This is a genomic window from Pseudomonas imperatae (assembly GCF_057128625.1).
Map to the genome: position 1 here is coordinate 1 of NZ_JBSKHP010000034.1, position 55,210 is coordinate 55,210.

54 protein-coding genes and 1 pseudogene are annotated in these 55,210 nt (G+C 64.4%); 30 read left to right on the forward strand and 25 right to left on the reverse strand.

All coding sequences use genetic code 11. The features are described from left to right. The first annotated feature begins 189 nt into the window (after positions 1–189). The 5 genes from ACWKWX_RS29045 to ACWKWX_RS29065 all read left to right on the forward strand — a co-directional run bounded on the left by ACWKWX_RS29045 (position 190) and on the right by ACWKWX_RS29065 (position 4,734). Positions 190–1,248 (forward strand): PA0069 family radical SAM protein, encoded by a 1,059-nt coding sequence (locus ACWKWX_RS29045; protein ID WP_416421711.1) that lies wholly within the window; start codon positions 190–192, stop codon positions 1,246–1,248. Positions 1,249–1,403: 155 nt separating this feature from the next. Then, positions 1,404–1,730: a type II toxin-antitoxin system RelE/ParE family toxin gene (locus tag ACWKWX_RS29050; RefSeq protein WP_483829555.1), complete on the forward strand. Its 327-nt coding sequence runs from the start codon at positions 1,404–1,406 to the stop codon at positions 1,728–1,730. Between the two features lie 9 nt (positions 1,731–1,739). Continuing rightward, on the forward strand, positions 1,740–2,027 hold the full coding sequence (locus ACWKWX_RS29055) for a helix-turn-helix domain-containing protein (RefSeq protein WP_483829556.1): 288 nt from the start codon (positions 1,740–1,742) through the stop codon (positions 2,025–2,027). Between the two features lie 255 nt (positions 2,028–2,282). Continuing rightward, entirely contained in the window at positions 2,283–3,002 is a 720-nt protein-coding gene (locus ACWKWX_RS29060) for a carbonic anhydrase (protein ID WP_416421712.1), read from the forward strand. A 202-nt stretch (positions 3,003–3,204) separates the two neighbouring features. Then, positions 3,205–4,734: a SulP family inorganic anion transporter gene (locus ACWKWX_RS29065; protein WP_416421713.1), complete on the forward strand. Its 1,530-nt coding sequence runs from the start codon at positions 3,205–3,207 to the stop codon at positions 4,732–4,734. 42 nt (positions 4,735–4,776) lie between these two features. Here the strand turns inward: ACWKWX_RS29065 and ACWKWX_RS29070 are convergent, their stop codons facing one another. Further along, entirely contained in the window at positions 4,777–5,415 is a 639-nt protein-coding gene (locus ACWKWX_RS29070) for a hypothetical protein (protein WP_416421714.1), read from the reverse strand. Between the two features lie 327 nt (positions 5,416–5,742). Between ACWKWX_RS29070 and coxB the strand changes: the two genes are divergently transcribed. The 4 genes from coxB to ACWKWX_RS29090 are packed head-to-tail and all read left to right on the forward strand — an operon-like array spanning position 5,743 to position 9,948. Further along, positions 5,743–6,870 (forward strand): cytochrome c oxidase subunit II, encoded by a 1,128-nt coding sequence (gene coxB / locus ACWKWX_RS29075; protein WP_416421715.1) that lies wholly within the window; start codon positions 5,743–5,745, stop codon positions 6,868–6,870. A 34-nt stretch (positions 6,871–6,904) separates the two neighbouring features. Beyond that, a complete protein-coding gene (gene ctaD, locus ACWKWX_RS29080) occupies positions 6,905–8,497 on the forward strand; it encodes a cytochrome c oxidase subunit I (RefSeq protein ID WP_483829557.1) in 1,593 nt (530 codons plus the stop codon). After that, on the forward strand, positions 8,494–9,027 hold the full coding sequence (locus tag ACWKWX_RS29085) for a cytochrome c oxidase assembly protein (protein ID WP_416421717.1): 534 nt from the start codon (positions 8,494–8,496) through the stop codon (positions 9,025–9,027). The genes ctaD and ACWKWX_RS29085 overlap by 4 nt, the downstream gene beginning before the upstream one ends. 33 nt (positions 9,028–9,060) lie before the next feature. Continuing rightward, positions 9,061–9,948 carry a cytochrome c oxidase subunit 3 gene (locus ACWKWX_RS29090; protein ID WP_416421718.1) on the forward strand — a complete coding sequence of 296 codons (888 nt, stop codon included), beginning with the start codon at positions 9,061–9,063 and terminating at the stop codon, positions 9,946–9,948. 6 nt (positions 9,949–9,954) lie between these two features. Here the strand turns inward: ACWKWX_RS29090 and ACWKWX_RS29095 are convergent, their stop codons facing one another. Further along, the gene (locus ACWKWX_RS29095; RefSeq protein WP_416421719.1) at positions 9,955–10,158 is read right to left on the reverse strand and encodes a twin transmembrane helix small protein; all 204 of its coding nucleotides are present in this window, start codon (positions 10,156–10,158) and stop codon (positions 9,955–9,957) included. Positions 10,159–10,183: 25 nt separating this feature from the next. On the opposite strand from ACWKWX_RS29095, the gene ACWKWX_RS29100 reads away from it, so the two are divergent. From ACWKWX_RS29100 to ACWKWX_RS29120, 5 genes are read left to right on the forward strand one after another with little or no spacing between them, the layout of a single operon-like run. Further along, on the forward strand, positions 10,184–10,939 hold the full coding sequence (locus ACWKWX_RS29100) for an SURF1 family protein (RefSeq protein WP_483829558.1): 756 nt from the start codon (positions 10,184–10,186) through the stop codon (positions 10,937–10,939). Next, positions 10,905–11,498 (forward strand): hypothetical protein, encoded by a 594-nt coding sequence (locus tag ACWKWX_RS29105; protein ID WP_416421721.1) that lies wholly within the window; start codon positions 10,905–10,907, stop codon positions 11,496–11,498. Before ACWKWX_RS29100 ends, ACWKWX_RS29105 begins: the two co-directional genes overlap by 35 nt. 9 nt (positions 11,499–11,507) lie before the next feature. After that, on the forward strand, positions 11,508–12,557 hold the full coding sequence (locus ACWKWX_RS29110) for a COX15/CtaA family protein (RefSeq protein ID WP_483829559.1): 1,050 nt from the start codon (positions 11,508–11,510) through the stop codon (positions 12,555–12,557). Positions 12,558–12,574: 17 nt separating this feature from the next. Next, on the forward strand, positions 12,575–13,471 hold the full coding sequence (cyoE, locus tag ACWKWX_RS29115) for a heme o synthase (RefSeq protein ID WP_473005004.1): 897 nt from the start codon (positions 12,575–12,577) through the stop codon (positions 13,469–13,471). Continuing rightward, positions 13,468–14,100, forward strand: coding sequence for an SCO family protein (locus tag ACWKWX_RS29120; RefSeq protein WP_416421724.1), 633 nt, complete (start codon positions 13,468–13,470; stop codon positions 14,098–14,100). The genes cyoE and ACWKWX_RS29120 overlap by 4 nt, the downstream gene beginning before the upstream one ends. Positions 14,101–14,185: 85 nt before the next feature. Here ACWKWX_RS29120 and ACWKWX_RS29125 read toward each other — a convergent pair whose 3' ends face one another. Genes ACWKWX_RS29125 through ACWKWX_RS29135 form a run of 3 tightly spaced genes read right to left on the reverse strand, consistent with a single transcriptional unit; the run spans position 14,186 to position 16,698 of the window. Further along, a complete protein-coding gene (locus ACWKWX_RS29125; protein ID WP_483829560.1) occupies positions 14,186–14,959 on the reverse strand; it encodes a MetQ/NlpA family ABC transporter substrate-binding protein in 774 nt (257 codons plus the stop codon). Between the two features lie 60 nt (positions 14,960–15,019). Next, on the reverse strand, positions 15,020–15,691 hold the full coding sequence (locus tag ACWKWX_RS29130; protein ID WP_483829561.1) for a methionine ABC transporter permease: 672 nt from the start codon (positions 15,689–15,691) through the stop codon (positions 15,020–15,022). Next, positions 15,691–16,698 carry a methionine ABC transporter ATP-binding protein gene (locus ACWKWX_RS29135; RefSeq protein ID WP_416421727.1) on the reverse strand — a complete coding sequence of 336 codons (1,008 nt, stop codon included), beginning with the start codon at positions 16,696–16,698 and terminating at the stop codon, positions 15,691–15,693. Before ACWKWX_RS29135 ends, ACWKWX_RS29130 begins: the two co-directional genes overlap by 1 nt. Positions 16,699–16,956: 258 nt before the next feature. Between ACWKWX_RS29135 and katE the strand changes: the two genes are divergently transcribed. After that, on the forward strand, positions 16,957–19,095 hold the full coding sequence (gene katE / locus ACWKWX_RS29140; RefSeq protein ID WP_483829562.1) for a catalase HPII: 2,139 nt from the start codon (positions 16,957–16,959) through the stop codon (positions 19,093–19,095). Between the two features lie 103 nt (positions 19,096–19,198). Here the strand turns inward: katE and ACWKWX_RS29145 are convergent, their stop codons facing one another. From ACWKWX_RS29145 to zur, 4 genes are all read right to left on the reverse strand, one after another. Further along, positions 19,199–19,909: a PA5502 family lipoprotein gene (locus tag ACWKWX_RS29145; protein WP_416421729.1), complete on the reverse strand. Its 711-nt coding sequence runs from the start codon at positions 19,907–19,909 to the stop codon at positions 19,199–19,201. An 85-nt stretch (positions 19,910–19,994) separates the two neighbouring features. Continuing rightward, positions 19,995–20,777: a zinc ABC transporter permease subunit ZnuB gene (gene znuB / locus ACWKWX_RS29150; protein ID WP_416421730.1), complete on the reverse strand. Its 783-nt coding sequence runs from the start codon at positions 20,775–20,777 to the stop codon at positions 19,995–19,997. Then, positions 20,770–21,561 carry a zinc ABC transporter ATP-binding protein ZnuC gene (znuC, locus tag ACWKWX_RS29155; RefSeq protein WP_473005006.1) on the reverse strand — a complete coding sequence of 264 codons (792 nt, stop codon included), beginning with the start codon at positions 21,559–21,561 and terminating at the stop codon, positions 20,770–20,772. The genes znuB and znuC overlap by 8 nt, the downstream gene beginning before the upstream one ends. Continuing rightward, positions 21,561–22,043: a zinc uptake transcriptional repressor Zur gene (zur, locus tag ACWKWX_RS29160; RefSeq protein WP_473005007.1), complete on the reverse strand. Its 483-nt coding sequence runs from the start codon at positions 22,041–22,043 to the stop codon at positions 21,561–21,563. The genes znuC and zur overlap by 1 nt, the downstream gene beginning before the upstream one ends. A gap of 66 nt (positions 22,044–22,109) precedes the next feature. Here zur and ACWKWX_RS29165 point away from each other — a divergent pair, with 66 nt between their 5' ends. After that, entirely contained in the window at positions 22,110–23,033 is a 924-nt protein-coding gene (locus ACWKWX_RS29165) for a zinc ABC transporter substrate-binding protein (RefSeq protein ID WP_476296556.1), read from the forward strand. 94 nt (positions 23,034–23,127) lie between these two features. Here ACWKWX_RS29165 and ACWKWX_RS29170 read toward each other — a convergent pair whose 3' ends face one another. Then, positions 23,128–24,078: a homoserine kinase gene (locus ACWKWX_RS29170; protein ID WP_473005009.1), complete on the reverse strand. Its 951-nt coding sequence runs from the start codon at positions 24,076–24,078 to the stop codon at positions 23,128–23,130. Positions 24,079–24,136: 58 nt separating this feature from the next. Continuing rightward, positions 24,137–24,427 carry a DUF2782 domain-containing protein gene (locus ACWKWX_RS29175; RefSeq protein ID WP_416421735.1) on the reverse strand — a complete coding sequence of 97 codons (291 nt, stop codon included), beginning with the start codon at positions 24,425–24,427 and terminating at the stop codon, positions 24,137–24,139. 74 nt (positions 24,428–24,501) lie between these two features. On the opposite strand from ACWKWX_RS29175, the gene polA reads away from it, so the two are divergent. Further along, positions 24,502–27,267: a DNA polymerase I gene (polA, locus tag ACWKWX_RS29180; RefSeq protein ID WP_483829563.1), complete on the forward strand. Its 2,766-nt coding sequence runs from the start codon at positions 24,502–24,504 to the stop codon at positions 27,265–27,267. Positions 27,268–27,603: 336 nt separating this feature from the next. On the opposite strand, the gene yihA is transcribed toward polA, so the two are convergent. Continuing rightward, on the reverse strand, positions 27,604–28,236 hold the full coding sequence (gene yihA, locus ACWKWX_RS29185; protein ID WP_416421737.1) for a ribosome biogenesis GTP-binding protein YihA/YsxC: 633 nt from the start codon (positions 28,234–28,236) through the stop codon (positions 27,604–27,606). Between the two features lie 231 nt (positions 28,237–28,467). On the opposite strand from yihA, the pseudogene ACWKWX_RS29190 reads away from it, so the two are divergent. The 7 genes and pseudogenes from ACWKWX_RS29190 to ACWKWX_RS29220 form a co-directional block, all read left to right on the forward strand. After that, positions 28,468–28,611: pseudogene (locus ACWKWX_RS29190) on the forward strand (hypothetical protein); the annotation flags it as partial. After that, positions 28,611–29,219, forward strand: a complete 609-nt coding sequence (locus ACWKWX_RS29195) for a c-type cytochrome (protein WP_416421738.1) — start codon at positions 28,611–28,613, stop codon at positions 29,217–29,219. The pseudogene ACWKWX_RS29190 and the gene ACWKWX_RS29195, both read left to right, overlap by 1 nt. 156 nt (positions 29,220–29,375) lie before the next feature. Then, positions 29,376–30,026 carry a thiol:disulfide interchange protein DsbA/DsbL gene (locus tag ACWKWX_RS29200; RefSeq protein WP_416421739.1) on the forward strand — a complete coding sequence of 217 codons (651 nt, stop codon included), beginning with the start codon at positions 29,376–29,378 and terminating at the stop codon, positions 30,024–30,026. 13 nt (positions 30,027–30,039) lie between these two features. Further along, positions 30,040–30,918 (forward strand): endonuclease/exonuclease/phosphatase family protein, encoded by an 879-nt coding sequence (locus ACWKWX_RS29205; protein ID WP_473005011.1) that lies wholly within the window; start codon positions 30,040–30,042, stop codon positions 30,916–30,918. Beyond that, a complete protein-coding gene (locus ACWKWX_RS29210; RefSeq protein WP_483829564.1) occupies positions 30,915–32,951 on the forward strand; it encodes a GGDEF domain-containing protein in 2,037 nt (678 codons plus the stop codon). Before ACWKWX_RS29205 ends, ACWKWX_RS29210 begins: the two co-directional genes overlap by 4 nt. A 241-nt stretch (positions 32,952–33,192) precedes the next feature. Further along, complete coding sequence (locus tag ACWKWX_RS29215; RefSeq protein ID WP_483829565.1) at positions 33,193–33,969, forward strand: N-acetylmuramoyl-L-alanine amidase; 777 nt, start codon at positions 33,193–33,195, stop codon at positions 33,967–33,969. A 79-nt stretch (positions 33,970–34,048) separates the two neighbouring features. After that, positions 34,049–35,668: an EAL domain-containing protein gene (locus tag ACWKWX_RS29220; protein ID WP_473005014.1), complete on the forward strand. Its 1,620-nt coding sequence runs from the start codon at positions 34,049–34,051 to the stop codon at positions 35,666–35,668. Here ACWKWX_RS29220 and ACWKWX_RS29225 read toward each other — a convergent pair. Both ACWKWX_RS29225 and algB read right to left on the reverse strand, forming a co-directional pair. Next, positions 35,665–37,452: a KinB sensor domain-containing domain gene (locus tag ACWKWX_RS29225; RefSeq protein ID WP_483829566.1), complete on the reverse strand. Its 1,788-nt coding sequence runs from the start codon at positions 37,450–37,452 to the stop codon at positions 35,665–35,667. The two genes, ACWKWX_RS29220 and ACWKWX_RS29225, sit on opposite strands and share 4 nt — an antisense overlap. Beyond that, positions 37,449–38,795: a sigma-54-dependent response regulator transcription factor AlgB gene (gene algB / locus ACWKWX_RS29230; protein ID WP_416421745.1), complete on the reverse strand. Its 1,347-nt coding sequence runs from the start codon at positions 38,793–38,795 to the stop codon at positions 37,449–37,451. Before algB ends, ACWKWX_RS29225 begins: the two co-directional genes overlap by 4 nt. Positions 38,796–39,006: 211 nt before the next feature. Between algB and ACWKWX_RS29235 the strand changes: the two genes are divergently transcribed. The 6 genes from ACWKWX_RS29235 to ACWKWX_RS29260 all read left to right on the forward strand — a co-directional run bounded on the left by ACWKWX_RS29235 (position 39,007) and on the right by ACWKWX_RS29260 (position 44,445). Next, on the forward strand, positions 39,007–39,858 hold the full coding sequence (locus ACWKWX_RS29235; RefSeq protein WP_416421746.1) for a BON domain-containing protein: 852 nt from the start codon (positions 39,007–39,009) through the stop codon (positions 39,856–39,858). A 180-nt stretch (positions 39,859–40,038) separates the two neighbouring features. Continuing rightward, a complete protein-coding gene (locus ACWKWX_RS29240; protein ID WP_473005016.1) occupies positions 40,039–40,320 on the forward strand; it encodes a hypothetical protein in 282 nt (93 codons plus the stop codon). 69 nt (positions 40,321–40,389) lie between these two features. Beyond that, positions 40,390–40,554, forward strand: coding sequence for a DUF1328 domain-containing protein (locus ACWKWX_RS29245; protein ID WP_027981030.1), 165 nt, complete (start codon positions 40,390–40,392; stop codon positions 40,552–40,554). A gap of 5 nt (positions 40,555–40,559) precedes the next feature. Then, positions 40,560–41,030, forward strand: coding sequence for an inhibitor of vertebrate lysozyme family protein (locus tag ACWKWX_RS29250; RefSeq protein WP_483829567.1), 471 nt, complete (start codon positions 40,560–40,562; stop codon positions 41,028–41,030). Between the two features lie 741 nt (positions 41,031–41,771). Beyond that, positions 41,772–43,100 (forward strand): glutamate/aspartate:proton symporter GltP, encoded by a 1,329-nt coding sequence (gene gltP, locus ACWKWX_RS29255; RefSeq protein ID WP_483829568.1) that lies wholly within the window; start codon positions 41,772–41,774, stop codon positions 43,098–43,100. Positions 43,101–43,203: 103 nt separating this feature from the next. Next, complete coding sequence (locus ACWKWX_RS29260) at positions 43,204–44,445, forward strand: nucleoside recognition domain-containing protein (RefSeq protein ID WP_476296529.1); 1,242 nt, start codon at positions 43,204–43,206, stop codon at positions 44,443–44,445. On the opposite strand, the gene ACWKWX_RS29265 is transcribed toward ACWKWX_RS29260, so the two are convergent. The 11 genes from ACWKWX_RS29265 to ACWKWX_RS29315 form a co-directional block, all read right to left on the reverse strand. After that, positions 44,415–45,035 carry an ABC-type transport auxiliary lipoprotein family protein gene (locus ACWKWX_RS29265; RefSeq protein WP_483829569.1) on the reverse strand — a complete coding sequence of 207 codons (621 nt, stop codon included), beginning with the start codon at positions 45,033–45,035 and terminating at the stop codon, positions 44,415–44,417. The two genes, ACWKWX_RS29260 and ACWKWX_RS29265, sit on opposite strands and share 31 nt — an antisense overlap. Continuing rightward, a complete protein-coding gene (locus tag ACWKWX_RS29270; RefSeq protein ID WP_416421752.1) occupies positions 45,032–45,949 on the reverse strand; it encodes an MlaD family protein in 918 nt (305 codons plus the stop codon). The genes ACWKWX_RS29265 and ACWKWX_RS29270 overlap by 4 nt, the downstream gene beginning before the upstream one ends. 1 nt (position 45,950) lies before the next feature. Next, positions 45,951–46,721: an ABC transporter ATP-binding protein gene (locus ACWKWX_RS29275; protein ID WP_416427509.1), complete on the reverse strand. Its 771-nt coding sequence runs from the start codon at positions 46,719–46,721 to the stop codon at positions 45,951–45,953. Between the two features lie 29 nt (positions 46,722–46,750). Next, complete coding sequence (locus tag ACWKWX_RS29280) at positions 46,751–47,896, reverse strand: MlaE family lipid ABC transporter permease subunit (RefSeq protein ID WP_483829570.1); 1,146 nt, start codon at positions 47,894–47,896, stop codon at positions 46,751–46,753. A 524-nt stretch (positions 47,897–48,420) separates the two neighbouring features. After that, entirely contained in the window at positions 48,421–48,717 is a 297-nt protein-coding gene (locus ACWKWX_RS29285; RefSeq protein WP_483829571.1) for a hypothetical protein, read from the reverse strand. Next, entirely contained in the window at positions 48,714–49,427 is a 714-nt protein-coding gene (locus tag ACWKWX_RS29290) for a peptidoglycan recognition protein family protein (RefSeq protein ID WP_483829572.1), read from the reverse strand. Before ACWKWX_RS29290 ends, ACWKWX_RS29285 begins: the two co-directional genes overlap by 4 nt. Position 49,428: 1 nt before the next feature. Beyond that, positions 49,429–49,962 carry a PAAR domain-containing protein gene (locus ACWKWX_RS29295; protein WP_483829573.1) on the reverse strand — a complete coding sequence of 178 codons (534 nt, stop codon included), beginning with the start codon at positions 49,960–49,962 and terminating at the stop codon, positions 49,429–49,431. Positions 49,963–50,096: 134 nt separating this feature from the next. Then, positions 50,097–50,387, reverse strand: a complete 291-nt coding sequence (locus ACWKWX_RS29300) for a hypothetical protein (RefSeq protein ID WP_483829574.1) — start codon at positions 50,385–50,387, stop codon at positions 50,097–50,099. Positions 50,388–50,706: 319 nt separating this feature from the next. Then, on the reverse strand, positions 50,707–51,741 hold the full coding sequence (locus ACWKWX_RS29305; protein WP_483829575.1) for a DUF5924 family protein: 1,035 nt from the start codon (positions 51,739–51,741) through the stop codon (positions 50,707–50,709). 69 nt (positions 51,742–51,810) lie between these two features. Beyond that, positions 51,811–53,199, reverse strand: a complete 1,389-nt coding sequence (locus ACWKWX_RS29310; protein ID WP_416421755.1) for a M16 family metallopeptidase — start codon at positions 53,197–53,199, stop codon at positions 51,811–51,813. 61 nt (positions 53,200–53,260) lie between these two features. Then, on the reverse strand, positions 53,261–54,919 hold the full coding sequence (locus ACWKWX_RS29315) for a Na/Pi cotransporter family protein (RefSeq protein ID WP_416421756.1): 1,659 nt from the start codon (positions 54,917–54,919) through the stop codon (positions 53,261–53,263). Between the last annotated feature and the right edge of the window lie 291 nt (positions 54,920–55,210).

Here is a 55,210-nt window from a genome sequence, read left to right on the forward strand (position 1 = left end):
GCTCCTACCACGAATAGTGTAGGAGCCGACTTTAGTCGCGATGCAGACGACGCCATTTCAAGACAGTTGCTGCTACAGACACCGTAGCAGCGGCCGCAGGCCGCGTCCCCGACGCCGCCAGACTACCGGCCCTATCCAAACCCCCGGGTCTCGATGTACTGTATATAAATACAGCCCGGAGGCCCGTCCATGTCCACGCCCCTGCCCCCACGCGGCCGCGGCACCGCCGCCAACCCGCACAACCGCTTCGCCGCCCACCGCTCGGTGGCCGAGGACGACGGCTGGTATCAGGAAGTGCCTGTCACCCAGGGCACCGAAGTGCGCATCGAGACGGCCAAGAGCATCATCACCCGCAACAGCTCCCCCGACCTGCCCTTCGACCGCACCATCAACCCCTACCGCGGTTGCGAGCACGGCTGCATCTACTGCTATGCCCGCCCCAGCCATGCCTACTGGGACATGTCCCCCGGCCTGGACTTCGAAACCAAGCTGATCGCCAAGACCAACGCCGCGGCGCTGCTGGAACAGCAGCTGTCCAAGCGCGGCTATAAGGTGGCGCCGATCAACCTGGGCTCCAACACCGACCCCTACCAGCCCATCGAGCGCGAGCACAAGCTGACCCGCGCCGTGCTGGAGGTGCTACTGCGCTACCGCCACCCTGTCACCATCGTCACCAAGGGCTCGCTGATACTGCGCGACCTGGATCTGCTCAGCGAACTGGCGAAGCTCAATCTGGTGTCGGTAATGATCAGCCTCACCACCCTCGACGACGAACTCAAGCGCACCCTGGAACCCCGCGCCGCCGCGCCCAAGGCGCGCCTGCGGGCCATTCGCGTGATGCGCGACGCTGGCATCCCGGTGGGCGTGCTGTGCTCGCCGATGATCCCCATGATCAACGACATGGAGCTGGAAAGCCTGCTGCGCGAGGCCAAGGCCGCCGGCGCCCTGACCGCCAGCTACATCATGGTGCGCCTGCCGCTGGAGGTGGCCCCGCTGTTCGAGGAATGGCTGCAGCAACACTACCCCCAGCGCGCCGAGCATGTGTTGAGCCTGATCCGCCAGAGCCGCGGCGGCGAACTGTACGACAGCCGCTTCGGCGCACGCTTTCGCGGCGAGGGGGTGTTCGCCGACTTGCTGGAGCAGCGCTTCAGGGCAGGTATCAAGCGCCATGGGCTGGAGCGGCGCGAGGGGTATGCGCTGGATTGCACGGCGTTTTGCCCGCCGGGGGGGCAGATGTCGTTGTTGTGAAGTTGTAACTGGGGGGGAATGTCGGATACCCGCCAAGGCTGCTAACCGCTAGGGTCCGCCCCTATCAAGACTTGAGTGCCATCGCGTGTTTCCAGTGAAACGTGGACGGTATATCAATACTGATATAACATTCACTTCGTGGTAAAGGGTACCCAATGTCGTTTCGACGGATCGAGTTTGTAGCAGGTAGCAGAGATGAGTTGTTGGCCTTCCCTCCAGCCGTTAGAAGAAATGCCGGGTATCAGTTGGAAAGGCTGCAATCGGGGCGGCCACCGTTCGATTGGAAGCCAATGAGTACGATTGGTCCAGGCGTTCAAGAAGTTCGGATCAGTGGCGAGGATGGGACTTACCGAGTGTTTTACGTCTTGAATCGACCCGAAGCAATTTACGTGCTGCATGCGTTCAAGAAAACCAGCCAAAAGACACCCGCGCGTGTGATTGATCTCGCACGCCACCGGTTCAAGTCGCTGATTGCAAATTGAGGAGGCCAAATGAAAAATGAAATCTACTCCAGCGTTTGGGACGCGCTGAGTGACACACCTGAGGAGGCGCAGAATCTGCGCGTGCGCTCCAAGCTGATGATGGCTATCACTGATCAGGTGCAGGGCTGGAATGTCGGGCAAAAGGAAGCTGCCAGCCGGCTGCATATCTCACAACCGAGGCTCAATGACCTTCTGAAGGGAAAAATCGACAAATTTTCGGTCGATGCCCTGCTGAACATGCTCGGCGGCGCCCAGTTAGAGATCGATATTCAGGTGCGAGCGCGTGCTGTCGCTTAGCCCTTGCTATGAATGGTGGGCTCTGTGAGGCGCGCGCCATTTTGTTTTGCCATCACTTCGTAGCTTCCTGAAACACTTCAAACCCCCGCCCCAGAGCCCTCCATTCAGGTTGAATTAAGATTTCATCTCTACCTTGAATCCCACGTGACCCAATAGTCACTAAGCTGCATCAAACGCCTTGCATAGTTTCTTCTTGTAGGACGTTTTACCCCGTAAAATGGGAAAAATCCTTTAACCGACTCACGAGGACGAATCATGACCGACAAGGACTCTTCCCTGAACGAGCCGGCCGTCGAGGCTGAATCTGCGGAAGCTGCGTTGAAGACCATCGTCGATGGCTTCCTGCATTTTCATCACGAAGTGTTTCCGCAGCAGGAAGAACTGTTCAAGAAGCTCGCCACGGCCCAGACCCCCAGGGCGATGTTCATTACCTGCGCAGACTCGCGGATCGTGCCTGAGCTGATTACCCACAGCTCGCCGGGTGACCTGTTCGTGACCCGCAACGTGGGCAACGTGGTGCCGCCGTACGGGCAGATGAACGGTGGTGTTTCCACCGCCATCGAATACGCCGTGATGGCGTTGGGCGTGCACCACATCATCGTGTGCGGGCACTCGGACTGCGGCGCCATGCGCGCCGTGCTCAACCCGCACACGCTGGAAAAGATGCCGACGGTGAAGGCCTGGCTGCGTCACGCCGAGGTGGCCAAGACCGTGGTGCACGATAACTGCAACTGCGCCACCGAAGCCGAAAGCATGCAGGTACTGACCGAAGAGAACGTCATTGCCCAGCTGCAACACCTGCGCACCCACCCCTCGGTGGCCTCGCGCATGGCCGCCGGCCAGTTGTTCATTCATGGCTGGATCTACAGCATCGAGACCAGCGAAATCAAAGCCTACGATGCTGAGCGTGACTGCTTCGTCCCTCTGGACGGCTCCCTGCCGACACCGAGCGCAACGCCCAAAGGGCGCTTCTAAACGCTCGACCTTGCGATAAACGAGGCCTGAACGACGGCGTACTTCGGTACGCCGTCCGCCCCGTTGCCGTTATCGAAAACCATGTGTGTGCCAGCCGGCCCTGCCAGACCGGTTGCGGGCAGCTGCACGCCCGAAAAAAGCCACAGGGTTTTCGACAGCGGCCATGGAATGGGTCCCAGGCACTATTTTCAGGAGAAACGTCATGAACATGACACAGTTGAAGGCGGTATTGCCGCGAGAGTTATTGGCGTCGGTGGTGGTGTTCCTGGTGGCGCTGCCACTGTGCATGGGCATCGCCATCGCGTCCGGCATGCCGCCAGCGAAAGGGTTGATCACCGGCATCATCGGTGGCGTGGTGGTGGGTTTCCTGGCGGGCTCGCCCCTGCAGGTCAGCGGGCCGGCAGCGGGCCTGGCGGTGTTGGTGTTCGAACTGGTGCGCCAGCACGGCATGGCCATGCTGGGCCCGATCCTGTTGCTGGCGGGTTTCCTGCAGCTGCTGGCCGGGCGCTTCAAGCTGGGCTGCTGGTTTCGGGTGACGGCGCCGGCGGTGGTATACGGCATGCTTGCGGGTATCGGCGTGTTGATCGTGTTGTCCCAGGTGCACGTGATGCTCGACCGCACGCCGCAGCCGTCCGGCATGCATAACCTGCTGGGCTTCCCCGGGGCGGTGGCCGAGGCGCTGCCGGTCATGGGCGGCGGCCTGGGCTGGCAGGCTGGCCTGCTGGGGCTGGGCACCATCGCCATCATGTTCGCCTGGGAAAAGCTGCGGCCCCAGCGCCTGCGCTTCGTGCCGGGGGCGTTGCTGGGTGTTGGCGTGGCCACCGGCGTGAGCCTGTGGCTGGGCATGGCGGTGAAGCGCGTGGAGGTGCCAGCCAACCTGGCCGAGGCCATCGACTGGTTGCGCCCTGCGGACCTGATGAGCCTGGCCGACCCTACCCTGCTGGTGGCCGCGTTCGCCGTGGCGTTTATCGCCAGCGCCGAGACCTTGCTGTCGGCAGCGGCCGTAGACCGCATGCACAACGGCGTGCGCTCGGATTTTGACCGCGAATTGTCCGCCCAAGGCGTGGGCAACATGCTCTGCGGCATCGTCGGCGCGCTGCCCATGACCGGGGTGATCGTGCGCAGCTCGGCCAACGTCCAGGCGGGTGCGCAGACGCGGCTGTCGGCAGTGTTGCATGGCGTGTGGCTGCTGGCGTTCGTGGTGGCGCTGTCCAGCGTGCTGCAAAGCATTCCGGTGGCCAGCCTGGCGGGCGTGCTGGTGTATACCGGCTTCAAGCTGGTGGACCTCAAGGCGCTGCGCAGCCTGGGCCGCTATGGGCGGATGCCGATGTTCATCTACGGCGCGACGGCCTTGGCGATCATCTTCACCGACCTGCTGACCGGCGTGTTGCTGGGCTTTGCCCTGACCTTGCTGATGCTGGCGCTGAAGGCAGCGCGGTTGAAGATCAACCTGGTGCCGCGCGGCGACGGTGAACTTGAACTGCGCCTGACCGGCGCCGCCACCTTTCTCAAGGTGCCGGCGCTGACCCAGGTGCTCGATACCATTCCAGCGGGTAGCGTGGTGCATGTGCCGCTGGGTGGGCTGCGCTACATCGACCATTCCTGCCTGGAACTGCTGGAGGACTGGGGGCGGGCGAACCGCGCCAGTGGCTCGCGGTTGATCATCGAAAGCCGCGGGCTGAAGCGCAGGATCGAGGGGCAGATGCGTACCAGTGCTGGCGTCAACGCCTGACCCAGCCCCGTAGCAGCGGCCGCAAGGCCGCGTCATGGGGCCTTAATTCAGATCCAGCTCCAGCCCGAACTGCCGCGACAGGCACGGCCACTGGCTCCAGGCCTCGCCGGTTTCCTTGGCCGACAGCTTGTCGCGGTACTGCTCTACCGACTCCAGCGCGAAGCTTTCGTCGTTGAGCATGTTGTCCACCGAATGGTGCACCACCTCGTCCAGCTGGTTGGCAAACGCCTCGCCGATCAGCTGGTGGGCGATCAGGTTGGCCACGGTGGTGTCCAGCGGAATCAGCGGCTGCTGGAAGTGCTTGATGTACAGGTCGTTCACCTCTTCCACCAGGCGGTGCGCCAGGTAGGCTTCATCCAGCAGGCAGTCCAGGCCTTCGTGTCCGTTCAATTCCTTTGGCGGCTGGATGAAGTAATGTTCGGCGATTTTCAGCACCGGTTTGATCTGCGACTCGATGCCGGCCTTGACCGCGACATCGTTTGCGGCGTCGAGCATGTCAGGGACCTGGTCGATGTAGGCCTTGACGAACCGGGTCAGCACGCCCTGGCGATCAGCTTCGGGAAGCTGGATGGCGGGGTGCAGGTGGGGAAGCTGTTTTTCCAGTTGCTGGGTCAGATGGCCGGTGTCGGCCTCGTGTTGATGGGCACGTTGGATCTGCTCGCGCAATGCGGCGGTGTTCATGAAGACTCCAGGAAGGAACGATTTCAAACGGAAGACCTAGGGTAGCTGGGTTCTGACGCCGCCTAAGACGCATTTGTCATAATTATTTAACCTTTATATGGAACGGCTATAACGGCCTGTGGTCACCTGCTAGGAAATTTTCATTTCCGGCCTTTCATTGCACCCCTAGGGGTGCTGTCTATACTCGCCTTAGTAACGCGTTGCCTGATGCCCGACTGCAAGCGCAGCAAGGCCCCGGCCGTTGAAGTTCGTAGTCTTGACCGCCGCTCCCTTAGCCGTGGGCTTGCAAAGCCTGGGGTAGAACAAGAACGATAAGGGGAACCCGCGATGATGCGACATCCACATGTCTGGATGGGCCTAGCGCTGTGGTCGACATTCACACCTGCCCACGCTGCCTGGACCACCAACATGGCCCCCGGCGTGACGTACATCAGCAACCAGGTCTTCGACCTGCACATGACCATCTTCTGGATCTGCGTGGTCATCGGCATCGTGGTGTTCGGCGTGATGTTCTGGTCGATGGTCATCCACCGCCGCTCCACCGGCCAGGTCGCCGCGCATTTCCACGAAAGCACCAAGGTGGAAATCCTCTGGACCGTCATACCGCTGGTCATCCTCGTGGTCATGGCGATTCCGGCCACCCGCACCCTCATCCGCATGTACGACACCAGCGAGCCCGACCTGGACATCCAGATCACCGGCTACCAGTGGAAGTGGCACTACAAGTACCTGGGCCAGGACGTGGAATTCTTCAGCAACCTGGCCACGCCCCAGGAGCAGATCCACAACCAGGCGCCCAAGGACGAGCACTACCTGCTGGAAGTGGACAACCCGCTGGTGCTGCCGGTGGGCAAGAAGATCCGCTTCCTGGTCACCGGCGCCGACGTCATCCATTCCTGGTGGGTGCCGGCCTTCGCGGTAAAGCGCGACGCCATCCCCGGCTTCATCAACGAGGCCTGGACGCGCATCGACAAGCCGGGCATCTACCGCGGCCAGTGCAGCGAACTGTGCGGCAAGGACCATGGCTTCATGCCCATCGTGGTGGAAGCCAAGACCCAGGCCGACTTCGATACCTGGATGGGCGAGCGCAAGGCCGAGGCGGCCAAGCTGAAAGAGCTGACCAGCAAGGAATGGACCCTGCAGGAACTGGTGGAACGTGGCGACAAGGTCTACCACACCACCTGCGTCGCCTGTCACCAGGCCGAGGGCCAGGGCCTGCCGCCGATGTTCCCGTCGCTCAAGGGATCGCCTATCGCCACCGGGCCGAAGGAAGGCCACCTCAACCGGGTGTACTTCGGCAAGCCGGGCACCGCCATGGCTGCCTTCGGCAAGCAGCTCTCGGAAGTGGATATCGCCGCCGTGGTGACCTACGAGCGCAACGCCTGGGGCAACAACAAGGGTGACATGGTCACGCCCCAGGACGTGCTGGCATTGAAACAGGCCCAAGCCAAATGAACCGGGCAAGCGTGCTTGCCCAGGGAGACAGGACATGAGTGCAGTGATCGATGATCATGGCCACGCCGGGGCCGACCACGCCCACGGCCCGGCCAAGGGCCTGATGCGCTGGGTGCTGACCACCAACCACAAGGACATCGGTACCCTGTACCTGTGGTTTAGCTTCTGCATGTTCCTGCTCGGTGGTTCGTTCGCCATGGTCATCCGCGCCGAGCTGTTCCAGCCTGGCCTGCAGATCGTGGAGCCGGCATTCTTCAACCAGATGACCACCATGCACGGCCTGGTGATGGTGTTCGGCGCGGTGATGCCAGCGTTCGTCGGCCTGGCCAACTGGATGATCCCGCTAATGATCGGTGCGCCGGACATGGCCCTGCCGCGCATGAATAACTTCAGTTTCTGGCTGCTGCCGGCGGCCTTCCTGCTGCTGGTGTCAACCCTGTTCACGCCTGGCGGCGGCCCCAACTTCGGCTGGACCTTCTATGCGCCGCTGTCCACCACCTATGCGCCGGCCAGCGTGACCTTCTTCATCTTCGCCATCCACCTGATGGGCATCAGCTCGATCATGGGCGCCATCAACATCATTGCCACCATCCTCAACCTGCGCGCCCCCGGCATGACCCTGATGAAAATGCCGCTGTTCGTGTGGACCTGGCTGATCACGGCGTTCCTGCTGATCGCGGTGATGCCGGTGCTGGCCGGGTGCGTGACCATGATGCTGATGGATATCCACTTCGGCACCAGCTTTTTCAGCGCCGCTGGTGGCGGCGACCCGGTGCTGTTCCAGCACGTGTTCTGGTTCTTCGGCCACCCCGAGGTCTACATCATGATCCTGCCGGCCTTTGGCGCCATCAGCTCGATCATCCCGGCGTTCTCGCGCAAGCCGCTGTTCGGCTACACCTCCATGGTCTACGCCACGGCCAGCATCGCCTTCCTGTCATTCCTGGTGTGGGCGCACCACATGTTCGTGGTGGGCATCCCGCTGGTGGGCGAACTGTTCTTCATGTACGCCACCATGCTGATCGCCGTGCCCACCGGGGTGAAGGTGTTCAACTGGGTGAGCACCATGTGGCAGGGCTCGCTGACCTTCGAGACCCCCATGCTGTTCGCCGTGGCCTTCGTGATCCTGTTCACCATCGGCGGTTTTTCCGGGCTGATGCTGGCCATCGCACCGGCCGACTTCCAGTACCAGGACACCTACTTCGTAGTAGCGCACTTCCACTACGTGCTGGTGCCCGGGGCCATCTTCGGGATTTTTGCCTCGGCGTATTACTGGCTGCCGAAGTGGACCGGGCACATGTATGACGAAACCCTGGGCAAGCTGCACTTCTGGCTGTCGTTCATCGGCATGAACATGGCCTTCTTCCCCATGCACTTCGTGGGGCTGGCCGGCATGCCGCGGCGGGTGCCGGACTACAACCTGCAGTTCGCCAACTTCAACATGGTCTCGTCCATCGGCGCGTTCACCTTTGGCGCCACGCAGATCTTCTTCCTGTTCATCGTGATCAAGACCATCCGCGGCGGCCCCCCTGCCCCGGCCAAACCCTGGGATGGCGCCGAGGGCCTGGAATGGACCATTCCATCGCCTGCCCCCTACCACACCTTCACCACGCCGCCGGAGGTGAAATGAACACCCGCCGCCTGGTGCCACGGCTGTTGCTGGTGGTGGCGCTGATGTTCGCCTTCGGCTTCGCCCTGGTGCCGCTGTACGACGTGATGTGCAAGGCGTTCGGCATCAACGGCAAGACCGCCGGGCAGTACGAGGGCAGCCAGGTGGTGGACGCCACGCGCGAGGTGCGCGTGCAGTTCCTGCCCACCAACAACGCCGACATGGTCTGGGAGTTCTACTCCATGGCGCCGGAGGTGACCGTGCACCCCGGGGCGGTCACGCAGATGCTGTTCGTGGCGCGCAACCCCACCGACCATGCCATGAGCGCCCAAGCGGTGCCCAGCATCGCGCCTTCCGAGGCGGCGCAGTATTTCCACAAGACCGAGTGCTTCTGTTTTACCCAGCAGGTACTGGACCCCGGCGAGCGTATCGAGATGCCGGTGCGGTTCATTGTCGATCGTGACCTGCCCAAGGACATCAAGCACCTGACGCTGGCCTACACGCTCTTCGACATCACCGCCCGCCACCCGCCCATCAAGACCGGCAGCTAAGGGCGGGCACCTGCAACAACGGAGACCACGCACATGGCAACCCACGAGCACTATTACGTCCCGGCGCAGAGCAAGTGGCCGATCATTGCCACGGTGGGCCTGTTCACCACGGTGTTCGGCCTGGGCACCTGGTTCAACGACCTGAAGGCGGCGCACCAGCATTCCCACGGGCCGTGGATCTTTTTCGTCGGCGCGCTGATCATCGCCTACATGATGTTCGGCTGGTTTGGCGCGGTCATCAAGGAGAGCCGCGCCGGGCTCTACAGCCCGCAGCTGGACCGCTCGTTCCGCTGGGGCATGTCGTGGTTCATCTTTTCCGAGGTGATGTTCTTCGTGGCGTTCTTCGGCGCGCTGTTCTACGTGCGCAACATCGCAGGCCCGGCGTTGGGGGGCGAAGGCCCCAAGGGCATCGCCCACATGCTGTGGCCCAACTTCCAGTTCGCCTGGCCACTGCTGCACACCCCCGACCCCAAGCTGTTCCCGCCGCCCAAGGCGGTGATCGACCCCTGGCACCTGCCGCTGATCAACACCGTGCTGCTGGTCAGCTCCAGCGTCACCGTGACCATTGCCCACCACGCGCTGAAACGCGGGCACCGCGGCCCGCTGAAGCTGTGGCTGGGGGCGACCATCTTACTGGGGGTGAGCTTCCTGTTCCTGCAGGCCCATGAATACGTCGAGGCTTACCAGGAACTGGGCCTGACCCTGGGTTCGGGGATCTACGGCGCGACATTCTTCATGCTTACCGGTTTCCACGGCGCCCACGTGACCATGGGCACGTTGATTCTGACGGTGATGCTGATCCGCATCCTGCGCGGGCATTTCGATGCCGAGCACCAGTTCGGCTTCGAGGCGGCCAGCTGGTACTGGCACTTCGTCGACGTGGTGTGGGTGGGGCTGTTTATCTTCGTGTACGTGCTGTAGCGGCGGCTACCAGGGCGCCTGGGACGTGAGCTGGCCGCTGTAGAAGCCCCACGCCACCAGGCCGATGGTCAGCGCCGCCAGGATCACGCGTATGGTCAGCGCCTTGACCAGGCGGTTGGAGTGGCCCTCGTCCTTGACCAGAAAGAACAGGCCGCTGAACAGGCTGGCCACCGTGGCCAGCAACATCAGCACGATCGCGGCTTTGAGCATGGCGGCACTCCACAGGGGGCAGGCGATGAATTCAAGTATAGCGAGGCGCTTTCGCCCAGGCCTGTGGCCCACCCTGGTGGTGCTGGCGCTGCTGCCGGCGCTGGTCAGCCTGGGCTTCTGGCAGCTGGGGCGTGCCGAGGAAAAACGCCAGCTGCTGGCGCTGGATGCCGAGCACCGGTTGGCGGAGCCCGTGACCAGCACGCAGTTGGCGAGCCTGGATGCGCCGGCGTTTCGCCGGGTGCTGCTGCGCGGCCAGTTCGATGCCGATCACAGCCTGATCCTCGACAATCGCCAGCGCGACGGCCACGTCGGCGTGGAACTGCTGCAGCCGTTCCACGACCAGGCCAGCGGCCTGTGGCTGCTGGTCAACCGCGGCTGGCTGCCCTGGCAGGACCGCCGCACCCCGCCGCATTTCGACACCCCCGCCCAGGTGCTGAACCTGGAGGCCTGGGTGTACGTGCCGCCGGGCGCCACCTATCAACTGAGCGCCGACCCCATCAATCAACCCTGGCCCCGGCTGGTGACCGCACTGGCCCCCGGCAAACTGTGGGCCGAGCTGGGGCGCGAGGGTTATGACCATGAGCTGCGCCTGACGCCCGGGCCGGCCACCTACCAGCTGGGCTGGCCGGTGGTGGCGCTGGGGCCCGAGCAGCATATCGGCTACGCCGTGCAGTGGTTCGCCATGTCCCTGACCCTGGCGGGGCTGTACCTGTACTTCGGCTTCCATAATAAAAAGGAGAAACGCCATGGGCGCGGCCATGAATCCACCCGAGCTGTCTGAGGCCAAGGTAAGGCCCTCGCGCCGCAGCGGGCGCCTGCAGCTGCTGCTGATTTTCATCGTCACCGTCGGCCCCATGGTGCTGGCGACCTTCATGTACAAGCTCGACTTCTGGGTGCCCCAGGGCCGCAGCTACCATGGCGAGCTGATCGCCAACGGCCAGGGCCGCGCCGACCTGGGCGTGCCGGCCGATGAGAAACGCTGGCAGCTGCTGGTGACCAGCCCGGGTGCCTGCGCCGCCGATTGCCAGCAGCTGGTGTACCTGGCGCGGCAGATTCAGATCGGCCTGGGCCGTGACGCCTCGCGCGCCAGCCATGCCCTTGCCGCGCCGCAGCCGCAGAGCGCCGACTACGAAGCCCTGCTGGCCCGCGACTACCCACGCTTGCAGCGCTACCCGCTGGCGCTGGACAAGTACACCGCGCTGGTCGACGGCAAGCCTGGGCCGTACCTGTGGATCATCGACCCGCACGGCAACCTGGTGCTGCGCTACGGCGCCCAGGTCAACGGCAAGGACCTGCTCGACGACCTGCGCCAACTGCTGAAACTGTCCAATATCGGTTAGGAGTCGACCATGGTCCGACCAGGCTTTCGTCTTGCGCTGCTCGCCACCGCCCTGGCCCTGGTGGTGGTGCTGCTGGGCGCCTACACCCGCCTCACCCATGCCGGGCTGGGCTGCCCGGACTGGCCGGGCTGCTACGGCTTCATCGCCGTGCCCAGCTCCGATGCGCAACTGGCCCACGCCCAGGCGCGCTTCCCGGAACACCCGGTGGAAGCGGAAAAAGGCTGGAGCGAGATGGTGCACCGCTACTGTGCCGGCAGCCTGGCGCTGCTGGTGGGGTTGCTGGCCATCCAGGCCTGGCGCCGTCACGGCAGCGACGGCCAGCCTTACCGGCTGCCGCTGGCCCTGCTGGGAGTGATCGTGGCGCAGGCGGCGTTCGGCATGTGGACGGTGACGTTGAAGCTGTGGCCGCAGGTGGTTACTTCACACCTGCTGGGCGGCTTCGCCACCTTGAGCCTGTTGTTGCTGCTCAGCCTGCGGCTGTCGGGTGCTTTCGCCCCGCTGCCGGCGGTGTCGCCACGGCTGCGGCGCTGGGCGTTGCTGGGCTTGAGCCTGGTGATCGGGCAGATCGCCCTGGGCGGCTGGGTCAGCTCCAACTACGCGGCCATGGCCTGCACCGACTTTCCGCTGTGCCAAGGGCAATGGCTGCCCGACGCCGACTTCGCCAACGGCTTCCACCTGGCCCAGCACATCGGCCCCAATTACCTGGGTGGCCACCTGGACAGCGAGGCACGCACCGCCATCCACCTCACCCACCGGGCGGGCGCCTGCGTGTTGAGCCTGGTGTTGCTGGGCCTGGCCTGGCGGCTGCGGGTCGAAGGGCTGGGCCGACTGTCGGTCGGCGTGCTGGCGGCCTTGGCCTTGCAGGTGGGGCTGGGCATCAGCAACGTGGTGTTGCATTTGCCCCTGGCCGTGGCAGTGGCCCATAACGCAGGTGGGGCCATACTGTTGATGACGCTGATTGTTGTGAATTACCGCCTGCGCTGGGTCACCGTGCCGCGCGCCGTGGCCCAGCGTCGGGCATGGCGCCCGCATCTGCCGGTGACCTGGCCGGGTAAATGACATTCGAGGAGAAGCCAATGAGTACGGCAACGGGCGAGCATGCCCAGGCCGGCTGGCGTGACTACCTGGAGCTGACCAAGCCGCGGGTAGTGGTGCTGATGCTGATGACGTCGCTGGTCGGCATGTTCCTGGCCACGCGCAGCGGGGTGCCATGGACGGTGCTGATTTTCGGCAACCTGGGCATTGCCCTGTGTGCCGGCGGTGCGGCGGTGATCAACCACGTGGTGGACCGGCGCATCGACGCGCTCATGGCCCGCACCCACAAGCGCCCCGTGGCCGAAGGCCGATTGGGGCCCACGGCGGCGCTGACGTTCGCTGCCGCGCTGGCGTTGGGCGGCATGGTGCTGTTGCTGGTGTTCACCAACCCCTTGTGCGCCTGGCTGACCCTGGCCTCCCTGCTGGGCTATGCGGTGATCTACACCGGCTTCCTCAAGCGCGCCACGCCGCAGAACATCGTCATCGGCGGCCTGGCTGGCGCGGCCCCGCCGATGCTGGGTTGGGTGGCCGTCACCGGGCACATGAGCGCCGAGCCGCTGCTGCTGGTGCTGATCATCTTCGCCTGGACCCCACCGCACTTCTGGGCCCTGGCCATTCACCGGCGCGATGAATACGCGCGGGCGGAAATCCCCATGCTGCCGGTGACCCACGGGGTGTACTACACCAAGGTGCACATCCTGCTGTACACCGGGCTGATGCTGGTGGCCACGCTGCTGCCCTACGTGATCCGCATGAGCGGCCTGCTCTACCTGCTGTGCGCCATTGGCCTGGGCGCGCGCTTCCTGCAATGGGCGGTGGTGCTGTACCGTGGCAGCAATCCGCACGCGGCCATGAGCCTGTTCAAGTACTCCATCTGGTACCTGTTGCTGTTGTTCATCGCCCTGCTCGTCGACCACTACCTGTTGCTGAGCCTATGACCCGAGTCCAGAAAACCGTTTTCATCCTCGCCGCCATCGTCGCGGTCATCATCGGCCTCACCGTGCACCGGGTGCTGCAAGACAACCGCGAAGGCGCCAACACCGGCTTCATCGACGCGGGCATTATCCTGCTGCCCGAGCACCGCAGTGTCCCATCGGTAACCATGACCGACCAGGACGGCCAGCCCGTGGCGCTGGATAACCTCAAGGGCAAGTGGAGCGTGCTGTTCTTCGGCTACACCTTCTGCCCGGACATCTGCCCCACTACCCTGGCGCAGCTGCGCCAGGTGAAAAGCGAACTGCCGCCGGCCGTGGCGGCGCGCCTGCAGGTGATCCTGGTGAGCGTCGACCCCAACCGCGACACGCCGCAGCAGCTCAAGCAGTACCTGGGTTATTTCGACAAGGATTTCCGCGGTTTCACTGGCGATGGCAGCGGCCTGCAGAAGCTGGCCAACGGCCTGAGCATTCCCTACATTCCGGCGGACACCAGCAAGCCCAACTACACCGTGGAGCACAGCGGCAACCTGGCGTTGCTGGGGCCGGATGGTACGCAGCGGGGCTTTATTCGCGCGCCGTTGAACGGCCAGAAGCTGGCGGCGCAGCTGCCGGCGCTGGTGCAGCGCGATTGAATATGCAGCGCCTGTGACGCGGCCTGCGGCCGCTGCTACGGGATTTCTTGTAGCAGCTGCCGCCAGGCGGCGTCAGGAGGGAGGCTTAGAACGCAGGCTGTACCGCGCCCTTGTACTTCTCGAGGATGAACGCTTTCAGCTCAGGGCTGTGCAGCGCTGCCGCCAGTTTTTGCATGGCAGGCGAATCCTTGTTGTCCGGACGGGCGACCAGGATGTTCACGTAAGGCGAGTCGTAGCCTTCGATGGCCAGGGCGTCCTTGGACGGGTCCAGCTTGGCTTCCAGCGCATAGTTGGTGTTGATCAGCGCCAGGTCGACCTGGGTCAGCACGCGCGGCAGGGTGGCGGCTTCCAGTTCGCGGATTTTCAGGTCCTTGCTGTTCTCGACGATGTCCTTGGGCGTGGACAGGATGTCGGTCGGGTTCTTCAGCTTGATCAGGCCCACTTTCTGCAGCAGCAACAGCGCACGACCGCCGTTGGTGGCGTCGTTGGGGATGACCACGTTGGCGCCGCCCGGCAGGTCGGCCAGTTTCTTCCATTTGCTGGAGTAGGCGCCCAGGGGCTCCAGGTGCACGCCGGTGACGGCCACAAGGTTGGTGCCCTTGCCCTTGTTGAACTCATCCAGGTACGGCTGGTGCTGGAAGAAGTTCGCGTCCAGGCGCTTCTCGGCGACCTGCACGTTGGGCTGGATGTAGTCGGTGAACACTTTCACGTTCAGGTCCACGCCTTCCTTGGCCAGTTGCGGCTTCACGAATTCGAGGATTTCGGCGTGGGGCACCGCGGTGGCGGCCACGTTCAGGGTGTCATTGGCGTGGGCCGACAGGGCGGCCACGGCGGCAAAGGCCGCCAGCAGTTTTTTCATTTTTCAGCTCCTTGCGAAGGCCTGGGCCCTCGGCGCCGCGGCAGGGCCGCGGCACATGATTCATTTACGGGAGAAGTGCACCACCAGCTTGTCGCCGATGGTCTGCAGTACCTGGACCAGCACCACCAGGATGACCACGGTGACAATCATCACGTCAGTCTGGAAACGCTGGTAGCCGAAGCGGATGGCCAGGTCGCCCAGGCCGCCGGCACCGACCACGCCGGCCATGGCAGTGTAGGAAACCAGTGTAATCGCTGTAACCGTCGTTGCCGCGATGATACCCGGCAGGGCCTCGGGCAGCAGCGCGTTCATGATGATCTGGCGCGGGGTGGCACCCATGGACTGGGTGGCCTCGATGATGCCGCGGTCCACCTCACGCAGGGCGGTTTCCACCAGGCGCGCGAAGAACGGCGTGGTGCCGATGACCAGCGGCGGGATCGCGCCGGCGACGCCCAGCGAGGTGCCGGTGATCAGCACGGTGACCGGGATCAGCACGATCAGCAGGATGATGAACGGCAGCGAGCGCAGCACGTTCACGCAGAATGCCAGCAGCGCGTAGATGCCCTTGTTCTCGAACAGTTGGCGCGGGCCGCAGATGAACAGCAGCACGCCCAGGGGCAGGCCCAGCAGCACGGTGAACACCAGCGAGGCGCCGAGCATGACCATGGTGTCGTTGCTGGCTTCGAGAATCTCGGACCAGTCGACGTTGGCGAAATAGTTGAGGAAGTCCATTAGCGCAGCACCTCCATATGAACGTCTGCAGAGGTGAAGCGGGCGAAGGCAGCGTCCATGTCGCCACCGGTGATGGCCAGGGTCAGCTGCCCGTAGGGCGTGTCTTTGATGCGGTCGATGCGGCCGGCGAGAATGCTGTAGTCCACGCCTGTCTCACGGGCCACGGTACCCAGCAGCGGCGCGTAGGTGGATTCGCCCTGGAAGGTCAGGCGCACGATGCGGCCTGGCACGTGGGCGAAGGTGTCGCGCTGCTCGTTCTCGTCGATCTGCTCGTCTTCCTGCACGAAGCGCTTGGTGGTCGGGTGCTGCGGGTGCAGGAACACCTTGGCCACCGGGCCTTGCTCGACGATGACGCCGGCGTCCATCACGGCCACCTGGTCGCAGACGCGGCGGATCACGTCCATCTCGTGGGTGATCAGCACGATGGTCAGCTTCAGCTCGCGGTTGATCTCCGCCAGCAGTTGCAGCACCGACGCCGTGGTTTGCGGGTCGAGGGCACTGGTGGCCTCGTCGCACAGCAGCACCTTGGGGTTGGTGGACAGCGCGCGGGCAATGCCCACGCGCTGCTTCTGGCCGCCAGACAGCTGCGCCGGATACTTCTTGGCGTGGTCGGACAGGCCGACGCGCTCCAGCAGCGCAGCAACGCGCTTGTTGATCTCGCTGGCCGGCAGCTCGCCCGCCAGGCGCAGTGGCAGCGCCACGTTGTCGGCGACGGTCTTGGAGGCCAGCAGGTTGAAGTGCTGGAAGATCATCCCGACCTGCTGGCGGAAGCGGCGCAGGCTGTTGGCATCGAACGCGGTGACGTCTTCACCGTCGACGATGATCCGGCCGCCGCTTGGCGCCTCCAGGCGGTTGATCAGGCGCAGCAGGGTACTTTTGCCGGCACCGGAATGGCCGATCAGGCCGAATACCTGCCCGTTTTCGACGCTCAGGTTGGTCGGGTGCAGGGCGGGGATTTCCCTACCGTTGACGCGGTAGGTCTTGTGGACATTTTGAAACTCGATCACGTAGCGAACCTTGTGGGGCGCATGGAATGGGGACAGCGTTTTCGCCGGTCGCGCATTTTAGCCTGTCCGTTTAGAGAGACTTAGCATTTATTTCCTGAACATCCTTTCATTTGGCGATAAGACGATGGAAGGCAGGCGAAATAAAAGGAACGGCGGCAAAACGGGCCAGTCACTAACTAGGTCATCCCTGCCCGTGACAGGGTTTTTCGCCTATGGATCGCCCGCAAAGGGCGGCTGCCGATGAGGAGTTTAGGACAGATGAAAAAGAACCCACCCCGTTCCGGTAAAAGCGAGGCAGCCGGTACCGACACCCCGGACCGCGCCAACACCAACGCCAAGCTCGACAGCCTGGAAACCTTCCGCTCCGACGCCACCGGGCAGGCCCTGCGCACCAACCAGGGGGTCAAGGTCAGCGACAACCAGAACACCCTGAAAGCCGGCGCCCGCGGCCCGTCGCTGCTGGAAGACTTCATCATGCGCGAGAAAATCACGCATTTTGACCACGAACGCATTCCCGAGCGCATCGTCCACGCCCGCGGTACTGGCGCCCATGGCTATTTCCAGAGCTATGGCAACCATGCCGAGTTGACCAAGGCCGGCTTCCTGCAGGACCCTGCGAAAATTACCCCGGTGTTCGTGCGCTTTTCCACCGTGCAGGGCCCTCGCGGTTCGGGCGACACGGTGCGTGACGTGCGTGGCTTTGCCGTCAAGTTCTACACCGATGAAGGCAATTTCGACCTGGTTGGCAACAACATGCCAGTGTTCTTCATTCAAGACGCGATCAAGTTCCCGGATTTCGTCCACGCGGTGAAACCCGAGCCGCACAACGAGATCCCCACCGGCGGCTCCGCCCACGACACCTTCTGGGACTTCGTCTCGCTGGTGCCGGAGTCGGCGCACATGGTGATCTGGACCATGTCCGACCGCGCCATTCCGAAAAGCCTACGCACCATGGAAGGCTTCGGCATTCATACCTTCCGGTTGATCAACGCCGAGGGCAAGGCCAGCTTCGTCAAGTTCCACTGGAAGCCCAAGGCCGGCGTGTGTTCGCTGGTATGGGACGAGGCGCAGAAGCTGGCGGGCAAGGACACCGACTTCCACCGCCGTGACCTGTGGGAAACCATCGAGATGGGCGACTACCCCGAGTGGGAGTTCGGCGTGCAGATCGTTGCCGAAGAAGACGAGCACAAGTTCGACTTCGACCTGCTCGACCCCACCAAGATCATCCCCGAAGAGCTGGTGCCGGTGACGCCGCTGGGCAAGATGGTGCTCAACCGCAACCCGGACAACTATTTCGCCGAGACCGAGCAGGTAGCCTTCTGCCCCGGCCACATCGTGCCGGGCATCGACTTCTCCAACGACCCGCTGCTGCAGGGCCGGCTGTTTTCCTACACCGACACGCAGATCAGCCGCCTGGGCGGGCCGAACTTCCACGAAATACCGATCAACCGTCCGGTGGCGCCGAACCACAGCAGCCAGCGTGATGCGCAGCACCGGGTGACCATCGACAAGGGGCGCGCCTCCTACGAGCCCAACTCCATTGACGGCGGTTGGCCGCGGGAAACCCCACCGGCGGCCCAGGACGGCGGCTTCGAGAGCTACCCCGAGCGCATCGAAGCGCACAAGGTGCGCCAGCGCAGCGAGTCGTTCGCCGACCACTTTTCCCAGGCGCGGCTGTTCTTCCATAGCCTGGGCAAGCCTGAGCAGGAGCACGTGATCGCTGCCTACAGTTTCGAGCTGGGCAAGGTGGAGCGTGAGTACATCCGCGCCCGCGAAGTAAACGAGATTCTCGCCAACATCGACCTCGACCTGGCCGCCCGCGTGGCTGCCAACCTAGGCCTGCCGGCGCCCAAGGCCGGCACGGTGCAGGTCCCCGAGCTGTCGCTCAAAGCCTCACCGGCGCTGAGCCAGCTGAACCTGCTGGCGGGCGATATCAAGGGCCGCAAGGTGGCCGTGCTGGTGGCCAATGGCGTCGATGGCGCGCAGGTGGCGGCGGTGAAGAAAGCGCTGGAAGCCGAAGGTGCCCACGCCAAGGTGCTGGGCCCGACTTCGGCACCGGTGACGACCGCCGATGGCAAGGCCTTGCCGGTGGATGCTTCGGCCGAAGGGCTGCCGTCGGTGGCGTTCGATGCGGTGTGGGTGCCGGGCGGCAAGGCTTCGGTGCAGGCGCTGAGCGGCGACGGCGTGGCCCTGCATTTCCTGCTGGAGGCCTACAAGCACCTGAAGGCGATCGGCGTGAACAGCGAGGCCAAGGCCATTATCGATGCGCTGAAGCTGGATGAGGATGCCGGGTTGCTGGTGGGGGATGACGCCAAGGCGCACAAGGCGTTCATTGCCGCCATTGCCAAGCACCGCGTCTGGGACCGCGAGCCAAAAGCCAAGGCAGTTCCTGCCTGACCCTGTAGCAGCTGCAATAATGTGGGAGCTGGCTTGCCAGCGACTTGTTGAGGCCTAAAGCTCGCTGGCAAGCCAGCTCCCACAAATTATTTGCGGCTACGGGTTATTTTCTAGGCGTGAGGACCATCTGCGCAGCCTGGTTGCGCACCACCTTGTGGTCCAGCTTCCACTCAAGGTTCGGCGCCAGTCGGGTCACGCGCTTCTTGATCAGCGTCTGCAACCACGGCCAGTCCTGGGTGCGTGGCACCACCACCAATACGTCACACTGGTAATTCACCACGTCAGTGGCAATGTCATCCAGCTGGCGCTGCAGCGCGCGGCTTTCGGTGATGTTCAGGGCCACCGGGGTGCTCTGCGCCGTGGGGTCGATGACCTTGGCCGCAGGCTTGGCTTCGGCTGCCTCCAGGGCGGCCTCGGCTTTCTCCAGCTCCGCCTTGCGCGCCTGGCGGATCGGGCCGTTGGCGCCGCCGGTCAGGGCCGGGGCCTTTGGCATCAGCGCGCGGGCGCGGGCCAGGGCGGTGGCGGCGGCGTTGACGTCACCCTTCTGCAGCACGATCTGGCTGCGCTGCAGGTAGGCCTCGGCCAACTGGCGCTGGTAAGGCTCCAGGCGTGGGTCGTCCGGGCTCTGCTTTTGCAGCGCGCCCAGTTGGTCCTCGGCGGTGGCCAACTCGCCGCTGTCGATGTTCTGTTGCAGTTGCAAAAACGCATCCGTCGCTGGCACCGGGGCGGCAGCGTCTGGCGTGTGGCTCTGGCAAGCGCCCAAGATGAGCGAAAATGCGGCAAGGAGCAGATAACGGGAGGCGAACGGCTTCATTCCTGCGACTCTCTAATTGCGCAAAAAGCGGCCAAGTCTACACCCTGTCTGAAGGCACGAAAACCTGTGAAATCCCACAGAGGCGTCAACGACGGGGCAATGCGAAGCTCAATAGGAACAGTGTAGCGGCGCAAACGACGATGGACGGACCGGCCGGCGTGTCCTTGAACCACGACATCGCCAGGCCCCCGCACACGGCGATGACGCCCAGGATACTGGCGCCCAAGGCCATCTGCTCCGGCGAGCGAGCGTGACGTTGTGCCGCGGCGGCCGGGATGATCAGCAACGAGGTGATCAGCAGCACGCCGACGATTTTCATCGCCACGGCAATGACGATGGCAATCAGCAGCATCAACGTCATGCGCAGGCCCGCCACCGGCAGGCCTTCGACCTTGGCCAGTTCCTCGTGCACGGTAACCGCCAGCAGCGGCCGCCATAGCGCCAGCACCAGCACCATGACTGCGGCGCTGCCGCCCAGGATCCAGGCAAGGTCGGTGGGGCTGATGGCCAGCAGGTCGCCGAACAGGTAGCTCATCAGGTCGATGCGCACGTCGTGCATGAAGCTCAGCACCACCAGCCCCAGGGACAGGGTGCTGGGCGCCAGGATGCCCAAAAGCGTGTCGGACGCCAGCGGCTGGCGTTGCTGCAGGGTCACCAGCAGGATCGCCAGCAGCAGGCAGCCCACGGTTACCGCCAGCGCCGGGCTGACGTCCAGCAGGAAGCCCATGGCCACGCCCAGCAGGGCGGCGTGGGACAGCGTGTCGCCGAAATAGGCCATGCGCCGCCACACCACGAACGAGCCCAGGGGGCCGGCGACGACTGCCAGGGACAAGCCGGCCAGCAAGGCGTAGAGCAGAAAATCAGCCATGCTTGCAGCCGTCTCCATGTACGTGAGGGGTTTGAACGGGGTCGCCTTCGCCGGCGACCACTTCGCCGTGCAGGTCATGGGCGTGGTCGTGGTGGTGGTGATACACCGCCAGGCTGGGCGCGTGGTCGCCGAACAGCTCGACGAACGCCGGGTCGCCGCTGACCTGTTCGGGGTGGCCGGAGCAGCACACATGGCGGTTCAGGCACACCACCTGGTCGGTGGTGCTCATCACCAGGTGCAGGTCGTGGGACACCATCAGCACGCCGCAGCCATGGCGGTCGCGCAGGCGGGTGATCAGGCTGTACAGCTCGGCCTGGCCGGCCACGTCGACGCCCTGCACCGGCTCGTCCAGCACCAGCAGTTGGGGCTCGCGCAGCAGGGCGCGGGCCAGCAGCACGCGCTGCATCTCGCCGCCGGAAATGTTCTGCACCGGGCTGTCGATGACCTGTTCGGCGCCCACTTCGGCCAGCGCCGCCAGGGCGCGCTTGCGGTCCACGCCCGGCACCAGGCGCAGGAAGCGCAGCACCGACAGCGGCAGCGTCGGGTCGACGTGGAGTTTTTGCGGCATGTAGCCGATGCGCAGCTTGGGCTTGCGCCACACCACGCCGCTGTCGGGCTTCAGCAGGCCGAGCACGGCGCGTACCAGGGTGGTCTTGCCGGCGCCGTTGGGGCCGATCAGGGTGACGATTTCGCCGCTGCGCACGCTCAGCTGGATGTTATCCAGCACGTTCTGGCCGGCGAACGTGACCGCCACCTGTTCCAGGCGGATCAGGGCATCGTTCATCAGGCGGCCTGGCAGGCCGAGCAGAGACCGACCACTTCCACCGTCTGCCCTTCGACCTTGAAGCCCACGTCGGCGGCGCTCTTGATGATGGCCTGGCTGATGGCGGGTTGTTCAAGCTCCAGCGCCACGTGGCACTCGCGGCAGATCAGGAACTGGCCCTGGTGCGCGTGCTCGGGGTGGTTGCAGCCGATAAAGGCGTTGAGCGAGGCGATGCGGTGCACCAGGCCGTTTTCCAGGAGGAAATCCAGCGCGCGGTACACGGTGGGTGGCGCCGCGCGGCGGCCGTCCTGGTCGCTGAGCACGGCGAGGATATCGTAGGCGCCCAGCGGCTTGTGGCTCTGCCACACCAGTTCCAGCACCCGGCGGCGCAGGGCGGTCAGGCGCAGGCCCATGCGTGCGCACAGGGCATCGGCTTCCGACAGGGCGCTATGCACGCAGTGGGAGTGGTCGTGGGGGCGGTTGGCCAGCGGAGTATTGGGCATGAGCGGCGACGATATCAGCAAGAGACGTTATTATATTACCTGTTCTCGCCCAGTTGAGTGGTCATTGTGTCCCGCATTTTTACTCTTTTTGTCGGTTTCTGCCTTGCCGCTGTCGTGACCGTGCCCGCCCAGGCCGAGGTTCGCGTGCTCACCAGCATCAAGCCCCTGCAGCTGATTGCCGCCGCCGTGCAGGACGGCCTGGGCAAGCCTGAAGTGCTGTTGCCGCCGGGCGCCTCGCCGCACCACTACGCCCTGCGCCCCTCGGACGTGCGCCGGGTGGCCGACGCCGACCTGCTGTACTGGATCGGCCCGGACATGGAAGGCTTCCTGCCGCGCGTGGTGGCTACCCGTGGCAAGCCTACGGTGACGATCCAGGACATGGCTGGCCTCAAGCTGCGCCACTTTACCGCGGACAGCCAGTCCCACGAGGAAGCCGACCCGGACGAGCATGACCACGACCACCGCCCCGGCAGCCTGGACTCGCACCTGTGGCTGTCGACCTTCAACGCCCGGGTGATCGCCGCGCGCATGGCTGCCGACCTGAGCAAGGCCGACCCGGCCAACGCCGCGCGCTACGCCGGCAACCTCAAGGCCTTCGACGGCCGCCTGGATGCGCTGGATGGCCGCCTGAAGTCGCGCCTGGCCGGCGTGGCCGGCAAGCCGTTCTTCGTGTTCCACGAGGGCTTCGACTACTTCGAGGATGAGTTCGGGGTCAAGCACACCGGTGTGTTCAGCGTGGCCGCCGAAGTGCAGCCGGGCGCCCAGCACGTGGCCGCCATGCGTGCGCGGTTGCAGGAAGTGGGCAAGTCGTGTGTGTTTAGCGAGCCGCCGGCGCGGCCGCGCCTGGCCGAGACGCTGACGGCAGGGTTGCCGGTGCGCCTGGCGGAGCTGGATGGCCTGGGTGGTTTTGCCGAGGCGTCGCCGCAGGGGTATGAGCAGTTGATGGAGAAGCTGGGCAACGATCTGGCGGGTTGCCTGGAGCAGCTCTGAAGGACCGCGTCGCCTTTATCGCGACCAAGGTCGGCTCCTACGCGATCTGGTAGGAGCCGACCTTGGTCGCGATAAAGGCGACGCGGAATGGCGCTTACAGCGCGAACGGCAGCGCCACGCTGACCTGCTGGCGCAACGCCAGGCGGTGTTCGAACTCCGCCGGGTCGTGGATCAGCACGTCCATTCCCGCGAACGCCTGCGCCGCCACCAGGCGCGACAGCCAGAAGCGCACGCAGGCCACGCGCAGCATCACCGGCCACAGCTCGGCCTCGGCCGCCGTGAACGGTCGCAGCGCCGCATAAGCCCCCAGCATCGCCCGCGCACGCGGCGCGTCCAGCGCGCCGGCGGCGTCCGAGCACCAGTCGTTCAGGCTGATGGCCAGGTCGTACAGCATCGGCCCGGAGCAGGCGTTGTAGAAGTCGATCACGCCCGTCAGGTGGGTGCCCTCGAACATGGCGTTGTCGCGGAACAGGTCGGCGTGCAGGTTGGCGCGTGGCAGGGCCAGGATCTGCGCCTTGTGCGCCTTGATCTCTTCCAGCGCGCTGCGCAGCAGGGCAGCGGCCTCGCTGCCCAGCTGGCCGATCTGGCGCTCGCCCTCTTCCAGCATCCAGTCCAGGCCGCGGTCGGTCTTGCGCTCGAGCACGTGGTCGCGGGTGGCCAGGTGGATGTGGCTGATCAGCTCGCCCATCTGCACGCAGTGCTGGCTGTTGGGTTCCTTGATGTGCTTGCCCGGCAGGCGCGGCTGCAGCAGCGCCGGCTTGCCGGCCAGTTCGCGCAGGGCCACGCCGTCGGTAGTACGCAGCGCGTACGGCACCGGCAGGTTGGCCTCGTGCAGCACGTCCAGCAGTTCCACGAAGTACGGCAGGTCCTGCACCGGGCCGCGTTCCACCAGGGTCAGGACGTACTCGCCCTGTTCCAGGCTGATGAAGAAATTGCTGTTCTCGGTACCGGCGGCAATGCCCTGGAAGTCGCGAAGACGGCCCAGGCCGTAAGGTGCGAGAAAGGTTTCAAGCTCAGGCCGCGACAGGGGTGTAAACACTGACATGAAAAATTTGCCCATACTGGCACCCCGTCGGGGGTGCCCGGTTGAAGTTAAGGTTGAGTCATTTCCATTCGAAGATCTTCCATGCCGGAATCAGCATGTCCGGCTGATCAGACCGGATGTAGTTGGCATCGGTACCGTCGGCGCGAACCAGAAAGTACGGCTTGCCGTGTTTCGGGGTGATCTTGATCGCGTACAGGAAGCCATTCTGCCGGTATTCCTGGACTGTTTTGTCGCCTTCCTGGCGAATGGTGACATCCGGATCAGCCGTTACACCTTCATCCGCGGCCATCACGGCCATCGGACAGGCGATCAACAGACTGGCCAGCAACAAGCGTTTAGCGGTTCGCATGATAACCTTGTCCCTTTGTCGTCAATGTTCCGGACATTCTAGCGCCGGACCCGCCGAAAAGGTTGATTCTGCTCATGAGCAAAGCTCCCCTCGTCCTGGTGGACGGTTCTTCCTACCTGTATCGGGCGTTCCATGCGCTGCCACCACTGACCACCTCCAAGGGAATGCCGACCGGCGCGGTCAAGGGCGTGCTGAACATGCTCAAGAGCCTGCGCAAGCAGTACCCCGACAGCCCGTTCGCCGTGGTGTTCGACGCCAAGGGCGGCACGTTCCGCGATGAAATGTTCGCCGACTACAAGGCCAACCGCCCGAGCATGCCCGACGACCTGCGCGTGCAGGTCGAGCCGCTGCACGCCAGCGTGCGCGCCCTGGGCTACCCGCTGCTGTGCGTGGACAACGTGGAGGCCGACGACGTCATCGGCACCCTGGCCCGCAGCAGCGCCGCCGCCGACCGCCCGGTGATCATCTCCACCGGCGACAAGGACATGGCCCAGCTGGTGGATGGCCACGTGACCCTGGTCAACACCATGACCGGCAGCGTCATGGACATCGAGGGCGTGAAGGAAAAATTCGGCGTGGGGCCGGAGCACATCATCGACTATCTCGCCCTGATGGGCGACAAAGTCGACAACATCCCCGGCGTTCCCGGTGTGGGCGAGAAAACGGCCGTGGGCCTGCTGGTGGGTATCGGTGGCGGCCTGAAGGAGCTTTACGAGAACCTCGACAAGGTCCCTGCCCTGCCGATTCGCGGCGCGAAGAACCTGCCGGCCAAGCTTGAAGAGCACAAGGACATGGCGTTCCTGTCCTACCAGCTGGCCACCATCAAGATCGACGTCGCGCTCGACGTGGAAGTGGAAGCCCTGGTGTGCGGCGAGCCGGACCGCGAGGCCCTGGTGGAGCTGTACACCGAGCTGGAATTCAAGAGCTGGATCGATGAGGTGCAGCGCGACGCCAAGCGCGCCGGCCAGGAAGTGGTGGCCGAGGCCGCCCCGGTGGCTGCGGTGGAAACCCGCTACGAAACCATCCTCGACCAGGCGCGTTTCGATGCGTGGTTGGAAAAACTGAACCAGGCCGAGCTGTTCGCCTTCGACACCGAGACCACCGGCCTGGACGCCCAGAAGGCGCAGCTGGTAGGCCTGTCGTTCGCCGTGCAGCCTCACGAAGCGGCCTACATCCCGCTGACCCATTCCTACATGGGCGCTCCCGAGCAACTGGACCGTGACACTGTGCTGCGCGCGCTCAAGCCGCTGCTGGAAGACCCGGCCAAGGCCAAGGTCGGCCAGAACGCCAAGTACGACATGAACATCCTGGCCAACTGCGCCATCGGCGGTGATCCGGCCCAGGGCATCAACGTCCAGGGTGTGAAGTTCGACACCATGCTTGAATCCTACGTGCTGGACTCCACCGCTACTCGCCATGACATGGACAGCCTGGCGGCCAAGTACCTGGGCCACACCACCATCACCTTCGAACAGATCGCCGGCAAGGGCGCCAAGCAGCTGACCTTCGACCAGATTCCCCTGGAACAGGCTGGCCCCTATGCGGCGGAAGACGCCGACGTGACCCTGCGCCTGCACCAGCTGTTCCAGGCCAAGCTGGCCGCGGCGCCAAGCCTGATCAACGTGGTGGATAACATCGAGATGCCGCTGGTGCCGGTGCTGGCCAAGATCGAGCGCCAGGGCGCGCTGGTCGACGCCGCGCTGCTGGGCGTGCAGAGCGGCGAGCTGGGCGGGAAGCTGGCCGAGCTGGAGCGCCAGGCCTACGAGATCGCCGGTGAGGAGTTCAACCTCGGTTCGCCAAAACAGCTGGGCGTGATTCTCTACGACAAGCTGGGCATGCCGGTGCTCAACAAGACCGCCAAGGGCCAGGCGTCCACCGCCGAAGCGGTGCTGGCGGAGCTGGCCGAGCAGGACTTCCCGCTGCCCAAGGTGCTGATGCAGTACCGCTCCCTGAGCAAGCTGAAGAGCACCTACACTGACCGCCTGCCGGAGCAGATCAACCCGCGCACCGGGCGTATCCACACCTCCTACCACCAGGCGGTGGCCGCCACCGGCCGCCTGTCGTCCAGCGACCCGAACCTGCAGAACATCCCCATCCGCACCGCCGAAGGCCGGCGCATCCGTCAGGCCTTCGTGGCACCGGCGGGCTACAAGCTGCTGGCGGCGGACTACTCGCAGATCGAGCTGCGCATCATGGCCCACCTGGCCAAGGACGAAGGCCTGCTGCACGCCTTCCAGAACAACCTCGACGTGCACCGTGCCACGGCCGCGGAAGTGTTCGGCGTGGCGCTGGAGCAGGTCACCATCGACCAGCGCCGCAGCGCCAAGGCCATCAACTTCGGCCTGATCTACGGCATGAGCGCCTTCGGCCTGGCCAAGCAGATTGGCGTCGACAACAAGCAGGCCAAGGAATACATCGACCGCTACTTCGCCCGCTACCCCGGCGTGCTGGCCTACATGGAGCGCACGCGCACCCAGGCCGCCGAGCAAGGCTACGTGGAAACCCTGTTTGGCCGCCGCCTGTACCTGGCCGACATCAACGCCAAGAACCCGGCCTTGCGCAAGGGCGCCGAGCGTACCGCCATCAACGCGCCGATGCAGGGCACGGCGGCGGACATCATCAAGCGCGCCATGGTGGCCGTGGATGGCTGGCTGGGCGAGTCGGGCCTGGACGCCCGGGTGATCCTGCAGGTACACGACGAACTGGTGCTGGAAGTGCGCGAAGACCTGGTCGAGCAGGTCAGCGAGCAGATCCGCCCGCACATGAGCGGTGCCGCCGAACTGGATGTGCCGTTGCTGGTGGAAGTGGGCGTGGGCAATAACTGGGACGAGGCGCACTGATAGCGGTGCGTTCGGACGCGGCCTTTGGCCGCTGCTACGGGGGTTGTGTTCGGACGCGGAATGGCGATGCGTTCGGGCGTCCGGACCGCAACCTCCGTAGCAGCGGCCGAAGGCCGCGTCTAAGCAGCCACCCGCTTAGGACAATAAGTTTTGAGCGGTGCGGGAACTAAACCTGTCAAACCCGACTCAGAGTACCTGAATGGCTGGTGAAGCCGTTCGATGCTCCTATGTTGTGTTAAGTGTTGGCAGATATCTGGACCCCGCCCTAGCGGTCCGGAACTTGGACCCCGAACTTCCCCTCCCCATACGAAGTCCGGGGTTTTTTTTGCCTGGAATTCAGCCTTCGACCTTGTCCGGCAGTTCCATCCAGCGCGCCAGCACGGCGTAGGCGTCTTCCAGGCCCATGCGCTTGGGCGCCGAGAACAGCTGGATGCTGACCGCATCACCCCAGCCCTTGCGAATTTCCGACTGCACCTTGAGCAAGGTGTTCTTGGCCGCGCCGTAGGTCAGCTTGTCGGCCTTGGTCAGCAGGATGTGCATGGGCATGTGGCTGGCCACCGACCAGTCGAGCATCAGCTGGTCGAAGTCAGTCATCGGGTGGCGGATGTCCATCATCAGGATCAGGCCCTTGAGGCTCTCGCGGCTGCCCAGGTACGCCTCGAGGTGGCGCTGCCAGTGCTGCTTGAGCGGGATTGGCACCTTGGCGTAGCCGTAGCCGGGCAAGTCCACCAGGCGGCGTTCCTCGTCCAGCTGGAAGAAGTTCAGCAGCTGCGTGCGCCCCGGGGTCTTGGATGTGCGCGCCAGGCTGGCGTGGGTCAGGGTGTTCAGGGCGCTGGACTTGCCGGCGTTGGAGCGGCCGGCGAAGGCTACTTCAAAGCCTTCGTCGTCGGGGCACTGGTCGACCTTGGCGGCGCTGAGCGAGAAGGTAGCCTGTTGGCACAGACCGAGGATGGGGTTTTTGACTTGCATGTGATTTCCGCTGTGGGGCGACGCCGGGCAAGGGCCCTGGCAGGCGGGTCGTTTCCGCTTCGCTGACGTCGGTAGTATATAATGCCGTAGATTTCGTGTGTGCTTTGTCCCGTTGCCGGGGACACACCTTGGGGGCATCTCTGTCGTAGTTGCGCATTAGAACGCAAATTTCCCCAACCCTGAACCTCTCGTTTCAGGACGAAACAGCGGCTTGCTGCTAGCGTCTTTGATGTAATACAGGGTTTCAAGGCTATGCCGCCGCGTGGATTGTGCACGGACTGCAGTGCCGAAGACTACAAGACCGTAATCCACTGGATGAGCGGCCCAAGCCTGCGGCACAGATCTATCACCCTTAGCCGTAGTTGGATTAGCTGATGAAAAAAATAATAGTAAGTCTGCTTGTGACCGCAGCAGGGCTGACCGGCATGGCCCATGCGGCGGGTGACCCGGCTGCCGGGCAGGCCAAGGCGGCGGTCTGTGGTGCCTGCCACGGGCCGGACGGCAACAGCATGGCGCCCAACTTCCCGAAACTGGCCGGCCAGGGCCAGCGCTACCTGGACAAACAGCTGCACGACATCAAGTCGGGCAAGCGCCAGGTGCCCGAGATGACTGGCCTGCTGACCAACCTCAGCGACCAGGACCTGGCTGACCTTGCCGCCTATTTCAACAGCCAGAACGGCAGCGTCGGCGCCGCCGACCCCAACCTGGTGGCCAAGGGCGAGGCGCTGTTCCGCGGCGGCAAGCTGGATAGCGGGATGCCGGCCTGCACCGGCTGCCACTCGCCCAACGGCGTCGGCAACCCCATGGCTGGCTTCCCGCACCTGGGCGGCCAGCATGCGCAGTACGTGACCAAGCAGCTCACTGACTTCCGCGAGGGCAACCGCACCAACGACGGTGACACCATGGTCATGCGCAGCATCGCCGCCAAGCTCAGCAACAAGGACATCGAGGCCCTGGCGTCCTACGTGCAGGGCCTGCACTGAAGCGCTTGTCTTGCCTTGAAATGAAACAATTAAAAAGGGCGGCCATGGCTGCCCTTTTTCATGAAGTCTGCCGTTACACTAGCGAACTGAACCCTTCGGCAACGGGTCTCACGGCCCGTCGCCGCATGGCGATCCCTTTTTGCTCAGGAGTAAAGCATGCGTAATCTGATCCTCGGCGCCGCGCTGGTCGCAGCCAGCCTGTTCGGCATGACCGCCCAAGCCGCCGATGCCCCGCTGGAAGCGGGCAAGCAATACGTGGAACTGACCAGCCCGGTGCCGGTCGCCCAGCCTGGCAAGATCGAAGTGGTCGAAATGTTCTGGTACGGCTGCCCGCACTGCTACGCCTTCGAGCCAACCATCAACCCATGGATCGAGAAGCTGCCGGCTGACGTGCACTTCATCCGCATCCCTGCCATGTTTGGCGGCCCGTGGGACCTGCACGGCCAACTGTTCATCACCCTCGACATGATGGGTGTGGAGCACAAGGTGCACTCGGCCGTGTTCGACGCCATCCAGAAACAAGGCAAGCGCCTGACCGACCCTGAGCAGATGGCCGACTTCGTCGCCACCCAGGGCGTGGATCGCGCCAAGTTCCTGGAAACCTACAAATCGTTCGCGGTGCAGGGCAAGGTCAAGCAGTACAAAGACCTGGCCGTGGCCTACGGTGTGCAGGGCGTGCCGACCATGATCGTCAACGGCAAGTACCGTTTTGACCTTGGCACTGCAGGTGGCCCTGAAGAAACGCTGAAAGTGGCCGATGCACTGATTGCCAAAGAACGTGCAGCCAACAAGAGCGCTGCCAACTAACCTCAGGTGACCTGTGCGCCGCTGGAGAACCGAACGTGTCGTTGGCCTGCGTGATCCGCGGGTCAACGAGCATCATGTAAACACCAGCGGCCTCCCCGAGGATGGCCGGCTGCGCCTGCTCAGTTTCAACATCCAGGTTGGCATCAGCACCGAACGCTACCGCCACTACCTGACGCGCAGCTGGCAACACCTGTTGCCGCACACCGGCCGCACCAACAACCTGCAGAAGATCGGCAGCCTGCTCGCTGACTTCGACCTGGTGGCCCTGCAGGAGGTGGACGGCGGCAGCATTCGATCCGGTTACGTCAACCAGGTCGAATACCTGGCCCACCTGGGCGCCTTCCCCTACTGGTACCAGCAACTCAACCGCAACCTTGGCCGCCTGGCCCAGCACAGCAACGGCATTCTCAGCCGCTTGCGCCCCTGGAGCCTGGAAGACCACCCGTTGCCCGGCCCGGCCGGCCGCGGTGCCATCCTGGCGCGCTTTGGCGAGGGTGACGAGGCGCTGGTGGTGGTCATGATGCACCTGGCCCTGGGCACGCGTACCCGGGCGCGGCAACTGGCCTACATTCGCGAACTGATTGGCGGCTACAAGCACCAGATCCTCATGGGCGACATGAACACCCATGCCAGCGACCTGCTGCAGCATTCGCCCCTGCGCGACCTGGGCCTGCTGGCGCCCCAGGCCGAAGCCACGTTTCCCAGCTGGCAGCCCAAGCGTTGCCTTGATCATATTTTGCTCAGCCCCAGCCTGACCCTAGAACGGGTGCAGGTGCTGGCCCAACCCATTTCCGATCATCTGCCCGTGGCGGTAGAGATCCGCTTGCCCGACACCCTCGTGGCCGACGCGCTGCCGGCGCTTCGCCCCTCACCTCGCAGACCCTTGGCATGACCGAAGAAGCCCAGCGCTGGAAAGAGAAGTACCTCAAGAGTATTGAACAGCAGGAGAAGCTGGAGCGCCGCTGGAATGCACGGCTCGACCTGTTGCGCCGCGGCCTGGTGCGCAGCACCCTGGCTGCCGAGGGTACCGACAAGGCCGTGGACCAGTGCATGAAGGAAATGCGCGAGGTGGTGCGCACCGACGACATGGACGCCGGGCTGGCCGCACTGATTCCACGCCTGGAAAAGGCCGTGCTGGATTCCGAACAGCGCCGCGAAACCCGTGTCACCCAGATCAGCACTGCACTGACCGCGCTGGTCGACCAATTGCAGACGCTGCCGCTGCCCCGCGATGTCAGCAAGCCGCTGAAGAAGTTTGCCAAGCAGCTGGAGGAACGCGCCGGCCAGGCGCGGGAGATTCCGCTGCTGCTCAGTGAACTCAGTGGCCTGCAAGGCCAGGCCCTGGCGGGCATTGAGCATACCGCCGACTCGCAGCGCCAGGGGCTGTTCCAGCGCCTGTTCGGTGGCCGTGACGCCGAGCAGCCGGAAGCCGTGCCAGAGCCTTCGCCTGTGCAGCCACAGCCCGTCGCTGCTGCCGCCCCGGCCGTGGTGGAGGCGCCGCCGGTTGAGGTGCTTGATGTTGCGCCGGCAGCTGAAACCCCAGCCCTGGCGCCGCAACCTGCACCGACGCCTGTTGAAGTGGCTGCACCTGAGCCCGCGCCCCAACTACAGCCCCTGCTGCAGCCGGCCCAGCCCCCGGAGCCCGACGAGCCAGTGGCGCAGCCGGTCGACGAGCAGCCGGCCCTGCAGGTGCAGCCCTTCGTACCCACGGTGCTGGCCGCCGCCAGCGAGCCGCCCGCCGCTGCCCCCGAGGTCGCGCCGCCGGTGTTCATCGACCGCCTGCCGCTGCCTTCGGTAATGGCCGAGGCGATCGCCGCCATCGATCCCCAGGAGCCTGGCGAGGAGCTGCTGTACGCCCTGCCCCCCTCGCCAGAACCGTCCTACAGCTCGGTGGCCGCGCACATCGAAGAAACCCTGCTGGGGCTGCTCAACGACCTGACGCTACCGGAACGGCATCGCCCGCAGGCCGAGGCCATGCAGGACCGGCTGCGCCACGGGCTGAACTGGTACGAGTTGCTGCCGATTCTCGACGACCTGGCCACCCTGACGCTGGCCATCAACGACAGCGGCCAGCATGATTTCGAGCTGTACCTCAAGCAGTTGAACGAGCGCCTGGATACCTTCCAGAACCATCTGCAGGCGGCCAGCGAAGGCCATGCCGACAGCCGCTCGGCCGCCCGCGAGCTGGACAACCAGTTGCGCGAGCACGTCGATGGCATGCAGACCAGCATGCAGGGCGCCACCGACGTGGCCAGCCTCAAGCAGGTCCTGGAACAGCGTCTGGAAGGCCTGATCGGCACCATTGATGCCCACCAGCAGCAACGCGACCAGCGCGAACAGGAAATTGCCACGCGCCTGCAAGGCCTGGCCGAACGCGTGGCCAGCATGGAAGGCGAAGCCCAGGGCTACCGCGAGCACCTGGAAGAGCAGCGCCAGAAGGCGCTGATCGACCCGCTCACCGGCCTGCCCAACCGCGCGGCCTGGACCGAGCGCCTGGAGCAGGCCGTGGCCCTGCGCCAGGAGGACGGCAGCGAGCTGCTGCTGGCGATGCTGGACCTAGATCACTTCAAGTCCATCAACGACAGCTACGGCCACCTGGCCGGCGACAAGGTGCTGAAGATCATCGCCAACGAACTGCGCAAGCGCCTGCGGCCCATGGACTTCATGGCACGCTTTGGTGGTGAGGAGTTCGTCATGTTGATCCCGCACACCTCCATGATCGAAGGCGTGCGCCTGGTGGAAACCCTGCGCGCGGCGGTGGAAGCCTGCCCGTTCCACTTTAAGGGCCAGCGCGTGACCATCACCATTTCCATCGGCCTCGCCGGCTTCCGTGGCGGCGAGCGCAGCGAACTGGTGCTCAAGCGCGCCGACGAAGCCCTGTACCGCGCCAAGGCGGCTGGCCGCAACCGCGTGCTCCACGCCTGACGCCCCCGTAGCAGCAACTGTCTTGTGGGAGCTGGCTTGCCAGCGAGCTTTTAGGCCCCAACAACTCGCTGGCAAGCCAGCTCCCACAGGATGTAGCAGCTGCCGCAGGCTGCGTCTTGCATGCGCGGTGCCTCAGGCTCACAGCGGCGGCCATGACGCGGCCTTTGGCCGCTGCTACGGGGTTGTGGTGGCGGTGTGTTATACTATTGCATTACTGCCCACCAAGTTGCCGCCCACCTTTATGAAATTCCTCGGCTGTGCCCTGCTGTTGCTCGCGTTGGCGGGCTGTACCAATGGTCTGCGTATCGACCGCAGCCATCCCTCGGTCAACCATGACAGCCGGATTCAGTTCGTGGTGCTGCACTACACCTCGGCATCGGACGAGCGCTCGCTGGCGCTGCTGACCCACGGCGAGGTCAGCGCCCATTACCTGGTGGGCCTCAACCCGCCCACCGTGTACCAGCTGGTGGATGAAAGCCAGCGCGCCTGGCACGCCGGCGAAAGCGAGTGGGATGGCCGCACCTGGCTCAACTCCAGCTCCATCGGTATCGAGATTGTCAACCCAGGCTTCACCGACGGCCCCAGCGGCCGGCTCTGGTACCCCTACACCGAGGCCCAGATCCAGGCCGTGGAAGCGCTGCTCAAGGGCATCGTCAAGCGCTACAACATCGAACCACGGCACATCATCGGCCACAGCGACATCGCCCCCCTGCGCAAGCAGGACCCGGGCCCGCTGTTCCCCTGGAAGCGCCTGGCCGACGAAGGCCTGGGCATCTGGCCCGACGCTGGCGCCGTGGCGCGCAACAAGGCCCGCTTCGAGGTCAACCCGCCGAGCATGACCTGGTACCAGCAGCAGCTGTCGCGCCTGGGCTACCTGACCGTGCAGACCGGCCAGCTGGACGTCACCACCCGCCACGTCATCGCCGCGTTCCAGATGCACTTCCGCCCGGCCCGCTTCGACGGCGAGCCCGACGCCGAAACCGCCGCCATCCTGCAGGCGCTCAACAGCCAGCGCTGAGTTGCCCAGCTCCGCCCAACGGCAAGGCTAAATCCCGTCCAGTTGCTATACCTCAAGGTGAGCAACTGGATATTCACCCATGTCTTCCGCCTACGTGCGTCTTCGCAGCGCCCTTTATCGTCCCTGGTTAATGGCGACGCTGGCGGCTGTCGCGTGCGCGGCGCTGTTGCTCAGCGCTAGTTTCGGGCTGGTGATGCACCAGGTCCAGCAGACTGAAATCGAGCAGATGAATGCCCGTGGCGACCGTTTCCTCGACCGCCTGGAGCAGATCTTCGGCCAGCTGCGCGAGAGCGTCGACCTGCTCAACGAACAGAACCTGCGCGGCTGCGGGCCGGCGATGACGGCGGCCCTGCAACAGGTGGGCTTCGACAACCGCTTCGTCTACGACGCGGTCTACAACGATGGCGAGCAAAGCTGCTCCAGCCGCCCGGCCGAGGCTGGCACCCTGGCCATGCGTGCCCCGGACATCAAGGGCCCGACCTACAGCTATTGGCTCAACACCACCACGCAGCCCGACGATAACCTCGCCGCCCTGCGCCTGGGCCGGGGGCCGTTCAGCGTGTCCACCTCCCGCGGGCACCTCACCGACGTGGTCGACCTGGCACCCGGCGGCAGCCTGCTGGTGGTACTCGACAAGGGCAAGCGCGCAGTGCCGGTGCTGGGCCCGGCCCAGGCCTGGCCGCCAGCCAGCGATTGGCCGCCGCCCTCGCAACAGCCGCTGCTGGTGACCCGCGACAGCCTGATCTACCGCATGTTCACCAAGTCGCCGGACTACCAGCTGGTGTTGATCGCACCGCGGACCAACCTGCTGCCGAAAATGAACGCGGCCTTGTGGGCGCTGTTCCCCGGCAGCCTGCTGCTGGCCGGGTTCGTGGGCTGGATGGTGCTTGAACTGGTGCGCGAACGCCGCTCCCTGAGCAATGAACTGCAGGGGGCGTTGCGCCGGGGCGAGCTGAAGGTGCTGTACCAACCGATCTTCGACCTCAACAGCCGACGATGCGTGGGCGCCGAGGCGCTGGTGCGCTGGCGTCGCCCGGATGGCACGCTGACCAGCCCCGATCTGTTCATCCCCATGGCGGAGAACACCGGCCAGATTCGCGAAATCACCGATTTTGTCCTGCAACAGCTGTTGGAACAGTTAGGCCAGCTGCTTCGTGCCAACCCCCACCTGTATGTCTCGGTGAACCTGGCGGCCGTCGACGTGATGGTGCCGCGCATTGGCCGCGTGGTCGCACGGCTGCTGGCCCAGCACCGGGTGTCGGCGCACCAGATTGCCTTCGAAGTGACCGAGCGCGGCCTGATTGACGTGGTGGTGGCGCGTGACAACCTGCAAGCCTTGCGGGACGTGGGCCATCAAGTGCTGATCGACGACTTCGGCACCGGCTATTGCAGCCTGGCCTACCTGCAGACGCTGCCGGTGGACTGCCTGAAAATCGACAAGGCGTTCATCGACGCCCTGGGCCATGACGCCGCCAGCAGCGGCGTGGCCCCGCACATCATTCGCATGGCCCACGCGTTGCAGCTGCGGGTGATTGCCGAGGGCATCGAGCTGGAGGCCCAGGCGCTGCTGCTGAGCAGTGAAGGGGTAAACTACGGCCAGGGCTGGCTGTTTGCCCACCCGCTCAACGCGCGGCAGTTCAGCGAACTGGTGACCCGCGGCCGGCGCCTGGCGGGCCGGCGCATCGACGACGAGGCCTAGAGCGGCAGGGTCATGTAGAACTGCGTGCCCTGCCCCGGGCGTGAATACACGCCCATGCGCCCGCCGTGTAGCTGCACGATCTCCTTGCACAGCGCCAGGCCCAGGCCGGCGCCGCCTTTCTTGCGGCCCACCTGCACGAAGGGCTCGAAAATGCGCCCCTGCTGGCCGTAGGCAATGCCCTCGCCGTTGTCTTCCACGCTGATGATCACCCGTTCGGCATGGCGCCGCGCCTGCAGGCGAATGCGCCCGCTGTGTGGGGTGTGGCGCAGGGCGTTGTCCAGCAGGTTGTCGAGCACGCGGTCCAGCTGGGCCTGGTCGGCGTGCAGGCGCGGCAGGGCGTCCTGGTGTTCGATCACCAGGTCGATATCGTTCTCCCGCGCCTGCTCGGTGAAGCGCTGCTGGGCACGGCTGAGCAGGTCGTCGATGGCGCACGGCCCGCGGGTGAGTTTCTGCAGGCCGTTCTGGTAGCGGGAGAAGTTCAGCAGGTCGTTGATCAGCTGCATCAGCCGCTGCATCTCTTCTTTCACCGTGTCGAAGAGGTCGGCCTCGCGGGAGTCGGGGGCGAAGTGCACGCGCTCCTGCAGCAGGCCGAAGGCCATGTGCATGCCGGTGACCGGGGTGCGCAGCTCGTGGGAGGCGCGCAGCACGAACTCGCTGCGCACCCGCTCGAAGGCGCGCTGCTCGGTGACGTCGTGCAGCACCATCACCGCGCCGAGGATATGCCCCTCGGTGTGGCTGACCGGGGTCAGGCTGTAGGCCAGCAGGCGGGTTTCGCCGTCCAGCTCGAAGCTCAGGTCTTCCAGCGCCCGCTCCAGGCTGCCGCCGCGCAGGATCAGCTTCAGCTGCGTGTCCATCTCCGGGCGCTGCAAGGCCTCGCCCAGGCCCATGCCCACGCGGTCATTTTCCCAGCCCAATTGCCGCTGGGCTACCGGGTTGAGGTGCTCCAGGCGGCCCTCGCGGTCAATCATCAGCAGGCCGTCGTCGATGCTGTCGAGCACCGCCTGCAGGCGTTGCTGGCCGGCCAGCAGTTCGTCGACGTTGGTTTCCTGGTGCTTGCGCAGCACCTGGGCCATGGTGTCGAAGCGCTGGGTCAGTTGGTTGAGCTCGGCCGCCGAAGACTGTGGCAAGGCCACATCGAAATTGCCCTGGCTGATGTTGTCGGCGGCCGTGGCCAGCGCCTCGATGGGTTCGCCAAAGCGCCGGGCGATGTTGTGCGCGGTAAAGAAGCCGATCAGCAGCACCGCCAGGCCCACCAGCCCCAGCAGCGCCGAGACCATGACCGCACGTTCGTGGGTGCTTTCCTGGGCGGTATTGATGTTGTCCAGCGCCTGCTTGTGGGCGTCGAGCATGCCGTTGCGCAGGGCGTTGAGGGCGTCGCTGAAGGCGGGGTTGTCGCTGATGTCGCCGTCCTGGGCGATGGCCTGCTGGTAGGCGGCCAGGAAGCGCTGGTAGTCGCGGGCGGTCTGGGTGAAACCGGCGGGCTGGTCGTGTTCCTGCTCATGGGCCAGGCCCTGGCTGATCAGGTCCTGGAACTGCTGCTGGGAGTTGGCCAGGGCGTTCTTGTCGGACTGCTCGTTGAGCATCATGATCAACTGGTCGCCCAGGTTCTGGCGCAGCTTGAGCCCCAGGTCCAGGGAGACGAAGTTGTAGTGCACCAGGCCTTCCTGGGACCTGGCCAGCTGCATCACGCTGACCAACCCCAGGGCAAGGCCCAGCAAGGCCACGGTGATCAGCGCCGAGAAGCTGAGAAACAGCCGGGTCCGCAACTTCATCGGCAACCTCACAGGTTGTACTGTTTGCGTTTGCGATACAGCGTCGAGGCGTCGATGCCCAGGGTCTTGGCCGCCTGGTCCAGGGTGTCGCTGGTGGCCAGCACGGCGCCGATGTGGGCTTTTTCCAGCTCATCCAGGCTCAGCGCCGCGCCAATGCGCGGGGCATTGTTGGCCGGTTGCTCGGCCATGCCCAAGTGGCTGACTTCCACGCGTTCCTGGGCACAGATGATGCTGGCGCGTTCCACCACGTTGCGCAGTTCGCGGATGTTGCCTGGCCAACGATAGTTGAGCAGCGCCGCCCGTGCCTCCTCGCTGAAGCCGCGCGCGGGGCGGGCGTATTCCTTGACGAAGCGCGCCAGGAAGCGGTCGGCCAGGGTCAGGATGTCCTCGCTGCGCTCGCGCAGGGGCGGCAGGTGCAGGGTGATGACGTTGAGGCGGTACAGCAGGTCTTCGCGGAAGCGCCCTTCGCGCACCATGTCCTCGAGGTTGAGGTTGGTGGCGGCGAGGATGCGCACGTCGGCGCGGCGGGTGACCGGGTCGCCCACGCGCTCGTATTCCTTGTCCTGGATGAAGCGCAGCAGCTTGGGCTGCAAGGTCAGCGGGAAGTCGCCGATCTCGTCGAGGAACAGGGTGCCGCCGTCGGCCTGGTTGACCCGGCCCAGGGTGCTTTCGCTGGCGCCGGTGAAGGCGCCGCGGCTGTGGCCGAACAGCTCGCTTTCCATCAGCTCGGCGGTCAACGACGGGCAGTTGATGGTCACGCAGGCTTTTTTCGCGCGCTTGCTCCAGCCGTGGATGGCACGGGCCAGCTCGCCTTTACCCGTGCCCGACTCACCCAGGATGAGGATGTTGGCGTCGGTATTGGCCACCTGGCGGGCGGTCTCCAGCACCACCATCATGGCCGGGCTATGGGAGTCCAGGCCGTCCTTGGGTTTGCGCACCTCGCCTTCCAGCGCTTCCAGGCGGGCCGACAGCTGGCGCACTTCCAGCTGCTTGGCGGTGGCCAGGCGCAGTTGGTCTGGGCTGCAGGGCTTGACCAGGTAATCGGCGGCGCCGGCCTGGATGGCGTCCACGGCGGTGTCCACCGCCGAGTGGGCGGTGACGATCACCACGCGCATCCACGGCGCCTGGATGCGCATCTGCGCCAGTACGTCCAGGCCGTTGTCCTCGCCCAGGCGCAAGTCCAGGAAGCACAAGTCGAACACCTGGCGCTGCATCAGCGCGTCAGCCTGCGCCGCACTGTTGGCGGTGGCGACGCTGTAGCCTTCGTCTTCCAGGCAGTAACGGAAGGTGCGAAGGATGGCGGACTCATCATCCACCAAGAGGATTCGGCCTTGGTGTTCCGTGCCAGCTTCCATTTTCCTACGCTCCTTTAAGAATTGTCTTGGGTTAGTGTCAGAATAATCGGGCAAGTTGCATGGTCAATTCTGATTCATTCGGCGACCTGCATGGTAACTATCTGTTGATAACTGCACTAACCCACTGGTTCCCAAAGAAAAAATAGAAAATTAAGCCCTTGGCATGGCCGTTGCGGGTCTCACCCGACCGTCTGTAATAAGGAGCTTTGTCATGAATGCCCTCAAACGCCTGGCCCTGGCCTGTTCACTGGGCGCCGTGCTGGCGCCCGCCATGAGCCACGCCGCGACCCTCGACACCAACCAGGTCAGCAGCCAACTGCAAGCCGCCCGGCAGGAAGGGTCGATCTGGACGGCCTTCGCCCTCAATCGTCACCTGAGCCCGTTCAAGATCGACGTCAGCGTCGCCAACGGGGTAGCGACGCTCAAGGGCCAGGTAGAGAACGAGGTGGACCGCGACCTGGCCGAGCAGATTGCCGCGCAGACCTCCGGCATCACCAAGGTCGACAATCTGCTGACCGTGGACCCGACCCTGGCCAACCAGCCGCCCGTGCAGAAGCGCATCGCCCAGCGTTTCGATGACGCCACCCTGACCGCCACCATCAAGTCCAAGCTGCTGTGGAACAGCGCCACCCAGGCGCTGGACACCGAGGTGGACACCCAGAACGGCGTGGTGACCCTGAAGGGCCAGGCGCAGACCGCCGACGCCAAGCAGATGGCCGGCGACCTTGCGCAGAACACCGAGGGCGTGACCCAGGTGAACAACCTGATCAGCCTGGGTGCCGCCGACACCCAGACCACCCAGGCCGAAGCCCAGGCCAAGACCACCGAGGCCTCCATCAGCGATGCGTGGATCACCAGCAAGGTCAAGGCCAGCCTTCTATATAGCCGCGACGTGGATGGCATCAACATCAAGGTCGACACCAAAAGCGGCATGGTCACCTTGGGCGGCGTGGTGGCCAGCACCGAAGAGAAGGCCCAGGCGGTGGAAATCGCCCGCAACATTCGCGGCGTGCGCGGGGTGGACGCCGACCTGCTCAAGGTAGCCGGCAAGAGCACCGGCTGAGCCCATCGTGCAAAACGCCCGAGCAACCTGTGGCCATCGTGCAGGTTGCTCGCCACAGGGTCTTGTTTCTACGTCTTAACCACCTGATTTCATTGAAATTTTTCTTAATTTAAAACTGGCACGCTGTCTGCAATATCCCTATCAAGCAGTGATGATCATCAAACCAAGAGGAGTTACAGGATGAGCCGCCAATGTCTAGCCCATTTGCCGATCTCTTCCCAGCAGATCCAACAGGGTCTGTCCGTGACCCTTGCTTTGATGATCACCCTGCTTGCCGGCCAGTTTTATCAGCACTGGCACGAAGGCCACGAGGCGCAACTGGCCCAGGCCCATCCGGCAATCAGCTATCCGCATTTCAATGCCGTCAGCGCCGGCGCCGTCCACCCGTCCCAAGACACGGCCTTGCTGCAACGGGCCGAGAGCAACGACCAGGTGGAGCGGCACCAGAGCTGGGTGTTCTAGATGAAGCCTCGCCCCTGGCGAGATCGCAGTAGGCAGCACCCCATTTAAAAAACGGTAAGGAGAGTCACCATGTTGAGTTGGGCAGTCACATTCCTGATCATCGCCATCATCGCCGCGGTACTGGGCTTCGGTGGTATCGCTGGCGCCGCGACCGGGATCGCCAAGATCCTGTTCATCGTCTTCCTGGTGCTGTTCGTGGCCTCCTTCATCTTTGGCCGTCGTGGCCGAGGCTGACGCCAATGAAAGGCATGACCTTCAAGGCTGCCACCGTGGCCCTGCTGTTGGGCTGCGGTGGCATGGCGGTGGCGGCCAATGACGGCCAGGTGCAGGTCAACGGCTTGTTGAGCAGCGACCCGCAGTACCGCGACACATGGCAAGGCGTCGTCAGGAAAGAGGAACGGGTGCCCGATTGGGTGCTGAACCTCACGGGCGTTTCCGAGCAGCAGATGTCGGCCGTGGAAGAAGGTGGCGACAAGTACCTGGTGGGCCCGCTGTGCGAAAGCCAGCAGGTCTGCAAGAACCACCGGCTGATTGTTGCCTTCAGTTGGAACAAGAAGCACGCGTACGGCATGTTGGTGGACGTCCCCGAGGGGCTGCCCGCCGACAAGTCGCCGACCCGCCACGCCGACTACCGTTGGCTGGGCAATCCGGACCAGGGCATGCAAGCCCTGTTGATGGAGCAACTTAAAAAGGACCCAAACTGGTACTGACCAGTGGTTTCCAAAGAAGCTGAACCTTTTCAATGATTTAGCTTCTACTAACTGCGCCCGCCCGAGGAGGGCCGACGCATGACCAAGGGGCCGGGACGCTTTGATTGCCGCATGATCGGAGTGACCTAGGGGTACAGGGAGTGCCTCCAGCCGTGGGCCAGGTCAGGAGAAAGCTGCGACGGAAGTCCGCGTGCCAGCAATGGCCGGACTTCCGGAGAGCTTGATACTTGAAAGAACCGCCAGGTGAGCTTCGGCGGTTTTTTTGCGTTTGGTCGGCTGGTAAGGGCTTCAGGCAGGGACTTTTTGTCGCAGCGCGGCTGACCATCTATCGCGATTTTTTTCCCTCTTGCTCCACCGCCGCCGCGCGAAAAGCGCGTTCGGATTGTCGAACAATGCTCGGCCAACCCCCCGTTTAAAGGGGCGTATCGGCTGATTGGGTGCCGTTTCGGCCACTGTCGATAATCCGAACGGGTGTAGAGCAACCCGTTGTGACGTCCGTTCGCCACAAAAAATATCATGCCGATTCGGCATAGGGTAGGCGTTTACGGCATTAGACGTCGCGAGCCTGCATCGGAATAGTTGCGCCTTTTTTCGATGGCCAGAGCCGCATGGGTTCGGTCGCGAAAACCTTCTACGGGGGCATCCGCAGACCTGCCTGAACGAGCTTGCAAGGCTCAAGCCTGCGGGTTACGGCGGATCTAACGCAGATGTCCCGGATTCACTTGAAGCAAGGGTAATAATATGAAGAAGGCAAAACTCAGCCTCGCCTGGCAGATCCTCATCGGTCTGGTACTGGGCATTGCATTGGGCGCGTTGCTCAACCACTTCAGTGCCGAAAAGGCCTGGTGGATCAGTAACGTCCTGCAACCGGCTGGTGACATCTTCATTCGCCTGATCAAGATGATCGTTATCCCGATCGTGATTTCGTCACTGGTCGTCGGTATCGCCGGAGTGGGCGACGCGAAGAAGCTGGGCCGCATCGGCCTCAAGACCATCCTGTATTTCGAGGTCGTGACCACCATCGCGATCGTCGTGGGCCTGCTGCTGGCCAACGTGTTCCACCCTGGAACCGGCATCGACATGAGCACCCTGGGTACCGTGGACATCTCGCAATACGAGAAGACCACCTCCGAGGTTTCCCATGACCACGCGTTCATCGCCACCATCCTCAACCTGATCCCGTCGAACATCTTCGCGGCCATCGCCCGTGGCGACATGCTGCCGATCATCTTCTTCTCGGTGTTCTTCGGCCTGGGCCTGTCGAGCCTGCCGGGTGAAACCCGCGAGCCGCTGGTGAAGATCTTCCAGGGCGTGTCGGAGACCATGTTCAAGGTCACCCACATGATCATGAACTATGCGCCGATCGGTGTGTTCGCCCTGATCGCCGTGACCGTGGCCAACTTCGGCTTCGGCTCGCTGCTGCCGCTGGCCAAGCTGGTGATCCTGGTCTACGTCGCCATCCTGTTCTTCGCCATTGCCGTGCTGGGCCTGGTGGCCAAGCTGTTCGGCTTCTCGGTGTTCAAGCTGTTCCGCATCTTCAAGGATGAACTGGTACTGGCCTACTCCACCGCCAGCTCCGAGACCGTGCTGCCGCGCGTGATCGAGAAGATGGAAGCCTACGGCGCGCCGAAGGCCATCAGCAGCTTCGTGGTGCCGACCGGCTACTCGTTCAACCTCGACGGTTCGACCCTGTACCAGAGCATCGCGGCCATCTTCATCGCCCAGCTGTACGGCATCGACCTGTCGATCAGCCAGCAGGTGATGCTGGTGCTGACCCTGATGGTCACCTCCAAGGGTATCGCCGGCGTACCGGGCGTGTCCTTCGTGGTACTGCTGGCCACCCTGGGCAGCGTGGGCATCCCGCTGGAAGGCCTGGCCTTCATCGCCGGTGTCGACCGCATCATGGACATGGCCCGTACCGCACTGAACGTGATCGGCAACGCCCTGGCCGTGCTGGTCATCTCGCGCTGGGAAGGCATGTACGACGACGCCAAGGGCGCGCGCTACTGGAACTCGCTGCCGCACTGGCGCAGCAAGGCAGCCGCTGCCGGCAAGGCTGTCGCCGAGTAACCGCGTTTCGGAAACATCTGCAAACCCCGACCCCCGTGTCGGGGTTTGTCGTTTCTGGACGGGGGCCGCTATCATTCGCGGCAACTTCCTTGGGGTATGACTGATGCTTAACGGCCTTTGGCTCGGCTTTTTCGTGGTGGCGGCGATCTCCGCCCTGGCCCAATGGCTGGTGGGTGGCAACGCCGGCATCTTCGCGGCCATGGTGGAAAGCATCTTCGCCATGGCCAAGCTGTCGGTCGAGGTGATGGTGCTGCTGTTCGGCACCCTGACCCTGTGGTTGGGCTTCCTGCGCATTGCCGAAAAGGCCGGCATCGTTGACTGGCTGGCCAAGGTGCTGGGCCCGCTGTTCGCCCGGCTGATGCCCGAAGTGCCCCGTGGCCACCCTGCCCTGGGCCTGATTACCCTGAACTTCGCTGCCAACGCCCTGGGCCTGGACAACGCTGCCACGCCCATTGGCCTCAAGGCCATGCGTTCGTTGCAGGAACTCAACCCCAGCACCACCACCGCCAGCAACGCGCAGATCCTGTTCCTGGTGCTCAACGCCTCGTCGCTGACGCTGCTGCCGGTGACCATCTTCATGTACCGCGCCCAGCAGGGCGCGCTGGACCCGACCCTGGTGTTCCTGCCCATCCTGCTGGCTACCAGCGCCTCCACCCTGGTGGGCCTGCTGTCGGTGGCGGTGATGCAGCGCCTGCGCCTGTGGGACCCGGTGGTGCTGGCCTACCTGATTCCCGGCGCGCTGCTGCTGGGCGCGTTCATGGCCCTGCTGGCGGGCATGTCGGCGGCGGCGCTGGCCAGCCTGTCGTCGATCCTGGGCAACCTGACGCTGTTCGGCCTGATCATGCTGTTCCTGGTCATCGGCGCGCTACGCAAGGTCAAGGTCTATGAAACCTTCGTGGAGGGCGCCAAGGAAGGCTTCGACGTGGCCAAGAACCTGCTGCCGTACCTGGTGGCGATGCTCTGCGCCATCGGCGTGCTGCGCGCCTCCGGGGCCCTGGAGTTCGGCCTCGATGGCATTCGCCATGTGGTGCAGTGGCTGGGCCTGGACACCCGCTTCGTCGACGCCCTGCCCACCGCCATGGTCAAGCCGTTCTCCGGCAGCGCCGCGCGGGCCATGCTGATCGAGACCATGCAGAGCAAGGGCGTGGACAGCTTCCCGGCGCTGGTGGCCGCCACCATCCAGGGCAGCACCGAGACCACTTTCTACGTGCTGGCCGTGTACTTCGGCGCCGTGGGCATCCAGCGGGCCCGCCACGCCGTGGGCTGCGCGCTGCTGGCAGAGTTCTCCGGCGTAGTGGCGGCCATTGCCGTGTGCTACTGGTTCTTCGGCGCCACGGCGGCCTGAGCCAGGGTCCATTCGATCACCTGGGCGCTGAGGCGGTCGCTGGCCTGGCCGAAGGCGGCGACCACGTTCGGCACCGCAGTGCCTGCTACCGCCTGGCTGACCTCGAAGCGGCGGCTGGCGAGGATACGCTGGCTGCGGCCATCCACCAGCCGTGCATCCAGGCGCACGCGCACGCTGACGCCGCCGGCGGCGTATTCACTCTGGAATGCGTGCAACTGCCCACCCAGCTCGAAATCCGCCTGCACGGTGCTGTCGTCGTTGCTCAGGCCGCGCAGGCGGCCGTCGCTGATGAAGGCGTCGAGCAGGCGGTTGCGCAGCAGCACTGGCGCCGGGTCGCTCCAGCGCGCGCCTTTGTAGCTGCTCACCACGTCGCCCTGGGGCAGCACAGCGATGCGCGGGCTGTTCAAGGCGTCACCGGCCTGGGGTTTGCCGATGCGCAGCGTCCAGGGCAGGCTGGGGCCGCCGTGGGCCGTGGTTGCGGCAGTGGGCAGGCGGTAGACGTCGGCCGGCTCGGCCTTGGGCAGGATCGAGCAGGCGGCCAGCAGGCCGATGACCAGGCCCAGGGCCATCCCACGCAGCACGGCACTCATGGTTCAAACTCCTTGTTCTGGTCGCGGCCCAGCAGGTAGCCGCCGGGGTTGGCCTGCAGCCGTTGGGTGATGGCCTTCAGCGCAGTGAGGGTGTCGCGCAGCTCGCGAATCGCTGGCGCGAGCTGGTTCAGGCCTTGCAGGCCGCCGTTGACGGCGTCGCGGTTGTTCGCCAGAAGCCCGTTGAGCGTGGCGGCGCTCTGCTGCAGCGACTGCATCGCCTGTTGGGCGCTGCCCATGGCCTGGCGGCCCTGCTGGTTGAGCAGGCCGTTGGCGTTGTGCACCAGCTGGCCGGCCTGGTTCAGGGTGCCCGCCGCCTGGCTGATGGCCTGGCGGATGTCGTCGCGCTGGGCGGCGATGCTGCCGGTCACCTGTTCCATGTGTTCCAGGGTGGCGCTGAAGCGGTCGACGTTTTCCGCCGACAGCAGGCGGTTGGCGTTGGCCAGCAGCTGGTTGACGCTGGCCATCAGGTCGTTGCTGTTGGTCAGCAGGCGGGCGATGGGCGACGGCGAGGCGACGATCACCGGCAGGCGGCCCTTGTCGCCCGTCAGCGTCGGGCTTTGCGGGGTGCCGCCGCTGAGCTGGATGATCGAGGTGCCGGTGATGCCGTTGAGCGCCAGCTTGGCGAGGGTGTCCTGCTTGACCGGGGTTTCGCCGGTCAGGCGGATGCGGGCCAGCACCCGGCGCGGGTCTTGCGGGTCCAGGCGCAGCTGGGTGACGTCGCCGACCTTGATGCCGCTGTACTGCACCGAGCTGCCGCGGGACAGGCCGGTGACGGCTTCGTTGAACACCACCTCGTAGTCGTTGAAGGCGCTGTCGACGCTGGATTTCGCCAGCCACAGGCCGAACAGCAACGCGCCGACCACCACCAGCACGGTGAACAGGCCGATCAACACGTGATGGGCGCGGGTTTCCATGTCACACCTCGCTGTGCGTCGAAGCAGCCTGCCACGCTGCCCGGCCGCGGGGGCCGTGAAAGTATTCGTGAATCCACGGGTCTGGCGTGGCGGCCACCTTGGCGATGGGCGCGGCCACCAGCACGCGCTTCTGCGACAGCACGGCCACCCGGTCGGTGATGGTGTAGAGGGTGTCCAGGTCGTGGGTGACCAGGAACACACTCAGGCCCAGGGCGTCGCGCAGGGTCAGGATCAGCTGGTCGAAGGCGGCGGCGCCGATGGGGTCGAGGCCGGCGGTGGGCTCGTCGAGGAACAGGATGTCCGGGTCCAGCGCCAAGGCCCGGGCCAGGGCCGCGCGCTTGATCATGCCGCCCGACAGCGACGCCGGGTATTTGTTGGCTGCCGACAGCGGCAAGCCGGCCAGGGCCAGCTTCACGCAGGCCAGGTGCTCGGCGTCGGCGCGGCTCAGGCCGGCGTGCTCGATCAGTGGCAGGGCGACGTTCTCGGTCACCGTCAGCGAGGAAAACAGCGCGCCTTTCTGGAACAGCACGCCGAAGCGCCGTTCCACCTGGGAGCGGCCCTGGTCGTCGAGGCTGGCGAGGTCCTGGCCCAGCACCTGGATGTTGCCTTCGTCGGGGCGGCGCAGGCCGACGATGCTGCGCAGCAGCACCGACTTGCCGCTGCCCGAACCACCCACTACGGCGAGGATCTCGCCGCGGTTGAGGTCCAGGTCCAGGTGTTCATGCACCACCTGGCGGCCGAAGCGGTTGCACAGGCCGCGCACCTTGATCACCGGGACGTTGGGCGCCGCTACAGTCCAGTTCACCAGCGTATCTCCATGAAAAACAGCGCGGCCACGGCGTCCAGCACGATCACCACGAAAATCGACTGCACCACGCTGGAGGTGGTGTGCGCGCCCACCGATTCGGCGCTGCCGCTGACCTTGAAGCCTTCCAGGCAGCCGATGGCGGCGATGATGAAGGCGAACACCGGGGCCTTCACCAGGCCCACCAGGAAATGCTGCACGCTGATGTCGGCCTGTAGCTTGGACAGGAACATGGCCGGGGAAATCCCCAGGGACAGCGCGCACACCACGCCACCACCGACGATGCCGCAGAGCATGGCCAGGAAGGTCAGCGCCGGCAGTGCCACCAGCAACGCCAGCACCCGGGGCACCACCAGCAGCTCCATAGGGTCGAGGCCCAGGGTGCGGATGGCGTCGATCTCCTCGTTGGCCTTCATCGAGCCGATCTGCGCGGTGAAGGCGCTGGCGGTGCGGCCCGCCATCAATATGGCCGTCAGCAGCACGCCGAATTCGCGCAGGAAGGAGAACGCCACCAGGTTGACCGTGAAGATGCTGGCGCCGAAGTTGGCCAGGATGGTGGCGCCGAGGAAGGCCACCACGGCGCCCACCAGGAAGGTCAGCAGGGCGACGATGGGCGCGGCGTCCAGGCCGGTCTGCTCGATGTGCGCGACCACTGCCGTGGTACGCCAGCGCCGCGGGCGCAACAGGCCGCGGGCCAGGGTCTCGAGGATCAGGCCGATGAAGCCCAGCAGCTGCAGGGTGTCCTGCCACACGGTGTACACCGCGGTGCCGATGCGGCTGAGCAGCTGCACGGTGATGTTGCGTTCGGGGTCCTTCAGCGGCTCGCAGAAGTCCTGCATCGAGCGGTACACCGTCTGCAGCAGGGCGCGGCTTGCGCCCGGCAGGTGCACGGCCGTCTCGGCCAGGCCGCCCAGGCGCTCGGCGCCCAGCAGTTCCACCAGCAGCGAAGCACCGGCGGTGTCGATGGCGCCCAGTTGGTCGAGGTTGATGGGGGTGCTGGCGTCGTACTGGCCGGCGAGCTGGCGGGTCAGCTGGCGCAGGTGTGCATAGTGGCGCAGCGTCCAGTCACCGCTGATGCGCAAGCGCGGTGGCTGCGTGCTGGTGTCCAGGAAGGCTTGGCCGCCGGCTGCAAGAATAGTCATGCACACGAGCGTAGCAGCTGCCGCCAGGCTGCGTCGGGAGCGGCGTGGTGTGCCAGGAAGTGCGCGGCGCCTGGGGACGCGGCCTGCGGCCGCTGCTACAGGGATTCCTGCGTAGCAGCTGCCGCCAGGCTGCGTCGGGCGCGGCGCGGTGGGCCAGGAAGTGTGCGGCGCCTGGAACGCGGCCTGCGGCCGCTGCTACAGGGGTTCTTGCGTAGCAGCCGCCGCCAGGCTGCGTCGGGGGCGGCGCGGTGTGCCAGGAAGTGCGCGGCGCCTGGGACGCGGCCTGCGGCCGCTGCTACAGGGATTTCTGCGTAGCAGCTGCCGCTAGGCTGCGTCGGGCGCGGCGCGGTGGGCCAGGAAGTGTGCGGCGCCTGGGACGCGGCCTGCGGCCGCTGCTACAGGGGTTCTTGCGTAGCAGCTGCCGCTAGGCTGCGTCGGGGGCGGCGTGGTGTGCCAGAGTGTGCGCATTGCCTGGGGACGCGGCCTTGCGGCCGCTGCTACCGGGGCTGAGGGGCGACGTGGTGTTATCTACCTTTGCAGGTATCGAGGTCTGCCTGTGTTTGCAGGTTGGTCCTTATCCCCAGGCGGTAATAACAGTACTCGATTACTGAAGCTCGCTCATCGGGGAGCAACGACGCCAACGACTTATCGTCGCCTTCTGTGGCAAAAATATTTTTAAATTCGAGGCGGAAGCTGATGCTTCGCTTGAGGAAGAAGGTCGTCCTGGATTCTTCGTCCTCGTAACTCGTGTAATACCCGACTTTCAGCACCGCTAATAACAGCGCCCCGAGACCGATGCAGAGTAAAATGGCCTTCTTCATTCGTTGGGTGGAGCTGCCAGGTTGAGCTCGGATCGGAGCTGTTGGACCAATTTCAGTCCGATATTGCCAGGACAAATCTTACCTTCTCCTAGTTGCATCGGAAACTCCCGATGACCACCGAGAGTGTTGATCAAAAACAAATCCTTTAGCACGGCGATGAAAGTGGTCAGCGATTTGATCTGGGCGTCGGGGATTAAATTTTGTGTGTTAAAGCCCATGTTTTCCATCAGCGTCCGGGCCTTGGCGATGGTGTCGCCGCCCTCCTCAGGTGTTGTCAGGTCTTCAAGCAAAACGATGCCAATCACTCCAGTGTTGTAATTGTGAACGTTCGACCCTTTAAGCCGGATGTCCCGTGCCTCATAGATCGTTCCGGCACAATCAATTCCGAAATGGTAGCCAATATCGTCGTAGTTCTTTGATAGGTGCTCAGCCTGAATGTTCGAGATTTGCCTGGCGCCATCCGAGCATGCTGAGCTCCGCCCCGCATGATGAATCGCAATCATGGTGTAGTCCCAGTCCGGCGCCATGCCGTCCTTTCCGGGTTTCGCATGCCAGCTGGAGCGTTCTACCATTGCCAGGCCCTTTTCTCGTGCCAGGCCGAAAAGTACTTCGCGAGTGGCAGCTCTATCGTTGACAGTAATTTCGATAGGCGCCGGAATAGGGCAGCTTTTTAGATTGTCTGAGGTTGCTTGTGTGGTCAGGGAAGGCATCTCAATTCGCCTTGGCCAATTCATGCAGGAGCCGTGCAGGCGAGGCGAATTTTATGTGGAGCGATATCACGTCATTCTCGCTGTCGGTTTTGATATGAGCGATCCCCTGCGCGTTGGTCTTGCCTTCGATTACTTTGCCGTTCACGGTCGCCAGATATTCGCGCATGGCCAAAGGCGTGCCCGATTCGCTGTCAGTTACAAGAAAGGACTTGGCAAAACCAATCGCTACCGGAGTGGGTGGCACAAAAGGGGTCGGGGTAAAAGTGTCCCCAATGATGATTGTGCTGGACCCGCTTATCACCTCGTCTCCGTGACTGCCCGTGCTGCCAACCATTGCGGCACGTTTGCCATTGATGGATACCGTTGAAGAAAGAGCTGAGGATAAGGCGCTGCCGCAGCTTGTGGTGTCGTCTTCACGTGCGGCGCCGAGGCCTTCGAAAATTACATCGGGCGAGCCGGAAGTGATCGAGCTGTCCCCGTGGCCGGATATCGAACATGCGGTGGGGTCTGAAATTCGCGCAGCGGGCTGAGCCATATTGACTCCTTGTCAGTTCAAATGAGTCAAGACGTTACCATGCTGAGCTTTTTTCGAAGCAGATACAGTATTTCGCAATTTTACAAAGACTACACCTCTCCCCAGGGGCGAGGAGAGGTGAGTGCCTCGTGGGCTTATTCTTGCCGGTCCCGCTCGCTCTGATTGATCCCCTCCAGCGCTGCAGCCAGTAGCCCGCGGCTGCTCTCGATCATTTGCGCGATTACCTGATTCATAGCTCTGGTGGGCTTGATGTCTGCGTCGCACGCCTCATCACAAAGCACGGCTATGTTCCCAAGGTTCGTAGCAAGCTGTCCAAGCGCTTCGTGCACCAGGACGCCAGGCTGCACACTGAAAAGTGCGGCGCCGGAAGGTGTAGTCCCGAAAGGCGTGGCGAGAGTGGTCAGTGCATCTGATGTAGTGTTCATGGTCGGTTCCTGAAGGTCTTGTTGCCACCTTTCGCCGTCAAACGAATAGGTGGCAGCTGTACGCAGGTTGACGGACCGGACGGAACCTACAAACCCGGCGCACCCGAAGGTGCCCCGCGCACAGCCGCCATAACGCATGGACGAACGCGTGCGCGCCCGCCATCAGCGATGGGACTTTGTAGGTTGTCGAGGCCGTCAAACCTCATCACGAATGGGTCGTGACGCGGGCAGGATAAGGGGGGCGAGTAGGTGGGTCAATCTTGCTGGCCGCAATACCCCTGACGCGGCCTGCGGCCGCTGCTACGTACTGTGGGAGCTGCTACAGGGCCTCGGTAGCGTGGCCCTGGCTGTCGTCGGTGACCTTGAAGCGCAGCATGCCGATCATCTGGCCGTCTTCGGTGAGGATCTGCACCTGCCACTTGCCCACCGGGTTGGCCGGCAGGTTCATCTTGTGGGTCCAGGCGCGGTAGCCTTCGTCGCGGCCGCCGTGGATGTCGAGGGGGATGCGGTCGACTTCCTGGCCGTTGAATTTCCACACGTGGTAGATGCGCTCTTCCAGCCCGCGCGGGGCGTTGATGGCGGTGTAGGCGTACAGGCCGTTGGCGCGCACCTGGCTGGCCGAGACGTTCTTGATGCTGTCGCCGTGGGTGCGGTTGGCGTTGTCCATTTCCAGGGTCACCGCCGACTCGGTGATCCACAGGGTGGCCGGCGGCACCCAGGAGCGCATCATCCAGCCGCAACCGCCCACCGCCAGGGTCGCCAGCACCAGGGCCACGCCGCGGCGCCAGTGGTTGATGGGGAAGCTGGCGGCCAGGCTCGGGAACGACAGCAGCATGGCGGTGCCCAGCGCCCATTCGTAGCTTTGCGAGGTGGTGAGGTGCAGGATGATCGGCAGCGCGGTGAGCATCGAGGCGAACAGCGTCAGCGTGTGCATGGCCAGGAACAGCCAGCGCCGCGGGGCCACGAACCTGTAGTACAGCGGGTCGGTGATCGACGCCAGGCCGGCCAGGGTCAGCAGCCCGGTGAACACCAGCTGGCCGCTGTTCCACGTGGTCGTGGTGTAGAAAAACGGCAGTACGAAGAACAGGCTTTCCTGGTGGATCATCTGTGTCGCGTAGCGCAGCAGCGGCTCGGGAATCTCGCGCTTGAAACGCCGGCTGAACCAGCGCGTGGCGCTCTGCTCGACCATCAGCCACACCCAGCTCACCAGCATCAGCACGGCGATCCAGCTGGCCAGTTTGGCCTGGCGGTCCACCAGGATGAAGCTGCCGATGCCTGTGATGAAGCCGCCCAGGGCGATCACCCCGGGGTAGCGCTTGATGAGTTCGATGATGCGCAGGATCAGTAAGGGCATTTCGGCGGTCTTGGCAGGTGCTGGAAAAAACGCCGCCAAGGATACCCCCTTGCCTCCTTGATTGCGCAACTAGTGCCTTTTGTTGTGCCGCAATGCGCCCCAGCCGAGCACGGCCAAGCCAGCCAACACCAGTACGACAACGCCCAGGCTGTAGAGTTGGTCGTAGCTGAGCAGCGGTTGTTCGATGCGCACGTAGCCGGGGCCCTTGAACACCTGGCGCATGGCCGCGTCGGCCTGGGCCAGGGTGACCTTGCGCAGGTCGCGGGCCGGGTCTTCGAAGCGGCCGTTGGCGTAGCTGGACAAGGCGTTCCAGTAGAAGTCGGCCAGCTGGCTGTTGCCCTGCACGCTCCAGGCCTGGCGGGAAATGGTGGCCTGGCGCAGGCGTTCGAAGGTGGCGGCGTCGAGGCCGTCTTTCTTCAGCCGGGCGATCATTTCGGCCACCAACTGGCGGGCGCGGTCGACGTCGGCGCGGTCCAGGTCGGCGTTCAGGCTCAGCAGGCCGGTGTCGCCCATGGCTTCGCGCTGGCTCCAGGGGCCGTAGGACAATTCGTGGTCAAGCCGCAGTTCCTTGTACAGCGCCCACTCCATGTACACCTGCACCAGGTCCAGGGCAGCGTCGGGCACGTCATCGTTGAGCTCCGGTTCGGGGAAGAACCAGTGCAGCTTGGCGCCGTCGCCCAGCCAGCCGAGGCTGAGGGTGCGTTGCTGGGCCGCGCTGTGCAGGGTGACGGGGATGTCCGGGTGGTCGGTGGGCTTGACCGCGTCCAGGCTTGCCCAGGTGCGCTCAAGGTAGGCCGGCAGCACCTTGTCCAGGCCGCCGACCACGATCAGGGTCATGTTGTTGGGCGCGTACCAATGCTTGCGCACGGCTTCCACCTGGGCCAGGGTCATGTCGCGCACCGGCGAGCGCTCGGTGCATTTGAGGCCCAGCTCCATGGCCAGCTGGTCGCTGGCGGCATGGCCCACGCCCTGCTTGTCCAGCCAGCGCTGCAGGTGCGAGTAGTGGCCGCCGTCCTCGCGCTCGACGATGCGCCGGGAAATGTCCAGGGCCTTCTCGTCGATGGTGGTCTTGGTCACCACCTCCAGCAGCAGGTCCAGCACCTTGCGCTGGTTGGCGGCGGGCGCCTCGATGACGAAGGTGGTGTCGTTGTCGCTGGTGAAGGCGTTCCACTCGCCGCCCAGCGCCTGCATGCGCTCTTCCAGGCCGCCTTCGCCGCTGCCGTCGATGCCGCTGAACAGCAGGTGTTCGAGCAGGTGCGGCAGCTCGCGTTCGTTGCAGGCGAAGTCATCGAAGCCCACGCCCACCACCAGGCGGATGGCCACGTGGCTGCGGTCATCGCCGGGCTTCATCAGCACCTGCAGGCCGTTGGGCAGCAGGTAGCCTTCTACCTTGTAGCGATCCAGGGCCTGGCTTTGGGTGCAGCTGAACAAAAGGCAAAGCAACAGCAGACAACGCATGGGAAGCTTCCTGCGGGAACCGGCTCAGACTGTGAAACAGACTGCCGGGGGCAGCGGACGTTCAAGGCGAATGCGCATCGTCGGGAACAGCATCGGTTTGCAGGGCTCCGGTATCAATGTTTTCCAGCACCACGTAGGCGCTGCCACAGAACAGCGAATTCAGCCGCTTCATGTCGGCGATCAGCTCCAGGTGCAGCGAGCTGGTTTCAATGCTTTGTACCACTTTGCGCTGCAGACGGCTCACGTGGGCATGGGCCAGGCGACGCTCCTGGGCACGGAAACGGCGTTTTTCCCGCAACAGCTGGCGCGCGCTTTCCGGGTCGCCGCTGAGGAACACCGACAGGCCCAGGCGCAGGTTGGCCATGAGCTGGTTGTGCAGCCCGGCCAGCTCTTCCAGGCCCACCTCGGAAAACTCGCGGCGCTGGGAGGTCTTCTGCTGCTGGATCTTGCGCAGCATGCGTTCGATCAGGTCGCTGGCCAGCTTGAGGTTGATGGCCAGTTCGATGATTTCCGCCCAGCGCCGGCTGTCCTGTTCGCTGAGGTCTTCGCGGGGCATCTGCGCCAGGTACAGCTTGATGGCGCTGTACAGCACTTCGACGTCCTCGCCCTGGCTGCGCACCGCCTGGGTCACGGCAGTCTGGCTGCCGCGCAGCACGTTGAGGGCAGCGCCGAGCATGCTTTCCACCAGGTCGCCGATGCGCAGGGTCTCGCGCACCGCGTTGGCCAGCGCCAGGCTGGGGGTTTCCAGGGCAGTGAGGTCCAGGTGCCGTGGCTTGGCGGTGCCGTTGGCGTCCTCGCGCTGGGGCAGCAGCCAGCTGCACAGCCGCGACATGGGGCCGACGGTGCCGAGCATCAGCAGGCAGCGCACGGTGTTGTAAAGCAGGTGGAAGCCGATGACCAGGCTGGTGGGGTCGTAGGTCAGGCTGTCCATCCAGTGCGCCAGCGGGTTGAGCACCGGCACGATCAGCAACAGGCCGATCAGCTTGTACAGCAGGCTGCCCAGCGCTACCTGCCGGCCAGCGGTGTTCTGCATGCTGGTGGAGAGGAAAGCCAGCAGGCCGCTGCCGATGTTGGCGCCAATCACCAGGCCAATCGCGACGGGCAGGCTGATCACGCCGGCTTCCGCCAGGGTGGCGGTGAGCAGCACGGCCGCGAGGCTGGAATAGGAGATCATGGCGAACAGCGCGCCGACGATGGCGTCGAGCAGGATGTCGCCGGTCAGCGAGGCAAACAGCACCTTCACGCCCTGGGCGTGGGTGATGGGCGCCGCGGCTTCGACGATCAGCTGCAAGGCCAGCACGATCAGGCCCAGGCCGATGCCCACGCGGCCCATCTGGCCGACGCGAGTCTGCTTGCGCGAGAGGAAGAAAATCACCCCGAGGAAGATCAGCAGCGGCGACAGCCACGACAGGTCGAACGTCAGCACCCGCGACATCAGCGCGGTACCGACGTCGGCGCCCAGCATAATCGCCAGCGCCGGCGTCAGGGTCATCAGGCCCTGGCCGACGAACGAGGTGGTGAGCATGGCGGTGGCGTTGCTGCTCTGCACCACGGCGGTCACCAGGATGCCGGCGATGAACGCCAGCGGTCGCTTGGACATGTTCTGGCTCAACAGGCGGCGCAGGTTTGAACCGTACACGCGCAGGATGCCCGTACGCACAATGTGCGTGCCCCAGATCAGCAGTGCCACTGCCGAAAGCAGATTGAGCAGGGTCAGCATGAAAAAGGCCCCCTGTGGAAGGCCCCCGAACACGGGGGTAGATGAATGTGCGGCAGCGTCAGTGTTAGTAAAAAACTTTTATGTGACGCTTGTTTAAGCTGTAGTCGGCCATGGGCCGTAGCGCCAGCATCGCACAAGAAATGCGCCGCTGAAACAAAACTGTAACATTTGCTCGGGCGTATTCGTAGCCGCTGCCGCCAGGCTGCGCTGGCCCTGATGATCACTGGGGATCTCCAGCGAGGCAGAGGGCCAGCGCAGCCTGCGGCAGCGGCTACGGGTTGCATCGGCAAC

What these genes read in the sequence shown, in the direction of transcription:
- algB (WP_416421745.1), bottom strand. Translation starts at nt 38,795, where the DNA reads ATGGAAGCTGGCACGGAACACCAAGGCCGAATCCTCTTGGTGGATGAT.
- znuC (WP_473005006.1), bottom strand. Translation starts at nt 21,561, where the DNA reads ATGAACGATGCCCTGATCCGCCTGGAACAGGTGGCGGTCACGTTCGCC.
- ACWKWX_RS29240 (WP_473005016.1), top strand. Translation starts at nt 40,039, where the DNA reads ATGAGCCGCCAATGTCTAGCCCATTTGCCGATCTCTTCCCAGCAGATC.
- ACWKWX_RS29210 (WP_483829564.1), top strand. Translation starts at nt 30,915, where the DNA reads ATGACCGAAGAAGCCCAGCGCTGGAAAGAGAAGTACCTCAAGAGTATT.
- ACWKWX_RS29070 (WP_416421714.1), bottom strand. Translation starts at nt 5,415, where the DNA reads ATGAACACCGCCGCATTGCGCGAGCAGATCCAACGTGCCCATCAACAC.
- ACWKWX_RS29270 (WP_416421752.1), bottom strand. Translation starts at nt 45,949, where the DNA reads ATGGAAACCCGCGCCCATCACGTGTTGATCGGCCTGTTCACCGTGCTG.
- ACWKWX_RS29050 (WP_483829555.1), top strand. Translation starts at nt 1,404, where the DNA reads ATGTCGTTTCGACGGATCGAGTTTGTAGCAGGTAGCAGAGATGAGTTG.
- ACWKWX_RS29310 (WP_416421755.1), bottom strand. Translation starts at nt 53,199, where the DNA reads ATGCGTTGTCTGCTGTTGCTTTGCCTTTTGTTCAGCTGCACCCAAAGC.
- ACWKWX_RS29295 (WP_483829573.1), bottom strand. Translation starts at nt 49,962, where the DNA reads ATGGCTCAGCCCGCTGCGCGAATTTCAGACCCCACCGCATGTTCGATA.
- ACWKWX_RS29130 (WP_483829561.1), bottom strand. Translation starts at nt 15,691, where the DNA reads ATGGACTTCCTCAACTATTTCGCCAACGTCGACTGGTCCGAGATTCTC.
- ACWKWX_RS29095 (WP_416421719.1), bottom strand. Translation starts at nt 10,158, where the DNA reads ATGCTCAAAGCCGCGATCGTGCTGATGTTGCTGGCCACGGTGGCCAGC.
- znuB (WP_416421730.1), bottom strand. Translation starts at nt 20,777, where the DNA reads ATGGCTGATTTTCTGCTCTACGCCTTGCTGGCCGGCTTGTCCCTGGCA.
- ACWKWX_RS29235 (WP_416421746.1), top strand. Translation starts at nt 39,007, where the DNA reads ATGAATGCCCTCAAACGCCTGGCCCTGGCCTGTTCACTGGGCGCCGTG.
- zur (WP_473005007.1), bottom strand. Translation starts at nt 22,043, where the DNA reads ATGCCCAATACTCCGCTGGCCAACCGCCCCCACGACCACTCCCACTGC.
- ACWKWX_RS29300 (WP_483829574.1), bottom strand. Translation starts at nt 50,387, where the DNA reads ATGAACACTACATCAGATGCACTGACCACTCTCGCCACGCCTTTCGGG.
- ctaD (WP_483829557.1), top strand. Translation starts at nt 6,905, where the DNA reads ATGAGTGCAGTGATCGATGATCATGGCCACGCCGGGGCCGACCACGCC.
- coxB (WP_416421715.1), top strand. Translation starts at nt 5,743, where the DNA reads ATGATGCGACATCCACATGTCTGGATGGGCCTAGCGCTGTGGTCGACA.
- ACWKWX_RS29100 (WP_483829558.1), top strand. Translation starts at nt 10,184, where the DNA reads ATGAATTCAAGTATAGCGAGGCGCTTTCGCCCAGGCCTGTGGCCCACC.
- ACWKWX_RS29065 (WP_416421713.1), top strand. Translation starts at nt 3,205, where the DNA reads ATGAACATGACACAGTTGAAGGCGGTATTGCCGCGAGAGTTATTGGCG.
- ACWKWX_RS29290 (WP_483829572.1), bottom strand. Translation starts at nt 49,427, where the DNA reads ATGCCTTCCCTGACCACACAAGCAACCTCAGACAATCTAAAAAGCTGC.
- ACWKWX_RS29315 (WP_416421756.1), bottom strand. Translation starts at nt 54,919, where the DNA reads ATGCTGACCCTGCTCAATCTGCTTTCGGCAGTGGCACTGCTGATCTGG.
- ACWKWX_RS29285 (WP_483829571.1), bottom strand. Translation starts at nt 48,717, where the DNA reads ATGAAGAAGGCCATTTTACTCTGCATCGGTCTCGGGGCGCTGTTATTA.
- ACWKWX_RS29085 (WP_416421717.1), top strand. Translation starts at nt 8,494, where the DNA reads ATGAACACCCGCCGCCTGGTGCCACGGCTGTTGCTGGTGGTGGCGCTG.
- katE (WP_483829562.1), top strand. Translation starts at nt 16,957, where the DNA reads ATGAAAAAGAACCCACCCCGTTCCGGTAAAAGCGAGGCAGCCGGTACC.
- cyoE (WP_473005004.1), top strand. Translation starts at nt 12,575, where the DNA reads ATGAGTACGGCAACGGGCGAGCATGCCCAGGCCGGCTGGCGTGACTAC.
- ACWKWX_RS29125 (WP_483829560.1), bottom strand. Translation starts at nt 14,959, where the DNA reads ATGAAAAAACTGCTGGCGGCCTTTGCCGCCGTGGCCGCCCTGTCGGCC.
- ACWKWX_RS29250 (WP_483829567.1), top strand. Translation starts at nt 40,560, where the DNA reads ATGAAAGGCATGACCTTCAAGGCTGCCACCGTGGCCCTGCTGTTGGGC.
- ACWKWX_RS29195 (WP_416421738.1), top strand. Translation starts at nt 28,611, where the DNA reads ATGAAAAAAATAATAGTAAGTCTGCTTGTGACCGCAGCAGGGCTGACC.
- ACWKWX_RS29105 (WP_416421721.1), top strand. Translation starts at nt 10,905, where the DNA reads ATGGGCGCGGCCATGAATCCACCCGAGCTGTCTGAGGCCAAGGTAAGG.
- ACWKWX_RS29245 (WP_027981030.1), top strand. Translation starts at nt 40,390, where the DNA reads ATGTTGAGTTGGGCAGTCACATTCCTGATCATCGCCATCATCGCCGCG.
- ACWKWX_RS29110 (WP_483829559.1), top strand. Translation starts at nt 11,508, where the DNA reads ATGGTCCGACCAGGCTTTCGTCTTGCGCTGCTCGCCACCGCCCTGGCC.
- ACWKWX_RS29120 (WP_416421724.1), top strand. Translation starts at nt 13,468, where the DNA reads ATGACCCGAGTCCAGAAAACCGTTTTCATCCTCGCCGCCATCGTCGCG.
- ACWKWX_RS29045 (WP_416421711.1), top strand. Translation starts at nt 190, where the DNA reads ATGTCCACGCCCCTGCCCCCACGCGGCCGCGGCACCGCCGCCAACCCG.
- ACWKWX_RS29200 (WP_416421739.1), top strand. Translation starts at nt 29,376, where the DNA reads ATGCGTAATCTGATCCTCGGCGCCGCGCTGGTCGCAGCCAGCCTGTTC.
- ACWKWX_RS29220 (WP_473005014.1), top strand. Translation starts at nt 34,049, where the DNA reads ATGTCTTCCGCCTACGTGCGTCTTCGCAGCGCCCTTTATCGTCCCTGG.
- ACWKWX_RS29260 (WP_476296529.1), top strand. Translation starts at nt 43,204, where the DNA reads ATGCTTAACGGCCTTTGGCTCGGCTTTTTCGTGGTGGCGGCGATCTCC.
- gltP (WP_483829568.1), top strand. Translation starts at nt 41,772, where the DNA reads ATGAAGAAGGCAAAACTCAGCCTCGCCTGGCAGATCCTCATCGGTCTG.
- ACWKWX_RS29305 (WP_483829575.1), bottom strand. Translation starts at nt 51,741, where the DNA reads ATGCCCTTACTGATCCTGCGCATCATCGAACTCATCAAGCGCTACCCC.
- ACWKWX_RS29145 (WP_416421729.1), bottom strand. Translation starts at nt 19,909, where the DNA reads ATGAAGCCGTTCGCCTCCCGTTATCTGCTCCTTGCCGCATTTTCGCTC.
- ACWKWX_RS29265 (WP_483829569.1), bottom strand. Translation starts at nt 45,035, where the DNA reads ATGAGTGCCGTGCTGCGTGGGATGGCCCTGGGCCTGGTCATCGGCCTG.
- ACWKWX_RS29215 (WP_483829565.1), top strand. Translation starts at nt 33,193, where the DNA reads ATGAAATTCCTCGGCTGTGCCCTGCTGTTGCTCGCGTTGGCGGGCTGT.
- ACWKWX_RS29170 (WP_473005009.1), bottom strand. Translation starts at nt 24,078, where the DNA reads ATGTCAGTGTTTACACCCCTGTCGCGGCCTGAGCTTGAAACCTTTCTC.
- ACWKWX_RS29060 (WP_416421712.1), top strand. Translation starts at nt 2,283, where the DNA reads ATGACCGACAAGGACTCTTCCCTGAACGAGCCGGCCGTCGAGGCTGAA.
- polA (WP_483829563.1), top strand. Translation starts at nt 24,502, where the DNA reads ATGAGCAAAGCTCCCCTCGTCCTGGTGGACGGTTCTTCCTACCTGTAT.
- ACWKWX_RS29175 (WP_416421735.1), bottom strand. Translation starts at nt 24,427, where the DNA reads ATGCGAACCGCTAAACGCTTGTTGCTGGCCAGTCTGTTGATCGCCTGT.
- ACWKWX_RS29090 (WP_416421718.1), top strand. Translation starts at nt 9,061, where the DNA reads ATGGCAACCCACGAGCACTATTACGTCCCGGCGCAGAGCAAGTGGCCG.
- ACWKWX_RS29055 (WP_483829556.1), top strand. Translation starts at nt 1,740, where the DNA reads ATGAAAAATGAAATCTACTCCAGCGTTTGGGACGCGCTGAGTGACACA.
- ACWKWX_RS29280 (WP_483829570.1), bottom strand. Translation starts at nt 47,896, where the DNA reads ATGACTATTCTTGCAGCCGGCGGCCAAGCCTTCCTGGACACCAGCACG.
- yihA (WP_416421737.1), bottom strand. Translation starts at nt 28,236, where the DNA reads ATGCAAGTCAAAAACCCCATCCTCGGTCTGTGCCAACAGGCTACCTTC.